Source organism: Flavobacterium sp., assembly GCF_017985075.1.
In the GTDB taxonomy this organism is placed as follows: domain Bacteria; phylum Bacteroidota; class Bacteroidia; order Flavobacteriales; family Flavobacteriaceae; genus Flavobacterium.
On sequence record NZ_JAGNYF010000015.1, the window covers coordinates 1 to 44,350 of the forward strand.

Genomic DNA, 44,350 nt, shown 5'->3' on the forward strand with positions numbered 1-44,350 from the left:
TAAAAAAAGAAATTCTTGAAATTTTTACTTTTTGTAATAAAAGAATAAAGTTTCATTAAAAATAAATTAACCATTAGGTTATTCCTTCTTAGCTCAGTTGGTTAGAGCATCTGACTGTTAATCAGAGTCCCGATAGCTATCGGGATTGGTTCGAGAAAAAGAAGTAAGTTCATAAAAAAAGAAATTCTTGAAATTTTTACTTTTTGTAATAAAAGAATAAAGTTTCATTAAAAATAAATTAACCATTAGGTTATTCCTTCTTAGCTCAGTTGGTTAGAGCATCTGACTGTTAATCAGAGGGTCCTTGGTTCGAGCCCAAGAGAGGGAGCAAAAAATAAAAAGCCTTTACAACAATGTAAAGGCTTTTTTATTTTGTAATTAACACTTATCGTTTAACACATCTTTCTTGAATGCTTCTATTTGACTTTTCATTTCCTTAATTTCCTTCATCTTCTGTTCAAGAGAATGTAATTTTTCATTGAGAATACTTAATTTTTCTTCTTTGCTAAATCTATTTTTGTACCAAGCATCTATGAGTTGCCCAATTTCTCTTATTGTGAAACCAATTGACTTAGCATCGCTAATGAACTCCAATTTTTCAATTGTTTCTTCATCGTAGTGAAAATAATTGTTTGTTTTGATAGACTCATCGCGCTTTCCTTCAATCAATCCTGACTTCTCATAGAAGCGAATCGTGTGGGCAGAAATCCCTGTTTTCTTAGCTATTTCATTTATTAACATAATGCAAATATAAAAAATATTAAAAAAATAACAACTATAGACTATACTCTAATGTTGTAGGTTTGATTTTATACTACTAAGTTTGCACTAAATTAAAACATAATCATATGAAAAAGACAATATTAATTACAGGATCTTCAAGTGGAATTGGGAAATCAACCGTTATTGAATTTGCAAAAAATGGATGGAATGTAATTGCTACGCAAAGAAATCCTGAAAAGGAATCTGACTTTAAGACTTTTAATAATGTCAAACTTTATCCTTTAGATGTTACGAACCTTGATAGTATCAGTAAAGTATTTCAAAATGTTAAAGCAGAATTTGGAACTATTGATGTTGTTGTAAACAATGCAGGGTATGGAGTGGATGGCGCTTTTGAAGCAATGTCTGATGAAGTAATTGAAGACCAATTTAACACCAATGTATTTGGATTAATGCGTGTGACAAGAGAGGCGATAAAAGCGATGCGTCCTTCCGGTGGCGGAACAATTATTCAAATTTCAAGTATGGGTGGTAAAATAACGTTTCCATTATATAGCATTTATCATGCAACAAAATTTGCTGTTGAGGGTTTTACAGAGTCATTACATTATGAATTAGCACAATTTAACATTAAATTAAAGCTTATTGAACCTGGTCCAATAGCAACTGATTTTTATGGAAGAAGTAGAAAATTCATTAAGCCTGATTATACAAGTGATTATGATGTATTTATTTCAAAATTTAATGCAGCAGCGTCAAAAGTTATAAATGATGCAGAAGGACCAGAGGTTGTTGCTAAAACAATTTTTATAGCCGCAACAGACAATAGTAATAAAATGCGATATGCTATTGGGAAGCCCGGTCCAATGCTATTAAAGCTTAGAAAAATACTTTCCGATAAATTCTATTTCTTACTTGTTAGAAAAAGCTACAATATTTAACTATTTGTTTTTCTTGTAGTTAAGTAAATTATCATCGCATTAAAATTGTAACTTTCTCCAATAGGGGGAGCAAAAAAAGAAGCCTAACATTTCTATTAGGCTTTTTTATTTATATTATTTTTTTGGAATGTCCTGAGAATACTGATTTATATTACTGACTTTTAAATCCAAATCAAATGCAAATAATTCAATTAATTCTTTTTTCCATACGCTACCATCTTTTCCTACTCTTGTCTCAATTGAGTTTATTAATACTCCAGAAGTTGGGTCTGTGTCTTTAATTCGTAAGGGTACAATTGAAAGTATTTCCCAATTTATAGAGGTATAATTAGCAAAATAGTTTTTCCAATCCTCTTTTGTTAATGTGGTTTTTACACCATCAAATCCAATCACCACACATTTATCTGCAATAAAAGTTGCGCATTTATTTGCATCCATAGCGTTGTAAGCTTTTACAAATTCAATTATTTTTTCCGTTTCTCCACGATTTGAAAAAACAAATGGTTTGTTGTAAAATTCAGATTCTTTTACTAAAAATTTACCGCCAAAGTCTTGTGCTTGAGCAGTTCCTATTGAAAATAGGATACTAATAATCAATACTACTTTTTTCATTTCTTTCTTTTTTTAAGATTAATTGAAACAAAAATAAATAATTAGTTGTAAAAAACAAGTAATTATTTTAAATTTGTTTAATAATGAAACAACTTAATATAAACTTAAAACGTAATTTTATGAAAAAACAACTTGTTGTACTTGTATTGTCGAGTGCATTGTTCATGGCTTGTAAACCAAACAATGAAAAAGAAAACACAGAAAAAAATCCACATCAAATCGCAATTGGAGTGGATAGTTCTGCCAACATTAATTTAGCTAAAAAAGCAAATGAATTGGCAATGAAATTTGATTATGAAGGTTTAAAGTCAAATTTTATCCCTAATGCTAAATTGCATGACAATTCAAAAGAAATTACTATTGAAGACAATATCGCAACTTTAAAAATGGCACAAAAAGAAGGTATTGCTATAAGCGTAAATGGTGAACCTATTTTTCATGAGGTTATTAATGATAAACCTAACCCAAAAACAGGTATTTCAAATTATGTAATTTGTTATTATGATGTAACCTTTGCAAAAGGAGCAAAAAAAGTGAATATTAAAAATTATCACATGCTATTTGCGATTAAAGATGGAAAAATTCATGAAGTTTGGGATGTGTACGATGCATCGGAACTAACTACTTTATTTCAATAAAAAAACAAAAGCCTTTTTAATTAAAGGCTTTTTTGTTGTTCTATTTTTGCATTTTGCAGTGTTTCAAGAAACGTAATATATCGTTCTCTTCTTGTATTTTCAAAAAGTAGTCGGTCTGATTTTATTTCTGCTTTAATAGCAATTTGCATCGGATTAAATACAGATTCATCTATACTATCAATGGATAAAAGATATAATTCAATAATTAAAGGTAAGACGCATATTCCTTTTCTTGTTGCAATATATCGGGTGCTTTTTTTTGTTCCAGCTGGATTCAATTTTTCAATAAACCCCGTTTTCATCAAAAACTGAAGTTTATTTGTTAAAATATTCGTAGCTATTTTTTCTTTAGACTCTAAAAATTCTTTAAATGTAGATTTTCGATGCAAAAGCATATCTCTTAAAATTAAGAGTGACCATTTATCGCCGAGTAAATCAACAGAGACTGCAATAGCACATGTAGATCTGAATTCTTTTTTTTTCATTTTGGGGAGGGCAAAATTTATTATACAAAATTACAATTTTTTAAAAAAAGATAAAAGAATATTAACATTTAATAAGTTGCTTTTTACAAGTAATATTTGTAGGTTTGAAAAATATATTAATTTAATATTTAAAAAAATGAAAAAAATAGTATTGTTAGTTCTGGTAACTATTTCATTGTCATCTTGTATGTCAAACGCCGATAAAACGGCATCTGTATCCAAAAAAAATGTAGATTTTTATACTAAAGTATGGGATCAAGTTATTAATGAAGGAAAAGTTAATGTACTTGATACGGCTTATGCTGAGTCAATTGTACTGCATACGATTCCTGAAATTAAAGGTATTAAAAATGCTAAAGCCTATTATTCTGGTTTTGTTACAGGTTTTTCAGACAGAACATTTACAGTAAAAAGCATGTTTGCCGATGGCGAAAAATTAGTAAAACATTGGCAATTTAAAGGTACACATACAGGAGATTTTGCAGGGATTAAACCAACTGGAAAAACAGTTGACATTGAAGGTTGTACTATTGCAAAAATTGTAGACGGAAAAATTGTTGAAGAACAAGATTTTATGGATAATATGAGTTTCTTAACACAATTAGGTGTAATTAAGTAAAAACAAACTCAAAAAAAATCCCGACAATTTCGGGATTTTTTTATTTTATAAACTTGACTTAAATTGTTCTAAGAAACGAACATCGTTTTCATAAAACATTCTAATATCGCCAATTTGGTATAATAGCATTGCAATTCTTTCAATTCCCATTCCAAAGGCGTAACCGGTATATTCATTTGGGTCAATGCCACAGTTTTTCAACACATTCGGATCTACCATTCCGCATCCCATAATTTCTAACCAACCTGTTCCTTTTGTAATTCGGTAATCGGTTTCTGTTTTCAATCCCCAATAAATATCTACTTCAGCGCTTGGTTCTGTAAATGGAAAGTAAGACGGGCGCAATCTTATTTTAGATTTTCCGAACATTTCTTTCGTAAAATATAATAGCGTTTGTTTTAAATCGGCAAACGACACATTTTTATCAATATATAAACCTTCTACTTGATGAAAAATACAATGCGAACGAGACGAAATGGCTTCGTTACGAAAAACCCTTCCTGGAGAAATGGTTCTAATAGGCGGTTTGTTGTTTTCCATATAACGAACCTGTACAGATGAGGTATGCGTACGTAACAAAACATCTGGATTGGTTTGTATAAAAAACGTATCCTGCATATCGCGTGCCGGATGATATTCTGGTAAATTTAATGCTGTAAAGTTGTGCCAATCGTCTTCAATTTCTGGTCCTTCAGACACATTGAAACCAATGGTTGAAAAAACATCTAAAATTTGATTTTTTACTAATGAAATCGGATGACGCGAACCAATATTTATTGGATTTCCCGGACGAGATAAATCACCAAATACATTAATAGATTCCGTTTTAGTTTCAAGAAGTTCTTGGATGGCTTTTACTTTTTCTTCTGCCGTGTTTTTCAACTCGTTTATTACCTGTCCAAATTCTTTCTTTTGTTCGTTTGGTACGTTTTTAAATTCGGCAAAGAAATCTTTAAGCAAACCTTTACTTCCTAAGTACTTAATACGAAATTCTTCTAAAGTACTTTTGTCTTCAGTTTGAAACGCTTTGGCTTCTTCAATATGTTGTTTTATCTTGTTTATCATCGTAAAAGGGTAATAAGCTACAAATTTATGTATTTTTTAGCGATTAGTGAAAAGTGATTTGCATTTAGTTTCAACTCAGCACTAATTAATTATCTCTTTTTCTAAAAAATAATTTACAATGGCTTCTTTCATTAAAACCGATTGTTCTCCTGCTTTTAGTGCTGGCAATTCTTTTATTACTTTATAATGAGGCCAGCCATCTTTATCGAAAAATTCAAATTCGTAATATCCGTAGGGTTCTAATAGTTTACAAATAGCAATGTGCATTAGGTTTACTTTTTCGTCCTTTTTAAATTCGCTATTTATTTTGCCTAATTCTTGCACGCCAATTAAATAAATAATCGCATCTAAATCTAATACATCACCATCGGCAAATTTATCAGATAAAAAAGTTACTACTTTTTCCCAGCGTTCTTTTAATTGTATATCTCTCGACATTTGTATTTAGTTTTTTACAAAGATAGTATTTGAGGTTTGCATTTTGTAGTTTTGTTTTTATAAAATATATATAATTTATGGAATTTATTGATATTGTTTTTGCCGTCTTATTAGGGTACAGTATATATAATGGGTTGAAAAATGGTCTTTTTGTAGAAATAGCTTCTTTCAGTTCTTTAATTGTGGGCATTTTTGTAGCGATAAAATTTTCACATATTGTCCGATTGGCTTTAGAAGAAAAAATAAAAACCAATCCAAAATATATTGAAATTATTGCTTTTGCTATAACTTTTATTTTAGTACTTATTGCCATTCATTTATTGGCTAAATTTTTTACAAGTATCGCAAGTTTTTCTTATTTAGGCTGGTTAAATAAATTGGGAGGCGCTGTTTTTAGTATGTTAAAAACTATTTTAATGTTAGGTGTTTTATTGAATTTACTTCAAAGAATAAATAGTAATAGTGTGTTGGTAAAAGAAGAAACCTTAAATAAATCCCTATTTTATAAGCCCGTACAAGAAGTGTCTAAATTTATGTCGCCAAATCTTGAAAAATGGTACGAAGAAGTAAAAGAAAGAACAAAAGAAACACCCGAAAACGAAAAAGCTTCTGATTCGTTGCGTGTAGACAAAAATGAATAATTCTCCACAAATTTTACTATTCACTAACCCATTTAAATCCAACTCTCGGAATATTTTCAATAGCTAAATTCGGTGTTTCTTTTATTATTTTTCGTAAACGAGAAATAAAAACATCCAAACTTCTGCCTAAAAAATAATCGTCAGATCCCCAAAGTTCCATCAGAATTTTTTCGCGTTTTAAAACCGTATTTGGGTTGTCTAAAAACAGTTTTAGTAATTGCGCTTCGCGTTCTGTAAGCGTTATTTTTGTAGTTTCGTTTTTTATTAAATAATTTTCGGGTTCAAAAACAAAACCTGAAAACTCATATTTTTTTATGATTTTTTCGGTGTTTTTTTGACTTCGGTGTAAAAAGACTTCAATTTTTAAGATTAGTTCTTCAATCGAATATGGTTTCACTAAATAATCATCCGCGCCAAGTTTTAAACCTTTAATACGATCTTCTTTCATCGTTTTTGCCGACAAAAAAATAATTGGAATTTCTTGATTTCTTTTTCTTATTTCGGTAGCCAATTCAAATCCATCCATTTCTGGCATCATAATATCAGTAACTACAATGTCAAATTGGTTTTTGCAAAACATATCTAAACCTATTTTTCCGTTGGCACAATGTACCACATCAAAATATTGTTCTAAATTATCAACAGTTAAAAACGCCAGCGTTTCCTCGTCTTCAATATATAAAACTTTCTTTTTACTCATAATCTTTTTGATTAATTATAATCGTAACAACAATTCCTTTTTCAGTATTATTAGCGATGGTTATTTTCCAACGATGTAAATCGCAAATCTTTTTCACATACGATAAACCAATACCAAAACCTTCAATATTTTTGATGTCTTGACGAGTTACTCTATAAAATTTATCGAAAACAAAAGGTAAATCTTTAGTTGGAATTCCGCAACCGTTATCTTTAATCTGTATAGAAAGTTGTTGGTTGATTTCAGTAACGACAATTTTAATTTTAGGCGATAATCCTGAATATTTTACCGCATTATCTACTAAATTAAATAAAATATTGTAGATATGAAATTCATCTGCTTTTAAAACATGTTTTTTTGTGGTAATTATATTAATATCTATTTCTTTATCATATTTTAATAGAATATTGTCTTTTACTAAGTCTAAAACGGGCTTCAACTCAAACTTGGATTTATCAATAAGCATTTGTTTGCTTTCGGTTTTGGCAACATATAAAATCTTTTCAATATGTTCATTTAACCTTTTTGTTTGATTGACAACAATTTGATTGTATTTTTTAAGTTTCGGATTATCTTTTATTTCGTTTTGTTCTTTAACATAATTTGATGCGATTAGTATAGAAGCCAACGGCGTTTTAAATTCGTGCGACATATTATTGATAAAATCTTTTTGTAATTCGGTATATTTTTTCTGCTTTAACATTAGTACAACCGAATACACATAAATAATTAATACTAGAAACAAAACAGTAGTAAAAATCCAATATTGATTTAAATTTTTAAAATAATTTTGTTCAATATCCGGAAATCTAATGGCAAAATAATATGTGTATTTAGGATTTTTTGTAAAACAACTCGGACATTTAATAGGTTCTTTTTTTCCATTGCTATTGATGTGATTACTAAATGCCATTTTATCCGAAGAGCAATTATAAACAGCATATTCAAAATCTACATCTAAATTATTTTTTTCAAATTCTGAAATTAAATAATGTTCTAAAATGGTATTTTCAAATTCATAATTTACATTAACCGTAAAATAATTTCCGGATACTTTTTCTACCTGATTGGAAACTAATAAACCTGTTAAATTATCTTTATATAGTTTTTCTAATACGTCTTGTAATGCAAAGAATATTTTGTCTTCAGTATCTTTTTTTGCTAATTTATGGGCGTTATTTATTAAAAACAATTGCATAATAATCACTCCTATAATAGCAAGAAATCCAATTATTATGACAATATTAAATCGTGATAGTTTCATTTATGTTCTAAATTTTTAACGATATTAAGATAAATTATCAAGCGAAATTAATCATTAACAACTCATTAACACAATAAATACTGTCGATTAACAACATTATTTAAAAAAATAAATACATTTGTGATGTTAATAAACAACTAATTTAAATATAATAATTATGAAAACAGTAAAATTACTTGCAATTGCATTATTTATGGGCTCACTTTCATTTGCTCAAACTGCTGCTCCAGCTCCTGTAGCTGTTCCAGCTGCACCACAAACACCCTCTCAAATGAAATGGGAAAAAGAAACACACGAATTTGGAACTATTGAACAAGGAAAACCAGTTTCTTACGAGTTTACATTTACAAACACTACAAACAAAGATGTTACTTTAAAAGATGTAAAAGCATCTTGTGGATGTACAGCAACTAATTACACAAAAACAGCTATCAAACCAGGAGAAAAAGGAACAGTAACAGCTACTTATAACGCAGCTGCAGGTGGTGCTTTTCATAAAACCGTTACAGTAACAACAAGTGAAGAAAATGCTATGCCAAAAACAATTACAATAAAAGGTACAGTTAAAGTTAATGAAGCGCCTGCAGTTGCTGCGCCAGCTTCAAAATAATAAAAATATTATTTATATATTTAATCCCGATAAGATTTTACTTATCGGGATTTTTTTATGGAAAAAACAGTAATAAATAGTCCGTTAGGATTTGTGTGTATTGAAGGAGATAGTAGTGGGATTTCTAAAATTTCTGTTACTTCTGAAGAAAAAGAGTTATCTGAAACTATTCCTGAATTATTTTCAGAAGTGGTAACTCAACTAAAAGAATATTTTGAAGGAAATCGAACTGAATTTCATTTTGAAATGAATCCAAAAGGGACCGATTTTCAAAAAAAAGTGTGGCAGGAGCTATTGAAAATACCTTATGGGAAAACAGAATCGTATCAAAAAATAACTAATAAACTTGGAGATCCAAAAGCTATTAGAGCGGTAGCAAATGCAAATGGGAAAAATCCACTTTGGATTGTGATTCCTTGTCATAGAGTTATTGGATCTGATGGTTCTTTAACAGGTTATGCTGGAGGATTATGGAGAAAGAAATGGTTGTTAGATCATGAGAATCCAATCAAACAAGAAACCTTATTTTAAAAAATCCCAATAAGAAATTTTAGTCTTATTGGGATTTTGGTATTTACAAATTTGAAAAGAAATCATTTCCTTTATCATCGGTAATAATAAAAGCTGGGAAATCTTTCACTGTTATTTTACGAACGGCTTCCATGCCTAATTCTTCAAAATCAACTACTTCTACTGATAAGATGTTTTCTTTTGCTAAAATTGCCGCAGGACCGCCAATAGAACCCAAGTAAAACCCACCATATTTGTGGCACGCATTCATTACATCCTTGCTTCGGTTTCCTTTTGCTAACATAATCATACTTCCGCCAGCGGCTTGGAATTCGTCTACATATACGTCCATTCTTCCTGCGGTTGTAGGACCAAAACTTCCTGATGGCATGCCGTCTGGAGTTTTTGCAGGTCCGGCATAATATACAGGATGGTTTTTGAAATAGTCTGGCATAGGTTTTCCAGCGTCTAATAATTCTTTGATTTTTGCATGAGCGATATCACGAGCTACAATCAACGTTCCGTTTAATTTCAAGCGCGTTTTGATGGGATATTTTGATAATTCGGCCAAAATTTTCGACATCGGTTTGTTCAAATCAATTTCTACGGCTGGCTCTAAATGTGGAGCTGTTGCAGGTAAAAACTGACCTGGATTGGTTTCTAATTGTTCTAAGAAAATTCCGTCTTTCGTAATTTTCCCTTTGATATTTCTATCTGCAGAACACGAAACACCCATTCCCACCGGACAAGACGCCGCATGGCGAGGTAAACGAATGACACGAACATCATGTGTTAAATATTTTCCACCAAATTGTGCGCCAATTTGACTTTCTTGACAAATAATTTGTACTCTTTTTTCCCACTCTAAATCACGAAACGCTTGACCCGACATATTTCCTGATGTTGGTAAATTGTCATAATATCCTGCTGATGCTTTTTTCACGGCTGCTAAATTCGCTTCCGCAGAAGTGCCGCCAATTACTAAAGCTAAGTGATACGGAGGACAAGCTGCTGTTCCTAAATCCATAATGCGCTCACGAACAAATTCGTCTAACGATTTTTCATTTAATAACGATTTTGTTTTTTGATACAAGAACGTTTTGTTGGCCGAACCCCCACCTTTTGTTAAAAATAAAAACTCATATGAATTTCCTTTTTTCGCATAAATATCAATTTGAGCGGGTAAGTTTGAACCCGAATTTTTCTCTTCAAACATCGAAATCGGAACAATTTGCGAGTAACGAAGATTTTTATTTTGGTACGTATTGTAAATTCCTTTAGATAACCATTCGCCATCTTCAACACCAGTGTACACGTTTTCACCTTTTTTAGCAACCACAATCGCAGTTCCTGTATCTTGGCAAGAAGGCAATTGACCTTCAACAGCGACAGCTGCATTTTGTAATAAATTATAGGCTACAAATCGGTCGTTGTCTGTTGCTTCTGGATCTTCGATAATGTTTCTTAATTTTTGTAAATGTGCCGAACGCAACATAAACGAAACGTCGTCCATGGCTTCTTGTGCTAATAATTCTAATCCTTTTGGGTCTACCACTAAGATTTCTCTATCGCCAAGTTGTTCTAATTTTACAAAATCTGAAGTTAATTTTTTGTAGGTTGTATCATCTTTTAAAATAGGATACGGGTCTTGATATAAAAAGTCCATTTGTTTGAATTTTGAAGCGTAAAGTTATGAAATATATTTAAAAATCTCCAAGATTTTCAAACTCTTAGAGCGTTAATTATCTTCTAAAAAAACCAACTTGCCACTGCAATCGCAGCAATTACACAAATTAAATCTACTAATAACATAATTCCTAAAGTATATCGTGTGTTTTTTACGTTAATACTTCCAAAATAAACGGCAATTACATAAAAAGTAGTTTCTGCACTGCATTGAAAAATAGCGCTCAATCTTCCGGTTAAAGAATCAACTCCAAAGGTATTCATAGCATCAATCATAAATCCTCTCGAGCCACTTGAACTGAAAGGGCGTAACATTGCAACAGGTAGAGAATCGGTAATTTGTTTGCTTACGCCAATATTTGAAAACACAAAAGAAATTCCGTTGCTCATAATTTCAAACAAGCCACTGTTTCTAAAAAATGAAATGGCCACTAACATTCCCATTACATAAGGAAAAATAGTTACACCAGTAGTTAAACCATTTTTGGCACCGGAAACAAAAGCGTCAAAAATTGTGGTTTTTTGCTCTATGAATTTACTTTCTTTGGTGAAGGCATAAATCAATGTAATTCCAATGATAGCAATTAACATTAAACCTGACAAATTAGAAGTAAAGAAGTTTTTTTCTACTAAATTTAATCCGTTTACGTAAAACAATAATCCAGTAATTGCAGCAATTATAGTCATTAATCCAACGATTAAAGTAGCGCTTTTAAAGTTTATTTTCTGTTTAATTCCTACAATCAAAAGCGCAGCAATGGTACCTATAAATGAGGTGATGATACAAGGCAACATAACATCTGCTGGATTTTCCGCATTTGCTGCTGCACGATAACCAATAATAGATGTTGGAATCAAAGTTAACCCTGCGGCATGTAAACACATAAACATAATTTGCGCATCACTGGCTTTGTCTTTGTCTGGATTAAGCGTTTGTAGACTTTCCATTGCTTTTAATCCGAAAGGTGTTGCAGCAGAGTCTAATCCTAAGAAATTTGCCGCAAAGTTTAACGTCATATAAGAAACCGATTCGTGATTTTTAGGTACAGAAGGAAATATTTGTGCAAAAAATGGACTTAATTTTTTGGCTAATTTTTCGGAAGCTCCAGAAATTATTAGCAACTCCATTAATCCGCAAAAGAAAGCCAAATAGGCCATAAGTGGCAGAATAATATCGAACAAACTGTTTTTACAAGTGGGTAGTAAACCATCTGATTTTTGTGTGCCGCTGTAAATTTTTACTGTTTGATTTTTATAAACGTAAGTAGTATCTGGATTTAATGTATCTCTATTAATGGTAAACGTTTTTTCTTCGGATTTTTGAATACTATCTTTAATAAAAGCAGGGATTTCTTTTAAAAACTTTTCCGAAATTAAAATAGGATCATCTTTTTTTCCATTTAATACATAATCTACAGAATACGTGTTTTCTGCAAATAAACTTACTATAATAAACACTATAGAAGAAATAAAAATAGTCAACCAAAATCTACTTAATACCATTTTGTATTTTTTTTGTAAATGTATGATTTTATAAGATAAAAAAAAACCGTTCCAAAATGAATTGGAACGGTTTAGAATTATATATTTCTAAAGAATTAGAATTTGTATGTAATTGTAAAGTTTGATGTTCTACCAAAACCAAAGAATACTTGGTTTCTTGTATCTACACCTTCATAAGTACCTTTGTTTAAGTAATCTTGGTAGTTTACGTATGGTTTAACTCCAGTAGCTGGGTTTAAACCAGCACCATTTCCAGTATTTGCATTAAATTCTGCTTGTGTAGCGACAAACTGATTTGTTCTAGATTCAGCAATGTAAACAGTGTTTAAAACATTATTCATATTAAATCTGAAGTTTAAAGAATTTTGTTTGTCTTTACCAACTAACATTTTGTAAGAGAATCCTAAATCCATTAATCCATAAGAAGGTAACTCTAAAGAACCTAAATCGTTAGCAGCTTGTGTTTTAAAGTTTACAGGGTCAATTGCAGCATATAATCTGTCAATGTATCTGTAATTAGCATCTAATCTTACTCTTGTTAAAACTTCGTAAGAAATCCCTAATGCTGCAGTTGTTTGTGCTGCATCACCCACTTTTAACCCATCAGTATATAATGTTTCTTTAAAAGCTTCGTTAGTGGTTGGGTTTGTAATAACTACATTATTGTCATCTTGATAACTTGCTGTTACATTACTTCCATATCTCCAGTCTCCGTATGAGAACATACCGTTAACATCTAATTTTTTGAAAGGTTTGAATACGAAATCTAATTCAGCACCCATGTGAATTTGCTCTACACCTTCTAAGAAAGCTGAACCAGGAATTGTTGGAGTTGTAGAAATTCCATCATGATTAATATTAGTTGTTAATCTGATAAATCTGTCTTTCCAAGAAGTTCTGTATACATTTATGTTAGCAGAAAACATTTTAGATTTGAAACCGTAACCAGCTTCTAATCCCATAATTTTTTCATTAGTTAAGTTTTCATTTATAATTGAAGCATTGTTAATGAAAACCGCATTAAAGAAAGGTTGTTTTGAATAGTATCCTGCATTTACATATACATTGTTTTTTTCATCAATGTTGTAGTTTGCACCCCCTTTTACATTTCCACCTAAAATATTTTTATAGTCAGTTGATGATAATGGATTAGATGATAAATATTTATAATAATCTACTCTTTTGAAACCTTGTTGAGAAACCGCAGCTTGTAAAAACACAGTTAATTTTTCTGTAGAATATTCTAATTGTGTAAAGGCTCCAAACCAATTAACCAAACCGTCATTATTATAGTTGATTGCTTTTTGGTAATCTGTATTCCATAAAGGATTTAAGTTTGGTTCTGTAGCATATTGAAAATTTGAAACTGCACCAGGATTGTTTACATCTCCAGTTCCGTTATTAAAATTAGTAGCTCCTAATAAATCGTTTACTACTTGATAGTGAATCCCTCTATAAGTTCTTGCGTCAACACCAAAATCTAACGTTAATTTGTCTGTTAGTTTTGTATTTAAATTTACGATACCACCATACCAGTTATGCGAGTTGATAGATGAAATTTTAGAAATACCAGAAAAATTATTATATACATATGGAGAGGCAGTTGTTCCTAATCCAGTTCTTCCAGTATTTGTGCTATTTTGATAGAATCCAGAAGCGTTTTGAGCTCTAAAATAAGGAACGCCTGCCATAGTAAATGATTGTTGACCTGTGTTCCATCCTTGTATTAAATCTACATTAACAGTACCATCAGCTTTTCTTAAAGAATTAGAAAGATAAGATTCTCCTCTAATTCCACCAGCTCCGTTAGAACCTCCACCACGCCCCCAAGAACCGTAAACAACTGTAGATAATTTCATTTTATCAGAAATTTTATAATCCCAGTTTAATGACATTACAGGTTTGTGATAAAAATTAGTTCTAAAACTATATTCTTCTCCCTTTAACATACCCCAATCAGAGTTGTATCTAATATTTGGATCCATCTCTGCAGGATTACCATATTTTATGTATTGCGCAATTGTTGGAGCTGCACTACGTTGGTTGTGCCATTGTGGCGCACCAGTAAATACAAATTGAAAATCATGTTTATCGTTTAACTCATAACCTAAGCCAATAAAATAATTTCCACCTTCAAATTTTGTTCCATCAACATAACCGTCTCCAGTAGTTCTTGACATTAAAAATGAAGCAGATAAACCATTTTTCATTTTACCTGTATTGTAAGATAATTGATTTTTAAAATAATCATCATTACCAATAGAAGAAGAATATACCCCACCTTCTTTTTGGTTTGCAGATTTTGTAACTACGTTAATCGTTCCTCCTACAGAAGAAATAGCTAATTTAGAAGAACCTAAACCTCTTTGTACTTGCATCGCGCTTGTTACATCAGAAAGTCCAGCCCAGTTACTCCAGTATACCGCACTGTTTTCCATATCATTAACAGGAACCCCGTTAATTAATACCGCAATGTTGTTTTGGTTGAATCCACGAATGTTTACTCTTGAATCTCCAAATCCACCACCAGATTTAGTAGCATACACAGAAGGTGTGTTGTTTAACATTTCAGGAAACTCTTGATTTCCTAATTTTTCTTGAATTTCAGCAGCTTTAATTGTAGAAACCGCTACAGGTGTTTTTCTGCTTTTCGCAATGTCAACTGTTGTAGATTTTACTACTACTTCTTCAATTTCTGAAGTACTTAATACTAAAGAAATTGTTCCTAAATCTTGATTTCCAGCAAATGATACTGATGAAACTTCAAATCCAAGAAAAGAAACAACAACTGTTCCTGCGTTTTCTTTAGTAACAATTTTAAAACTTCCATCGTCTGAAGTTTTTACTGTTGTTGCATTTCCTTTAACACTCACAATAGCATTTGCTAAAGGATTGTTAGCGTTGTCAGTTACTTTACCAGTTACGGTAGACTGAGCAAAAACCATTGATGAAGACATCAATAATAAGGTTAAAAACCAATAAATGTGCTTTTTCATGTTTTGTTAGTTATTTATTTTTGACAAAATTATAAAAAAAATAACAAATAGCATTAAGAAAACATTAACATTTTTTTATTTTAAATACTTAGCTAATAATGATTTAGTGGAACTATCATGATTTGTAATGCTTCCGCTTTCTATTTCACTTAAAATTGAGTTGGCTAATTGTTTGCCTAATTCAACACCCCATTGGTCATAACTATAGATATTCCAAATAATACCTTGTACAAAAATTTTATGTTCATACATGGCTACTAACGCACCTAAACTTTCTGGAGTTAGTTTGTTAATTAAAATAGTATTGGTTGGTTTGTTTCCTTCAAAAACTTTAAAAGGTATTAAATCTGCTACTTCAGCTTCTGTTTTACCTTGTGCTAAAAATTCTGAAAGTACTTGTTCACGAGATTTTCCTTTTAATAAGGCTTCTGTTTGTGCAAAAAAGTTAGACATTAATTTGTTATGATGGTCTTTTTCACCGTAAAGTGGTTCAATAAAACCAATAAAATCTGTTGGAATTAGTTTTGTTCCTTGATGAATTAATTGAAAAAACGCATGTTGCGAATTAGTTCCTGGCTCGCCCCAAACAATTGTTCCTGTTTGATAATTTACGGGTTTTCCATTTCTAGCAATAGATTTACCGTTGCTTTCCATAATACCTTGTTGTAAATAAGGCGCCAGTTTTTGTAAATATTGCGTATAAGGAATTAGTGCTTCTGTTTCGGCACCAAAGAAATTATTATGCCAAATACTTAATAGTGCTAAAACCACAGGAATGTTATTTTCAAATGGCGTGTTTGCAAAATGCACATCCATTTTATTCGCACCTTTCAATAATTGATTAAAATTATCGTATCCAACAGCTAAACTTATAGTTAAACCAACGGCACTCCATAATGAAAATCTTCCGCCAACCCAATCCCACATTGGAAAAATATTTTCGGGTGCGATACCAAAGTTGGTTACGTTTTGCAAATTAGTAGAAACAGCCACAAAATGTTTAGCAATATCTTTTTCTGTAGCGTATTTCAAAAACCATTTTTTTACAGTTTCAGAGTTGGTTAAGGTTTCTTGTGTGGTAAATGTTTTAGAAACGATAACGAATAAAGTAGTTTCTGGATTTAATTTTTTTAGTATTTCTTGTACATGGTCGCCATCTACATTAGAAATAAAGTGCGTATTTAAATTGTTTTTATAAAACTGTAAGGCTTCTACAATCATAGCCGGACCTAAATCCGAACCACCAATTCCAATATTCACTACATCGGTAAATGGTTTTCCAGAATATCCTTTCGCATCACCTGAAACAATATAATTTGTAAAATCTTTTATTTTGTTTTTTGTTGAAAAAATTTCAGGCATTACATTTTCGCCTTCAAAAGTAACCATATCGCTTTCATTAGCACGTAATGCGGTATGAAGCACAGCTCTGTCTTCGGTTTCGTTTATTTTTTCTCCCGAAAAATACTTTGAAATCGCATCCGGCAACCCTACTTCATTTGCTAATTCTATAAGTAATTGTATGGTTTCTTCAGACCAATTATTTTTTGAAAAATCTACATAAAATTCATCCCATTCAATATTGAATTTTTCGGCTCTTTTGGCATCTTTTTGAAACAAATCTTGAATAGATTGTTGTTCAATTTCTGAAAAATGAGATTTTAATTTTTGCCAAGCATTTGTTTCAGTTGGATTGATATGTTGTAATTTCATGATAAAATTGTTTATTCTTTAAATGTTTTGGATGTTGTGTCGTCTAATTCTTTTTTTAGCGGTGCAATGGCTGCTAAATATTTAGTTTTTTGATTTTTTGTCATCGGTTCCGAAGTAGGTAATTTTAAACGTAAAGGATCTACTTGTACCCCGTTTTTCCAAAATCGATAACAAACATGCGGACCAGTAGCTAAACCGGTACTACCCACTTTTCCAATAATTTGCCCTTGCGTTACCGATTGTCCTCTACGAACTAAAATTTTCGACATGTGTAGGTATTGTGTCGCGTATTTTCCGTTGTGTTTTACTTTTACAAAATTTCCGTTACCAGAAGTATATCCGGTGGCTTCTACAACTCCTGAAGCCGTTGTTTTTATTGGTGTTCCATGTGGTGCAGCATAATCTGTACCATTATGTGCTTTCCATGTAAATTGTACTGGATGAAATCGTCGAGCTGTAAATTTTGAGGTTAATTTGAAAAAGGATAAAGGCGCTTTTAAAAACATACTTTTAGCTCCCGAAGCTTTTTCGTCATAATATTCTACTTTTTTTTGGTTCTCATTTAATTTATAAGGGAATGCGTATATTTTTTTCCCTTTATATTCAAAATAAGACGCTTCTACTTCGTCTACTCCTAAATATTCCCCGTTTTCAAAATATTTTTCTTTGATGGTTACGGCAAATTTATCTCCTTTTTTTAGCTTGAAAAAGTCGATAGAGTATTTATAAATCTGCGCCAATTCGTTTGCTAAATCTGCGCTAACGCCTTTTTTAGATAAGGTTTCTGATAAAGATCCGTCCAACTCTGCCGCAATAGTTCTTCTTTTAATTACGGTAGGACGTTTTTTTATTTCAACACGAATAGAATCTCTTAAGTCGACTACTAAAAAGCTGGTTTTGTCTTGCACATAAACTAGGGCTTTTAAATTTTTCTTGTTTTTTTTATCGGAAAAAGTTAAAAAAGCTTTACCTGCTCGAATGTTTTTTATATCGAAAGAGTCTTTAATTTTTTCAGTAACATCAAATGTTTTTAAACTATCGGGTAGTGTATACGCTTCTAAAATGGTGCTAAATGTGTCACCAGATTGCAGGGTGTCTTCTACCACCGAAAAATCATTAAAAGTAAATCCGTATTTTTTAATTATAGGTACTTTTTTTGCGATTTTTGCTGAAGATTTACTGTCTTTTTCTATGTTTTGACAGGAAAACGTAAGTAATAGTAAAGCGTATAATATGTATTTCAAATCTAGTTTTTTAATTATTCTCCCCAGTTTTTTAATTCTTCTTCACTCCAAAGTTCTGGAAAGAAAATACGTTTTTGGTATTTTGGCAGCATGTATTTTTTCCAATCACTTCCGCCGGTAGCTTCATGATTTCCGGGAACGCTTTCGATATATTTTTTTGCGGCATTAAAATGTCCCATCACCCAGGTAATGTTTACAGTTTTGTCATAATGACGCATAGCTGCTACTAATTCTGGATTTTTTTGATCGTTTTCTGGTAATTGTTTGAATTTTTGCCAAAGATTTATGGTGTTATATTCTTCCATAAAAGACAAAAATTCTTTTTTATATTTTCGTTCAAATTCGCTTAACAAATAAGATTTTTCTCCTGTTTGATGATCTTTTCCTGCAGCTTGCCAATATAAATGTTCTAACGCGTATGTGTATGACGTGTTTCTGTCAATCGTTGCTCTAAAACGGAAATCGATTAAATTAATCAAATCGGTTGATGCAAATTCGATCATTCTGTATTGCGCACTTTGAAAACCACTTGCTGGTGTTAATGTATTTCTGAATTTTAAATATTGTTCAGGTTCCATTCCTTCTTTCATAATATCAAAAGAAGTGGTTAACATATCAAAATAGCGGCTAATTCTGTTTAATCTTTCTGTAAAAAATGCGGTACTTGGTTTTTCATTATGACACACTTGTTCCATTTCCCAAAGTATCATTTTAAATAACAATTCATTTACCTGATGATACATAATAAACACCATTTCATCTGGTAGGGTAGAACGTTGAATTTGTAAATTTAAAAGCGCATCGGTTTGTATATAATCCCAATACGTAATTGGTTTTGCCCAAAGTAATCCTTCTAAATGGGTTTCAGTTTTTTGATTTATTTTTCCGAACTTTTCATCTAATTGTTCGATTTTTTTTGAAATAGTATCTTGCAAAATAAGTATTATTTAAAATTTATAGGATGTTTTAATCCTTTGTACTGATCAATATCTGCTTTTATAGAACCAACTGCTAAACTGGCTTTTACTCGGATTGGAATTTTATTCTCGTCGTCTGATATCCAAACGGTTAAGCTTTCTTCTTCTTTAAAAACACGTCCTGCTTGTACTAAAGGTTTAAATACCATACAGTTTATTTCTCCAAATTTAGAATTTATATTTTCTCTACCAACAAATTTTAGTTTAAATTTAGTAGTTTCTTCATCAAAAAACATATCTATTGTTATGGATTCGCCAACGACTAATTTGTCAATTTTTGGATGGTTTCTTAGATAATAAAATGAAGAAACAATATCTTGAACGTTTTCAGGGACATTAAATGTTTTTTCGGTTTTGTTTTTATAATCTTTTACTAAAACGGTATTGTTGTTTTGGTTGAAATAGCCTTGTTGATTTTTAGTATAGCCACCTTCGTTTATATTTCTAATAAACACATAAGGTTTGTTAGTTTCTTTATTAAAGTAACTTTCATAATTGTCTACTACTTTAAACATCATCTTGGTCATGCCTGTGGTATAGCCTTTCCCAATGACATGGTGCATTTTTTTACCGTTAAGTTCCGCGTCTTTTACTTCTAAAGTGGCGTAACCAGCATTTATAAGTCCGTAATGTATTCTTAACTTAAAAAATTCTCCAATAGTATAAGAATCTTTTTCCTCTGTATTAAAAGAGTTTGAGAGTACAAACACAGTAAAAAGTAAAATTATTCTTTTCATTTTATAAGGTTTTCTTTGAAGAATGCAATTATTGTTCCAAAGTTACAAAAAACAAAAAACCCAGTCAAATGAATTAACTGAGTTTTTATGTTTTAACCAACCAAAAAACTATAAATTATGAAAACTTATACGCAATATGAGTCTACTACCTCTCAATTGCTCTGCAAAGATATGTTAAGAATTTAAATTTTATTTAATAAAAAGTCAACTTTAACACTTTTAACAGAAAAAAACGCAAGAAAAGTGGTTAAAATTTAACAAAACAAAAAAATAACCTACTTTTTTTATGTATTTGACAATTTTATTTTTAACTAATTGGTTTTTAGTGATTTAAATTTGGAATGTTTTAATGAAAAAAGCAGCTGTTTATAGCTGCCTTTTATTTTTATAATGTTCCTCTTAAAGCTTGTTCTCTTTCAATAGACTCAAAAAGGGCTTTAAAATTTCCTGCTCCAAAACCTTTTGCGCCCATTCTTTGAATAACTTCAAAGAAAAGTGTTGGTCGGTCTTCAATTGGTTTGGTGAAAATTTGTAATAAATATCCTTCTTCATCGGCATCAATCATAATACCTAATTTTTGAAGTTCGTTGATGTCTTCTTTAAATTTAGACATGTGATCTTTCAATCTTTCTGGAATGGCATCATAATACGCTTGTGGTGGCGTACTTAAAAATTCAATTCCACGAGAACGCATATCGGCAACGGTAGTAATGATGTCATCTGTTGCAACTGCTATATGTTGCACGCCTTCGCCTTCATAAAAATCTAAATATTCTTCAATTTGAGAACGTTTTTTTCCATTAGCTGGTTCGTTAATTGGAAATTTAATTCTTCCATTTCCGTTACTCATTACTTTCGACATCAATGCCGAATATTCCGTAGTAATTTGTTTGTCATCAAAAGAAAGGAAATTAACAAATCCCATTACATCTTCAAACCATTTTACGGCTTCATCCATTCTGTTCCAACCCGTATTTCCAACCATATGGTCAATAAATTTTAATCCAACAGGTGTTGGATTATAATCCGATTTCCATTCTTGATAACCAGGCATGAAAATTCCGTTGTAATTTTTACGTTCTACAAAAACAAATACGGTTTCTCCGTATGCGCCATAAATACCAGCACGAACTACTTCGCCATCTTCGTCTTTTTCAACAATGGGTTCAAAATAAGGTTTTGCACCTCGTTTTGTAGTTTCTTCAAACGATTTTCTGGCATCTTCTACCCAAAGTGCAATTACTTTAACACCATCTCCATGTTTTTTAACATGTTCTCCAATAGGTGAATTACTGTTTAAAGCAGTTGTTAATACCAAACGTATTTTGTCTTGTTTTAAAACATAAGAAGCTCTGTCTTTTACACCAGTTTCTAATCCTGCATACGCTAATGATTGAAAACCGAAAGCCGTTTTGTAAAAATGAGCCGCTTGTTTAGCATTACCCACATATAATTCTACGTAATCTGTCCCTAATAAAGGCAAGAAATCTTGTGCTCCTTCAAATATTTTTTCTAAGCCGTATTCGACTGATTTTAATTGATCTGACATAATAAGCCCCCTAACCCCCGAAGGGGGAATTCCTATTAGGGGTGAATAGGATTTTTAGTATTAATTATTTTATTTTCGTTTTTCAAAAGTCCTTCCTTTGGAGGGGTTGGGGAGGCTACTCCACCCAAGACTTGTAGTATTGACCATCATCTAATCCCATTGCAGCTTCCGTAACCATTAATGGACGAAACGTATCTACCATTACTGCTAATTCTTTTGTATCGGTATGACCGATACTTCTTTCCATAGCACCTGGTGCAGGTCCGTGAGGAATCCCTTTTGGATGTAACGTAATGTGACCTTGTTCGATGTTGTTTCTACTCATAAAATCGCCATCAACATAATACAATACTTCATCTGAATCAATATTACTATGATTATAAGGTGCAGGAATTGATTTTGGATGATAATCGTACAATCTTGGCACGAAAGAGCACACTACAAAAGTCGCCGTTTCAAATGTTTGATGAATTGGCGGTGGTAAATGCACTCGACCTGTAATAGGTTCAAAATTATGAATTGAAAATCCGTAAGGAAAATTATATCCGTCCCAACCAATAACATCAAAAGGATGTGTCGCATAAACTACTTCGTGCATCATTCCTTCTTTTTTGATTTTGATTAAGAAATCACCTTTTTCGTCATAGGTTTCTATTTCAGAAGGTAATTTAAAATCTCTTTCGCAAAATGGCGAATGTTCTAAATGTTGACCCGATTCGTTTTTATATCTTTTTGGAGTATAAAATGGCGCATAAGATTCTACATAAAACAAGCGATTATCTTCTGAATTGAAATCAATTTGATAAATCATTCCGCGAGGAATAATTAAGTAATCGCCATATTCAAAATCTATATTTCCCATCATGGTTCTTAGTTTTCCAGAACCTTTATGGATAAATATCATTTCGTCTGCATCGGCATTTTTATAAAAATAATTTCGTAATGATTTTTTTGGTGCGGCTAATCCGATAATACAATCTTTATTAACAAGCATGTCTTTTCTGCTTTCTAAAAAATCGTCGGCAGGTTGTAGTTCAAAACCTTTTAATAACAGCGATTTTATATTCTTACCAATAGCGATTTTTGGTTCAACCGAATACGATTTAGTAATTTCTTTTACTTGTGTTGGTCTGTGCACATGGTATAATAATGAAGAATGTCCATTAAATCCTTCGGTACCAAAAAGTTGTTCATAGTACAATCCGCCGTTTGGGTTTTCAAACTGAATGTGTCGTTTGTGAGGTATTTCTCCTAATTTATGATATATTGGCATTTCTTTAAGTTTAAAAGTTATAGGTTTGAAAGTATTTTACGATACTTTTTTTATTAAAACAAAAAGAAGTATGCTCACTCAGGATTTCTCTTGATGAGGAATTTCAAATGGGCTAATAATCCGTTCCAATTTTTCATAACACAAATATCGTAAAAATATATTATAAAAAAAAACGACTTCAATTTGAAGTCGTTTTTAATTGAATTTTATTTATTTAGTTTTGAATTTCGTTTACCGTATATAAAGTAGACTAAAACACCTATAGCTAACCATCCTAATGATAGCAATTGTGCATCGTGACTTAAGTTAATCATTAAGTATGTATTGATTAAAATACCACAAATTGCAATTAATGGTAAAGCCGGAACTTTAAAAGTACGTTCTAAACCAGGTTGTTTTACTCTTAAAATCCAAACCGCAATACAAACCATAGTAAATGCAAATAAAGTACCAAAACTGGTCATATCTGCTAATTTGTTGATAGGAGTGAAGGCTGCAACAACAGCTATAAATCCTCCTAAAATCATTAAATTAGTTTTTGGTGTTCCAGATAATGGATTAATTTTTGAAAAAACAGAAGGAATTAATCCATCTTTAGACATTCCTAAAAAAATTCTAGATTGTCCCATAATCATTACCATTAATACGGAAATTAATCCAATAGTTGCCGCAATAGTAATAATGTAACCTGCCCAAGCTTGTCCAGCAATATCAAATGCATATGCTACAGGAGCTTTAATAGCTTCAGGATATTTTCCTAGTGGATTAAAATCTTGGTAACTCATCATACCAGTTAATACTAATGACACTAATATATAAAGTACTGTACAAACCAATAAGGATACGATAATAGCAAATGGCACATCTTTTTTAGGGTTAATAGCTTCTCCTGCTTGTGTTGAAACCGCATCAAAACCTACATAAGCAAAGAAAATTGCAGCAGCTCCAGAAACAATTCCTCCTACACCATAGGCTTGGTGTGTCCCAGCTTTGTCAACAATTTGTGTAACTTCAGGAATAAAAGGAACCCAATTATCTGTATTTATGAAAAAAGCACCTGCAATAATCACAAAAATTACAGCTGAAACTTTTAAAATTACAATGAAGTTATTCGCATTTGCAGCACTTTTGGTTCCTTTAATCAAAATAGAAATTACGAAAAGAACAATTAAAAACGCAGGTAAATTCATTGAAAATCCTTCACCAGTATAACTTGCAGGATCAGTAGTTAGCCAGTCAGGTAATTTTATTCCAAACATTTTGAGAAGTTTATTAAAATATCCAGACCAAGAAACTGCTACTGTCATTGAACCCATAGCGTATTCTAATATTAATCCCCAACCAATAATCCAAGCAAAAATTTCTCCAATAGTTCCATACGCATATGCATACGCAGAACCTTCAACGGGTAAAATGGAAGCGAATTCAGAATAACATAGTGCCGCAAATACACAAGCAATACCTGCAATTATAAATGAAATCGCTAAAGCAGGTCCAGCATGGTAATAGGCACCAGTTCCTGTTAAGACGAATATACCTCCTCCAATAATGGCTCCAATACCAATTGCGGTTAAGCTCCATTTACCTAGAACTCGTTTTAATTCACTTTTTTTCATATCAGCTTCAAAGGCTGATACTGGTTTAACTCTCCAAATAGACATAAAGTAATAATTTTTAGTTGCTTCAAATATAGGATTTTTTCAATTAAATATCCAAATCAAAAAAAATATTTAAAAAACGAAGCCCAAATTCACCCAAAAAGCAGAGAAATTCGTTTCAGGAGACCAAGTGTATTTTATTTCAATAGGGCCTATTAAAGTTTCTAATCCATAGCCCAAACCAAATCCAGTATATGTAGGTTTGTTAAACCAGGTTTTTGTGGCATTAAAAATAAAATCGCCAACAATTGAAGCATTATATGTTAGGTTAATGTGGTTTTTTTTGTAAAATTCGTAATCAAAAGTCCCACTACTTTTTATATATGAATTTCCGCTTATGCTTAAAAAATCGTATCCATAAAAAGAGCTTATATTATTAGTTTCTTTAAAACCTGTTCCTCCCAAAGCAAAATCAAAATAAGGTAAAGTTGAATGTCCTATTTTAAATCCAATTTCGTTCTTTAAGACAAAAGAGAAGTTTTTTATTGGAGCAATGGCAATTCCTAAATCTGTTTTAGAGATAGAAAATTTCGAAAATTGATTGGTATAATCCGATGAACTAAAATAGTAATTAAAATTACTCTTTAAATACCATCCTTTTTTTGGAAAATATTTATCATCAAAAGTATCATGGTTAAGATATCCATTTAAAGACAAATAATTACTGTTTTCAATTGTTTTATTGGCTTTTGTTAAATTATCAGATTTTAATACTAAGTTTTGAAACTCAAACCCTCCGCCAATATTAAATTTTCTAAAAAAAACAGTTTGTAGAAACACTTTAGTATTGATACTTGAATAATCTAAATTTATTTTTTCAAATGTATTATTTAAATAACTTTGAATTCCAAATGCTGAATTAACATTCTTATTAAATCTATTTAAACTGGAGTTAATTCCAAAGCTAAAATAATAGCCATTGTCAATTAAGTAATTAAAATCGTACCTAAAATTATCACCAAAAATTAAATCTAGAGAAACCATATCGTTTTTGGAGATAATTTTTTTCTGGGTGATATTTATTAAAGCCCCACTTTTATACAATTCATCATAATGAAGTGCGAATTTCAAAAAAGTATTTATTTTATTTTCTCGTAAACTAATAAAAATGTCTTTTTCGTTAAATTGATATTTTACTGCACTAAAGTTTTGAGTATTGCTTAGATTTTGAATTCCATTTTGAAAATCTTCAAAGCTTACTTTAGTGTTGGGTTTAAATCGTAATTTCCCTAAAACATAAGCTCGTGTATAATTTTTTAGTTCTGTAAAAGCAATGTTTCCAATAAAAATTGAATCTTTAATAAGTTTTAATTTAGGTTTTTGATACGCTTTATTTTCAAATTTCATCAGTTCTGATAAAAAATTTCTCGTTGCGTATTCACCATTTTCAATAATTTTCTTTCCATTTTCGAATGATAAAACCGTATATCCTTTTATTTCAGGTTTTATGTAAATATTTGTAAGTTGGCGCTTACTTTTCATTTGAGATTGCGTATTGAAATTTGAAATTTGTCCAAAAATAGTCGTGATGCCTTGTAACTCTTTTCGGTCTTTTAACGCCTCTTGTACATCTACACCTATAATATAATCTACACCTAATTCTTTAAGTTTTTCAACAGGATAATTATTTGTAACGCCACCATCAACTAGTAGTCTTTCTTCAATTTCAATTGGATAGAAAATACTTGGAACAGAACTGCTAGCTATTAATGCTTGCGGAAAAATCCCTTTATTTAATACAATTTCTTCTCCAGTTTCAATGTCTGTTGCCATACAGAAAAATGGAATAGGTAATTTTTTGAAATCTCTCGTATTTCTTACGTGATACGTTAATTTGGATAAAAAATGATAATTATAAAAACCTTTTGAAAGTGCATTTGGGGTTTCTAATTTTAATTTTTTAAAGGGCAATGATAAGGCATAGATATCATCGCTTCTTTTATTAAAAAGTAATTTAGATTTTCTTGGAATATTGTCTTGAACCAAATCGTCTATATTTAATGTGCTAAAAATAGAATCTAATTGTTTTCCCGTATATCCAGAAGCGTAAAGTCCGCCAACTATCGCACCCATACTGGTACCGCCAATGTAGTCAATCTTTATCCCTAAAGAATCAATTACTTTTAGTACACCAATATGCGCCAATCCTTTTGCGCCGCCGCCAGAAAGGACCAAACCAATTTTAGGTTTTTTAATGCTGTCTTGTGCAATTGAGTTAAAAGGCAAAAGTAAAAAGACAAAAGCAAAAAGTATAAAACAAGAAAATGTACCACGAATGCGATATTCTATTTTCTTTATTCTATTCTCTTTTTTCTTAAACATACGTTATTCTTTTTTGTAAAAGTCGGAAATTTTTTTTGCTTTTGAAAGTCCAATTACTGAAGAAATTTCAGATTCTGTTGCCTCTTTTAGTCTTTTTACGCTTTTAAAGTGCGAAATTAAGGTAATCATTGTTTTTTCGCCAATACCAGGAATACTTTCAACGGAAGAATTTAATGCCGATTTACTTCTTTTATCGCGATGATGCGTAATTCCAAATCGATGCGCTTCGTTTCGTAATTGTTGAATTATTTTAAGCGTTTCCGATTTTTTATCCAAATATAAAGGTATTGGATCGTCTGGATAAAACAATTCTTCTAATCGTTTCGCAATACCAATAATGGCAATTTTACCACGCAAACCTAAATCTTCTAAACTTTTTAATGCTGAAGATAATTGTCCTTTTCCGCCATCTATGATAATAAGTTGAGGTAAAGATTCTTTTTCGTCCAATAACCTTTTGTATCTTCTATACACCACTTCTTCCATCGAAGCGAAATCATTTGGTCCTTCAACGGTTTTTATGTTGAAATGTCTGTAGTCTTTTTTGCTGGCTTTTCCATCTTTAAAAACCACACAGGCTGATACAGGATTTGTTCCTTGAATATTAGAATTATCAAAACATTCAATATGTCGAGGTGCTACAGAAAGGCGTAAATCTTTTTGCATTTGTGCCATAATTCGGTTTGTATGTCGGTCTGGATCTACAATTTTAATTTGTTTTAATTGATCTAATCGGTAATATTTTGCATTACGTTCAGATAAGTTTAAAATCTCTTTTTTATCTCCTAATTTAGGAACAGTTACTCTAATTTTATCGCCTAAATCTATTTCAAAAGGCACTACTATTTCTGTTGAAGTTAAAAAGAAACGCGCTCTTATTTCTACAATTGCTAATTCTAATAATTCTTGATTGGTTTCGTCTAATTTTTTCTTTAGTTCTAATGTGTGCGATCGAATAATAGCCCCGTGTGAAATCTGTAAAAAATTAACATACGCCATTGTTTCATCTGAAATAATGGAAAACACATCAATATTGGTAATCTTAGGATTTATTATCGTTGATTTTGCTTGATAGTTTTCTAATACTTCAATTTTATCTTTAATTTTTTGTGCTTCTTCAAACTTCATTTCTGAGGCTAAAATCTGCATATGGTTTTTAAAATCTTTTAGACTTTCTTTAAAATTTCCTTTTAAAATTTCTCGAATAGCTGTAATTTGTTTTTGATAATTCTCCTGCGTTTCGTATCCTTCACAACCGCCTTTACAGTTTCCAATATGGTATTCTAAGCATACTTTATATTTCTCAGCTCTAATGTTTGTTAGTGATAAATCAAAATTACAAGTTCGTAAAGGATATAATTCTCTAATTAATTCTAATAACGTATTTACGGTTTTAAAACTGGTGTAGGGACCAAAATATTCCGAGCCATCCTTTATCATTTTTCGAGTAGAAAATACTCTTGGAAACGCTTCTTTTTTGATGCAAATCCAAGGATATGTTTTATCATCACGAAGCAGCACATTATATCTTGGCTGTAGTGTTTTAATAAGATTGTTTTCTAACAATAACGCATCGGTTTCCGTAGGAACAACAATATGTTTGATAGTAACAATTTTTTTTACAAGTACTGAAGTTTTATAATTATCGTGGTTTTTGGTAAAATACGATTGTACGCGTTTTTTTAAATTTTTTGCTTTCCCAACGTACAAAATCTTATTTTCTTTGTCATAATACTGATACACACCAGGATTATCAGGTAAGGTTTGAATTTGTAGTTCGAGTGGTGTCATTTGCAGTATACAGTGTTCGGTTTTTAGTATTCAGTAATTTGACTTGAGAAAGTCTTACAAAAATAACAAAAAACAATTGATTTAGCATAAAGTAAATTTTTATTACTTTAGCAAAAAGTAAAACACGTGATGCACAAGGAAATTACTATTTTTAACGAAACGATATTACCTGGAAAGAGTAAAACCATCAATATGCAAATTGGAAAATTGCATACGATGACCGATTTACACATTCCAATAATTGTGGAAAGAAGTAAAAAAGAAGGTCCGGTAGTGCTGTTAACTGCTGGTTTACACGGTGATGAGATTAACGGCACTGAAATAGTTAGAGAATTAATTGTAAAAAAAATTAATAAACCAAAACGAGGTACTATTATTTGTATTCCTGTAATTAATATTTTTGGATTTGTTAATCAAACCAGAGAATTTCCGGATGGTAGAGATTTAAATCGAATTTTTCCTGGAAGCAAAACAGGTTCTTTAGCAAGCCAATTCGCGTATTATATTTTAAAAGAAATTATACCTCATATAGATTATGCAATAGATTTTCATGCGGGTGGTGCCCAAAGATTTAATGCACCACAAATACGAATTGTTCCTAATAACTCAGAATTAAAAACGCTTTCAGATGTGTTTGGCGCTCCGTTTACCTTATATTCTAATAATATTTCTGGTTCGTTTAGAAGCTCATGTGATAAAATGAATGTAAAAATGTTGTTGTTTGAAGGAGGAAAGTCAGTAGACATTAATAATGCGGTAACTAAAGAAGCTGTAGAAGGCACTAAACGATTTTTACTGCACTTTGGAATGTTAAAAAACAAACACGAAATTTCAAAACCACACCAAACTATATATATTGAAAAGTCGGATTGGATTCGAGCTAATTTTTCTGGAATGTTTCACGGCTTAAAACAAATTGGAAGTTTTGTAACAAAAGGCGAATTATTGGCCACAATTTCAGATCCTTTTGGAAAGGTGAGTCATAAATTAAAAGCACCACACGCTGGCTATTTAATAAATGTAAATGATGCCCCAATTGTATATCAAGGTGATGCCGTTTTTCATATTTCAACAAAATTAGAAAATGATGAAGAATGAGTTAAGAATAAAATATACTAAATTAAGGCAAAATTTGTCTGAAGCTACGATTGAAGATTTATCCTTAAAAATTGCCAATCAAATTATTCAGTTAGATATTTGGCAACACAGTTTTTATCATCTTTTTTTACCAATTGAAACCAAAAATGAGGTAAATACAGAATATATTTTGCAAGTTTTGGCAGGAAAAGATAAAAACATTGTCCTTTCCGTAAGTGATTTTTCAACTCGCGAAATGACTCATTTTCTTTTAACTGATGCAACCAAAATAAAGAAAAACAAGTACAATATTCCTGAGCCAGTTGACGGTTTAGAAGTTCCTGTTTCTAAAATTAATGTGGTTTTTGTTCCTCTATTAGCTTTTGATGAAAAAGGCAATAGAGTAGGTTATGGTAAAGGATTTTATGATCAGTTTTTGTCAAAATGCCAACCAGAAACTATAAAAATTGGCGTATCTTTTTTTGAAGCAGAAACATTAATTTTAGACACCTTATTTACTGATATTCAGTTAGATTATTGTGTAACACCAACTAAAGTTTACAATTTTTAATAAAAATTTAAATCGGAATTCCATATATTTTATTATATTTGAAATTATTACAAAAAAACAAACTATGTTACAATCTATTCATTCTACGTTAGCTTATGGTGTTTTAGCCGTATTAGTTTTAGCTATTATTAATGCTTTTTTAGGGCTTTCAGCTAAAAGAAATTTTACTCCAAAAGACAGAAGCATTTCTTTAATTGCGTTAATTTTTAGTCATATTCAGTTGTTGGTTGGCTTATTTATGTGGGCATCCACTTTTGATTTCGATTTTAAAGCTTTAGGTTTAGTAAAAATAGATCATCCGATAACGAATATTTTAGCAATTGCTTTAATTACAATTGGTTGGAGCAAACATAAAAAAGAAGAAAGCAGTAACGGAAAGTTTAAAAAAATTGGTATTTTTTATGCTTTAGGATTAATTTTCTTACTATCAAGAATACCTTTTAAACATTGGTTAGGACTATAACTTTTTATGGCATAATTAGTACCAAATCAATAAAAATATAAAGAGAAGTAAGTGAAAATTTACTTCTTTTTTAATCTTATATTATATGAAGATGAAAAAATTTATATACATATTGCCGCTTTTAGTAGTGCTTTTTTTTCAGAAAGAAAACATAAAATCAAATCTTTCTCAAGAAAAACCTAAACTAAAAGTTACAGATACAATAAAGAAAAAAGACAGTATAACCAAACCTGTTGAAAAACTTGAAATGTATCACGAATCAGCACACGCTTCTTATTATGCTAATAAATTTAATGGCAGAAGAACCGCAAGCGGTACAAGATTTAACAACAATGATATGACTTGCGCACACCGAAAACTTCCATTTGGGACAAAATTAAAAGTTACAGGTCTAAAAACTAAAAAAGTAGTGTATGTTACCGTTACAGATAGAGGACCATTTCATAAAAACAGACATATTGATTTATCAAGAGCCGCATTTTGGAAAATTAGACCATCAAATTATGGCGGACATATTGATGTAAATATTGAAATTGTGAAGAAATAAAAAAAAGCCTTTTACCAAGTAGTAAAAGGCTTTTTGCTTAAATAAGCATTATAATATTTTTCATCGCCAGTAACTTCTTTCGCCAGCCAATTTGGTTTTTCAAAGGTTTCATTGGCGTCGGAAAGTTCAATTTCAGCCACAATCAAACCTTTATTTTCGCCTTCAAAAATATCTACTTCAAATGTATGATTTCCTTTTTTGATTAAATATCGGTTTTTATCAATTACGCCTGTTTCGCATAATTTTAATAAAGCTTCTGCTTCGTATAACTCAATTTCTTTTTCCCATTCAAAACGTGTAGTTCCTGATTCGTCGCCTTTGCCTTTTATAGTAATAAACCCTTTATCGTCTTTAATTCTGATTCGGACTGTTCGTTCGGGCGTAGAATTTAAATACCCTTGAGCAATTTTCTGCGAATGTGAAGCCTCAGCAATAAAACCTGAGGAATGGACTAAAAATTTACGTTCTATTTCTTGCATAATTCTTAAAATATAAAGAATCAAAATTACAATATTTAAACATATAAGTCACATAAGTTTTATCGTTCTTTTTATTTCAAGTTTCAAGTTTCAGGTTGGCTTAGGTTCTCGAAGCCAATGGTATTGAAATTTCTGAAAATCTGAAAAATTTCAGTTTAAAGAATTATTTTTTTTCAGTACTTTGTAAATCTTATGGAAATCATACAACGAAAAATAATTCACATTGATATGGATGCCTTTTATGCCTCTGTAGAGCAATTGGACAATCCTGATTTGAAAGGAAAGCCAATTGCTGTAGGCGGAAATGAAATTCGTGGTGTGGTCAGTGCTGCCAGTTATGAAGCGAGAAAATTTGGGGTAAGAAGCGCGATGAGTGGTGCACAAGCTGCTCGTTTATGTGAAAATTTAATTTTTGTAAAACCAAATTTTGAACGATATAAAGAAGTTTCTAAACAAATTAGAAAAATATTTTATGAATACACCGATTTGGTAGAACCGCTTTCCTTAGATGAAGCCTATTTAGATGTTACAGAAAATAAAAAAGGAAATCCGAGCGCCACATTAATCGCCAAAGAAATCCGACAAAAAATATTTGAAGTCACTGGTTTGACAGCTTCTGCAGGAATTTCTGTAAATAAATTTGTTGCTAAAATTGCGAGTGATTTTAATAAACCTAACGGTCAAAAAACAGTAAATCCGGATGAGGTGGAAGTGTTTATTGAAGTATTAGATGTAAAAAAATTTTACGGAATTGGAAAAGTCACTGCTGAAAAAATGTATCAATTAGGCATTTATTCTGGAACGGATTTAAAGTCAAAATCGTTAGACTATCTTGAAAAACATTTTGGGAATAGTGGTAATTCGTACTATAATTTATCTCGAGGGATAAGTTTTAGTCAGGTTAAACCGAATAGAGAAATGAAATCTGTTGGCGCCGAACGCACGTTTAATAAAAATTTATCTTCTGAAATTTATATGGAAGAACGTTTAAAAAATATAGCTGAAGAAATTGAACGCCGTATTAAAAAATATAAAATAGCAGGAAAAACCATTACTTTAAAAATAAAATATTCCGATTTTTCACAACAAACAAGAAGTAAAACGGTGCAGTATTTTATTTCCGATAAAAATCTAATTTTTGAAACTGCTAAAGAATTATTGTATCAAGAAAAATTGAAAAATTCGGTCCGATTATTAGGCATTTCTTTAAACAATTTAAACACGCATCAGAAAAAATTTGTGGTGTATCAATTGAAGTTTGAGTTTTAGATTATTGATAAATTTCGGTTTGCATCGAAACTCGAACCATATATTCAATTAATTGTCCACTAGAAGAAACTCCTCTTCCGCCCATAGCTTTTCCATACGTTTCAAATTCATTTCTTTCGGTTGAATAGCGATCTTCATTAGCACTAGTGCTTGTTGACATATTTACTATTGAACCAGTTTTTATATTGGCGCTTTTTGCTAATCTTTGCGTTATTTCTACGGCATCTTTTACCGCTAAATCTTGTGCTTGTTTCATTAATTCCTCAGTATTTGTATTGAAATATGAAATAGTTTGAATTTTATTAAATTTTGTTTTCAATAATTCTTCAGTAAAATTTTGCATTTGATTTAAATCTAATAACGTAAAAATTATTTTTTGAGAGGATTCAAAACCAATAAATACTTCTTTATTTAATTTATTATCCCATTTTGTAGCTTTATTTGTAGCAATCAAACTCGTTTTAATTAGCGTAGTATCTTTAACATAATTTTTAATAATATTTTTTACTAAGAGAAGTGTTTTCTGGTTTTCTGTAACGGCTTCCCTCAAAGTTGGTTTAATGTGATCTAAATCTAGTGTAAGTATTGCTGCATTGGGAAAAGCAGAAACCTTACCTAAACCATTTACGTTTATAGTGTTTTTTTGCTGAGAAAAAGAAAAATTTAAAACTAAGCAAGTTATTATTGTGATGTAAAATTTTGATTTTTTCATATTTATACCGGTTTATAATTAGTAATAGTAACGTGAAATTTTTAAATATAGTATATCAAATAAATAATTTCTTTTAAAGCTATAAATCGTATATCTTTGTAGATTATAAACGAAGTAACACAATTTTAGTTTCAATTTTTTATTGATTTTTGAAATTGTTATTGATTTTTGAAATTGAATATGAAACACATTAGAAATTTTTGCATAATTGCACATATTGACCACGGGAAAAGTACGTTAGCCGACCGCCTTTTAGGTGCGACACAAACCGTTACTGCAAGAGAAGAAAAAGCGCAATTATTAGATAATATGGATTTGGAGCGCGAGCGTGGTATTACCATAAAAAGTCACGCGATTCAAATGGAATATACGTATCAAGGGCAAGAATATATTTTAAATTTAATTGACACCCCTGGTCACGTAGATTTTTCTTATGAAGTGTCTCGAAGTATTGCTGCTTGTGAAGGTGCATTGTTAATTGTTGATGCCGCGCAAAGTATTCAAGCACAAACCATTTCAAATTTATATTTAGCTTTAGATAATGATTTGGAAATTATTCCTGTTTTAAATAAAGTAGATTTACCTTCTGCCAATCCGGAAGAAGTTTCAGATGACATTATCGATTTATTAGGTTGCAAATTAGAAGATATTATTCACGCTTCTGGTAAAACAGGTTTCGGTGTAGAAAATATTTTAGCTGCTATTATAGAAAAAATTCCAGCACCAAAAGGGATAAAAGATGAGCCTTTACAAGCTTTAATATTTGACTCTCACTATAATCCTTTTAGAGGAATTGAAGTAATTTTTCGTGTCGTAAATGGTGAAATTAAAAAAGGTCAGAAAATTAAATTTATGGCAACCGGTAAAGAATATTTTGCCGATGAGGTGGGGACTTTAAAATTAAATCAGGTTCCAAAAAATGTTATTTCAACTGGAGATGTTGGTTATTTAATTTCTGGAATAAAAGAAGCAAAAGAAGTAAAAGTTGGAGATACCGTTACAGACGCTAAAGAACCAACAACAAATATGATTACAGGTTTTGAAGACGTAAAACCAATGGTATTTGCAGGGATTTATCCTGTAGATACGGAAGATTATGAAGATTTACGATCTTCAATGGAAAAACTACAGTTAAACGATGCGTCGTTGGTGTTTTTACCAGAAAGTTCAGCAGCATTAGGGTTTGGTTTCCGATGTGGATTCTTAGGAATGTTGCATATGGAAATTATTCAAGAGCGTTTAGAACGTGAGTTTGATATGACCGTTATTACAACTGTTCCTAACGTTTCGTATTTAGCTTATACAAAGAAAGAACCAGAAGTTGGTTTCATAATAAACAATCCATCAGATTTGCCGGAACCAAGCAAATTAGATAGAGTTGAAGAACCTTACATTAAAGCAACTATTATTACAAAAGCCGATTATGTTGGAAATGTAATGAGTTTATGTATTGAAAAGCGAGGTTTAATAACAAATCAAACTTACCTAACTACTGAACGAGTAGAGCTAAATTTTGATATGCCTTTGGCGGAAATTGTATTTGATTTTTACGACCGATTAAAAACAGTTTCTAAAGGATATGCTTCTTTTGATTATCATCCGATAGGAATGAGAACTTCAAAATTAGTAAGATTAGATGTTTTATTAAATGCCACTTCTGTAGATGCACTATCTGCTCTTATTCACGAAGATAATGCATATAATATTGGTAAAAAAATGTGTGAAAAATTACGCGAATTAATTCCACGTCAGCAATTTGACATTCCAATTCAAGCCGCTATTGGAGCAAAAATCATAGCACGTGAAACTATAAAAGCACTTCGTAAAGATGTTACTGCAAAATGTTATGGAGGTGATATTTCTCGTAAACGTAAATTATTAGAGAAACAGAAAAAAGGTAAAAAACGAATGCGTCAAGTAGGAAATGTTGAAATTCCGCAGGAAGCATTTATGGCCGTTTTAAAACTAAACGATTAAATATAAAAACAAACAAAAAGCATATTAATTTTTAATATGCTTTTTTCTTTTTAAAATATTTCATAAATTTATTGCTAATTCTAAAATGACTCTAGTAATATGAACATGAAAAATATTTATTTTTTATTATTAGCATTAAGTTCAAGTGTGTTTTCACAAACAATAACTATTGACAATACTACTAATACTCCTGCACAACTTGTAGATTTGTTATTGGTAAATTCTTGTGTCACAGTTTCAAATATTGCTATTTCATCCAACCAATCTGTTGCTTATTTTAATAAAAACGGATCTACTTTTCCTATTAATGAAGGAATAATTATTAGAAATGGTTTAGTGTTAAACACGCAAGGAAATTATAGTAATAATGCTAGTTTAAGTTCTCAAATTAATACAAATACAGATACATATTTACAAACATTAAGTACTAATAGCGGACAATCTTCAGCAATTACAGATGTAGCTTTTTTAGAATTTGATTTTATACCCGTTTCAAATAGTTTTAGTTTTGATTTTTTATTTGCATCTAATGAATATGGCGAATACCAATGCGGATTTAGTGATGTTTTTGCTTTTGTATTAACCAATTTAAATACAAATGTTTCTACCAATTTAGCTGTTATTCCAGGAACGAGTTTGCCGGTTACAGTTAAAGATATTAGAAATAATTTATATAATCCCAATTGCGTATCGGCCAATCCAAATTTTTTCAGTACATATAATCCATTAAACATTCCGGCTTCTACTTTAAATATGAGAGGGCATACTGTTGTTATGAATGCGGCTTCTACAGTAATTCCTAATGTTCCTTATAAAATAAGATTGGTAATTGGAGATTATAATGATTCAGGTTATGATTCAGCTGTATTTATATCTGGAGGAAGTTTTACAACGTCATTAGATTTAGGCCCTGATCAAACAATTTGTTCAGGGAATCCTATTCAATTAAATACTCAGTTAGATAATACATATACGTATCAGTGGTTTCAAAACGGAAATCCAGTTGGAGGAAATACCCCATCTTATACTGTAAACATTCCAGGAACTTATTCTGTTGAGGTTACTAAAGGATCCTGTTTCCTAACCGATACGGTTGTAATTAATGATTTAACAGTTACTAATCCATCTAATTTACAAACGTGTAACACAGGTGCAGCAAGTTATTCTTTTGATTTAACAGCTAATAACGAAACCCAATTAGGTATAAATACTACAACATTTGACTTATTTTATTATGCCTCAATGGCTGATATAACTGCAAATAATCCAATTGTAGGAACAACTAATTTTTCTACTACATCAGGTCAAACTATTTATGTTAAAATTTTTAATACGATATCCAACCTGTTTTGTGATGCCGTTTATCAATTTGATTTAGTAATAAATCCAGTGGTTAATGCTACGCAACCCGTTGATGTACAATTGTGTGAAGCACCTACTGCAACAACGTATTTTTTAGCTAATTTAGATCTTCAAGTTTTAAACGGATTAACCGGTTATAGTGTTTTATATTTTTCTAATCAAGCAGATGCTATAGCAGGAAATACCGGTGCGATTACTTCAGTTGCAATACCTAATGGAACTACAACAGTAACCGTTTGGATCAGAATGCAAAACGCTTCTAATTCACTGTGTTTTGATGTCACAAGTGTTGATATTAATGTAAATCCATTGCCTCCGGTAGACGATTTAGCCGATGTGGTAGAATGTAGTAGCTATGTATTGCCAGTTTTAACAAATGGAAATTATTTTACAGGTCCAGGAGGAGCTGGTACAGCTCTATTTGCAGGTAATATAATTAATGAAAGTGCTATGTATTATATATATTATGGACCTGATGTGAATGGCTGTTTTAACGAATCTTCCTTTTTAGCTTATTTTGTAGATGAATATAAGCCAATTTTAGATAATTGCGGATCTTTTACGATACCATCAACACCATATAATATTGGTGCTTTTTACACTGCGCCTGGTGGACCAACTGGAACAGGTACTTTAATTCCTATAGGCACCGTTTTTCCTAATAACACACAATTAAATATTGTTCAGCCAGTTTATTATTATGCTGAGGTAAATGGCGTTTTTTGTAGAGATGAATTATTTAATATTAATATTCATCCACTTCCTTTAATTGATACCTTGCCTGATGTAACTTATTGTAATTCGTATACATTACCAGCTTTAACAAATGGGAATTATTTTTCTGAACCAGGAGGGATAGGAACACCCTATTTTGCAGGAGATGCTATAACTGCTACTCAAATAATGTACATATATAATAGTACGTCTTATATTGACGTAAATGGAAACCCAGGAGTTTGTGCTTTAGAAACCGATTTTCAGATAAATATAATTAATACAAACTTATTTACTACTTTAAATGCTTGTTCTAGTTATACTTTGCCAGCTATTACTTTTGGAGGATATTACACAGCTCCATTAGGAGGGGGTTTATTGATTGACCCTAATGTTCCAATAACAACTTCTCAAGTAATATATTATTATGCCAATACCACATTATTGCCAAACTGTTCAGATAATTTAAATTATAATATTATTATTAATCCTCTGCCTTTGGTAGATGTAATTCCTAGTGGTGTGTATTGTGGTGAATTTGTTTTGCCTGTTTTAACAAATGGATCATATTATACATTGCCAGGAGGACCTACTACTTTAGGTCAAATTCCACTTTTTGCTGGAAATATTATAGATTTATCCGGAGTTAGATTAAATCCTGGAACGTATTATGTGTTTAATGGACCCGATGCGAATGGTTGTACAAATGAACAATCGTTTACTATAACTTTAAACCCATTTCCTCCAGCAGATGGTGTTTTAGATAGATTTGAATGCACACCATATTCTATTCCTCAACCAGTAAACGGCACCATATATACCGCACCTGGAGGTCCAAGTGGAGGAGGAACTGTCGTGTTACCAACAACTGTTTTTTCTGCTACGCAAACCTTTTATATGTATAATATTGACACAGTAACTAACTGTACAATTAATAGGCCTTTTACGGTAACGTATAGTGGAATTAATTTACCAAATTATACGAATGTTTCTGTGTGCGAAACTCAAAATTATACATTACCTGCTTTAACGCATGTGCCGCCTACTCCAGAAAACTACTCTATTGGTTACTTTTATGATCAAGCCGGTACATTGCCCGTTGCAAATGGATTAGTATTTAATGTTCCGAATACCACCACAACAATCTGGGTAGTAGCAACAAATGGTGATAGAACAATTTGTAATGCTCAAGATAGTTTTGATATTATTGTATCTCAAACTCCAAATTTAGCTGCGTTAGCTTTAGTATTTGATGCCGAAGAATGTGGAACATATGTATTACCTACTTTACCTTCCGTTGGTTTCAATATCAATTATTATTCGCAACCAGGAGGAAATACAGCTAATTTAATCAGTAATTTAAATATTACTACACCAGGTACTTATACGTATTATGTTCACGCTACCTCCATAAACAATCCAAATTGTAGCGCAGAACAACCGTTTACTTTTACAGTTCATCCTTTAATAAATATTACTTTACCTCAAGGGGTTATTTGTGTAGACCCGATTACAAATGTTCTAATTCGTCCTTATACAATTCAAACTGGCTTAAATCCTGCCGTGTATACCGTAAGTTGGTTTTTAAATGGAACTTTATTAGGAACGGGACCTAATTTTACAGCAACGCAAGCTGGCGTTTATAATGTTACATTTGTTAAACTCACTCCTGATGTGGGTTCAGCATGTAATTATAATAACACAACGGTTACCATTATCCAATCAAGTCCGGCTAAAGCCAATTTTACGGTGAGTCCAGAATTTAACACGGATGGAACTTTTATTACAGTTAATATAACTGAAGGGTATGGAAATTATACCTATCAGTTAGAATATCCAAACGGAAATTTAAGTCCAATTCAAACAAGTAATACCTTTACAAACTTAGTTACAGGCGATTATTTTGTAATTATTTATGATACTTTAGGAAATTGTACACCTACAAGAATTGGACCTATTTATATTATTAATTATCCAAATTATTTTACACCAAATGGAGATGGGTTTCACGACACTTGGAATATTTTTGATTTGGCACAACAGCCTAAAAGTTTAATTTCTATTTTTGATAGATATGGAAAACTTATAAAACAAATTTCTCCAGCTGGTTCTGGGTGGGATGGTAAATATGATGGAAAAGACTTGCCTTCAACAGATTATTGGTTCTCGGTAGAATTTATGACACAAAGTAAGCAAAAAGGTGTTTTTAAATCTCATTTTAGTTTAAAACGATAATAAAAAGACATAAAAAATCCCAAATTCAACTAAGAACTTGGGATTTTATATTTTAATTTGAATTTTTATTCAATTTCAGAAATTCTTAAGGTGTTCACCATTCCTTTATTGGCAATCGGCATAGATGCTAAATTAATTACCATATCACCTTTTTTAACGTATTTCTTTTCTTTACAAATTTTATTGATGTCGTCAATAGTATCATCTGTACTTGTAAATTTATCGTAAAAGAATGCTCTTACGCCCCAAAGTAAATTTAATTGAGTTAAAATTCGTTCGTTTGAAGTAAAAACTAAAATATGAGCGTGTGGTCGCCAAGCCGAAATTTGAAACGCGGTATAGCCACTATTTGTTAACGTAGTAACCGCTTTTGCATTAATAGTATCTGCCATAGCTGCTGCATTAAAACAAATAGATTTAGTAATATATCTATCGTTTCTTTTTGTTGGTGCAATATGAGGAACATTAATAAGTGGAGAATCTTCTACGCTTTCAATAATACTTGTCATGGTTTCAATAACTTGTACTGGATAATTTCCAACAGAAGTTTCACCTGATAGCATTACGGCATCCGCACCATCCATAACCGAGTTGGCTACATCATTTACCTCTGCTCTTGTAGGCGTTAAACTGGTAATCATGGTTTCCATCATCTGAGTGGCAACAATTACCGGAATTCGTGCTAATTTTGCTTTTAAAATTAGTTTTTTCTGAATTAAAGGCACTTCTTGCGCAGGTACTTCAACACCTAAATCACCACGAGCTACCATTAAACCATCACAGGCAACAACAATCTCGTCAATATTTTCAACGGCTTCTGGTTTTTCAATTTTGGCAACAATCGGAATTTTATGTTCAGAATGTTCAGCAATTAAATCTTGTAAATCTTTAATATCTTCTTTTGTTCTAACAAACGAAAGTGCCATCCAATCTACTTTGTTTTCACAAGCAAAAATCGCATCTTTAATATCTTTCACTGTCAATGCAGGTAGCGATACTTTTGTGTTAGGTAAATTTACTCCTTTTTTAGATTTTAATGGTCCGCCCTGAATTACTTTACAAACTACTTCATCAACTCTATTGGTTTCAATAGCTTCAAACATAAGTTTTCCATCATCTAAAAGAATTCTTTCTCCAGGATTTACATCTTTTGGAAATTCTTTATAGTTCATGTATACTCTATTTGCAGTTCCAGGAACATCTTCTGAAGTTTGGAAAGTAATAATATCACCTGGATTCACAACAACATCTTCTTTCATTACACCAACGCGTAATTTTGGACCTTGTAAATCGGCTAAAATAGAAGTGGTATAGCCAAATTCTGTATTTAATTCGCGGATAATATCTATTCTTTCTTTTACATCTGTATAATCAGCATGTGAAAAGTTAATTCTAAAAACATTAACTCCCGCGTCAATCATTTTTTTAATTACTTCTTTGCTACTACAAGCGGGACCTAATGTGGCAACAATTTTTGTTTTTTTTGTTGTATGCATCTTTAAAAAATTAAATTGTTTATCGATTTTAAATTAGTTGTATCTACTTTATAAATAGTAGAAACATTTTGTATGGTACTTATTTTTTTAATGACTTCTTCGCTTTTAAAGCTTGAATCTATATTGTCTATTTTTAATAAATAATCGGCTATTTTTAATTCTGGAATCAAATTCATTGTAATATTATTTTCAGAAAAGAAACCCGTATTATTTTGATTCGAATTAAAATTGGTTTGATTTTTAATGAGTTCCCAAGTAATATCTTGGTTAAAATCGTCATAACTAAATCTTGAAAATTTTCCGGTTCCGTTAGAAGATTTTATAGAAATTTCGTTATCATTTTTTGCCATTAAAACATTCAATTTTAAGTTTATTAAAAAGGTTAATTTAAAATCTTTTAAATTAGAATGAATCGCAAGTAACTCAAAATCATTTGATTCAAAATCGTCGAATGTAAGTTTAAGATTTGCCATTTATTTTTTTAATAATCGTAAAGATAGGAGTAAAAATTATTAAATTGTAGTAAAAAAGGTTTCTAAACTATTAAATTTTTAATTCAAACGTTGTAGTTGATAAAAAAATTTAGGATTTGTTTTCAATTTTATCTTGTAACGCAAAAAAAGCTCTTTTTGCAGCTGTTTCTTCTGCTTTTTTCTTAGAAGTAGCTCTGGCTTTGCTAATTACCTGATTGTCCATAAGTAATTTCACACCAAAATACTTTACGCCTTCTTTGCCATCATCTTCAAAAATATCAAATTTAAAAGTAATTTTTTCTTTCTGACACCATTCGATAATTAGACTTTTATAGCTAATTACTTTTCCTTCTAAACGTTCAATATCCACATATTGTTTGATGATTTTCTCTTGTATAAATTTCTCACAATACGGATAACCTTTATCTAAATAAATGGCACCAATGAAAGCTTCGCATAAATTGCCATGAATATTATCCCCAAAATGAGTTGGACTTACTTTACTTTCAATAAACTGTACTAAGTTAAAATCTTTTCCCAATTCGTTTAAATGCTCTCTACTTACAATTTTAGATCGCATTTTTGTTAAGTAACCCTCATCGCCAGTTGGTACTTTTTTATACAAATGTGCAGCAATAACACTACCTAACATGGCATCACCTAAAAATTCTAATCGTTCGTAACTTATTGGAAATCCTTTTTCATCAGTTTGATTTGCAGAACGGTGCGTAAAAGCGTGTTTATAATAAATTTCTGTATTGGGCTTGAATCCCAAAATTTTGGTAATTTTTTCAAAAAAAACCCCGTCTTGATTAGAAGAAGGGGATTTTTTCAATATTTTATTTAAAATGCGACGCATGAAGTTATTCTTCTAATTTTTTGAAAAGCACACAAGCATTATGTCCACCAAATCCAAAAGTATTACTCATTGCCACTTTAATTTCTCTTTTTTGAGGCGTGTTTAAAGTCAAGTTTAATGATGGATCAATATTTTCATCTACTGTTGTGTGGTTTATTGTTGGAGGAACAAGACTGTGTTTCATTGCTAAAATAGAAGCAATTGCTTCAATTGCACCAGCTGCTCCTAACAAATGCCCTGTCATTGATTTTGTAGAATTGATATTTATATTTTTAGCGTGTGCTCCAAAAACATGACTAATTGCTTTTAATTCTGCAACATCTCCTAAAGGTGTTGAGGTTCCGTGAGTATTGATGTGATCTACTTCTTCTGGTTTCATACCTGCATCACGTAATGTATTTTCCATTACGGCAATAACTCCAATTCCTTCTGGATGTGGAGCAGTTAAGTGATACGCATCAGATGACATTCCGCCACCACCAACTTCACAATATATTTTAGCACCACGTGCTTTCGCGTGTTCGTATTCTTCAAAAACTAAAGCACCTGCGCCTTCGCCTAAAACAAAACCATCTCTGTTGGCATCAAACGGTCTTGAAGCCGTTTCTGGCGAATCATTTCTTGTAGATAATGCTTGCATAGAGTTAAATCCACCCATTCCTGCAATAGTTACGGCTGCTTCAGAACCTCCAGACACAATTACGTCACACATTCCTAAACGTATGTAGTTAAAAGCGTCTATCATAGCATTTGCTGAAGAAGCACAAGCAGAAACTGTTGTGTAGTTTGGACCCATAAAGCCATTTCTCATAGAAATATGAGCAGGAGCAATATCGGCAATCATTTTTGGAATAAAGAACGGATTAAAACGAGGTGTTCCATCTCCTTTAGCATAACTTAGTACTTCTTCTTGGAAGGTTTCTAAACCACCAATTCCAGCACCCCAAATTACACCTACTCTTTGTTTATTTACGTTAGATTCTAAAATCCCGGCATCTGCAATTGCTTGTTCACCTGCAACAATGGCATATTGTGCAAATTTATCCATACGTCTTGCTTCTTTTCTATCGATAAAATCTTCGATATTGAAGTTTTTTACTTCGCAAGCAAATTTTGTTTTATGTTTTTCGGTATCATAATACGTAATTGGAGCTGCTCCGCTTTTACCGCTAATTAAGGCATTCCAATATTCTTGAATATTATTTCCAATTGGAGTAAGTGCTCCAAGTCCTGTTACCACTACGCGTTTTAATTGCATAAATTATTTTTTAGTTATATAGAAAAACCCAATGCTTCATAATTAAATATCAACATTGGGTATTACATAAATGTCTTATGTGAATGATTGTAATACAATCAATGTTTTTACAAATCTAAACAAAGATTTTTAAAAACAGAAACAAAAAATAACAACATCCGTA

The 44,350-nt window shown here is 31.2% G+C and carries 38 protein-coding genes and 1 tRNA gene; 14 read left to right on the top strand and 25 right to left on the bottom strand.

What is annotated here, in order from left to right:
• Positions 1-254 precede the first annotated feature (254 nt).
• A tRNA-Asn gene (locus KA468_RS04760) sits at positions 255-328 on the top strand.
• A gap of 50 nt (positions 329-378) precedes the next feature.
• Here KA468_RS04760 and KA468_RS04765 read toward each other — a convergent pair.
• Positions 379-741 (bottom strand): MerR family transcriptional regulator, encoded by a 363-nt coding sequence (locus KA468_RS04765; protein WP_291241791.1) that lies wholly within the window; start codon positions 739-741, stop codon positions 379-381.
• 107 nt (positions 742-848) lie between these two features.
• Between KA468_RS04765 and KA468_RS04770 the strand changes: the two genes are divergently transcribed.
• Complete coding sequence (locus KA468_RS04770) at positions 849-1,664, top strand: SDR family oxidoreductase (RefSeq protein ID WP_291241792.1); 816 nt, start codon at positions 849-851, stop codon at positions 1,662-1,664.
• 114 nt (positions 1,665-1,778) lie between these two features.
• Here KA468_RS04770 and KA468_RS04775 read toward each other — a convergent pair whose 3' ends face one another.
• The gene (locus KA468_RS04775) at positions 1,779-2,276 is read right to left on the bottom strand and encodes a hypothetical protein (RefSeq protein ID WP_291241793.1); all 498 of its coding nucleotides are present in this window, start codon (positions 2,274-2,276) and stop codon (positions 1,779-1,781) included.
• A gap of 119 nt (positions 2,277-2,395) precedes the next feature.
• Between KA468_RS04775 and KA468_RS04780 the strand changes: the two genes are divergently transcribed.
• Positions 2,396-2,914, top strand: a complete 519-nt coding sequence (locus tag KA468_RS04780) for a hypothetical protein (RefSeq protein ID WP_291241794.1) — start codon at positions 2,396-2,398, stop codon at positions 2,912-2,914.
• 20 nt (positions 2,915-2,934) lie between these two features.
• Here the strand turns inward: KA468_RS04780 and KA468_RS04785 are convergent, their stop codons facing one another.
• Complete coding sequence (locus KA468_RS04785) at positions 2,935-3,399, bottom strand: winged helix-turn-helix transcriptional regulator (protein WP_291241795.1); 465 nt, start codon at positions 3,397-3,399, stop codon at positions 2,935-2,937.
• 136 nt (positions 3,400-3,535) lie between these two features.
• Between KA468_RS04785 and KA468_RS04790 the strand changes: the two genes are divergently transcribed.
• Positions 3,536-4,018, top strand: a complete 483-nt coding sequence (locus tag KA468_RS04790) for an ester cyclase (RefSeq protein ID WP_291241796.1) — start codon at positions 3,536-3,538, stop codon at positions 4,016-4,018.
• Positions 4,019-4,063: 45 nt separating this feature from the next.
• Here the strand turns inward: KA468_RS04790 and pheS are convergent, their stop codons facing one another.
• Positions 4,064-5,083, bottom strand: coding sequence for a phenylalanine--tRNA ligase subunit alpha (gene pheS, locus KA468_RS04795; RefSeq protein ID WP_291241797.1), 1,020 nt, complete (start codon positions 5,081-5,083; stop codon positions 4,064-4,066).
• 81 nt (positions 5,084-5,164) lie between these two features.
• Positions 5,165-5,521, bottom strand: a complete 357-nt coding sequence (locus KA468_RS04800; RefSeq protein WP_291241798.1) for a hypothetical protein — start codon at positions 5,519-5,521, stop codon at positions 5,165-5,167.
• Between the two features lie 77 nt (positions 5,522-5,598).
• Between KA468_RS04800 and KA468_RS04805 the strand changes: the two genes are divergently transcribed.
• Complete coding sequence (locus KA468_RS04805) at positions 5,599-6,162, top strand: CvpA family protein (protein WP_291241799.1); 564 nt, start codon at positions 5,599-5,601, stop codon at positions 6,160-6,162.
• Positions 6,163-6,178: 16 nt separating this feature from the next.
• On the opposite strand, the gene KA468_RS04810 is transcribed toward KA468_RS04805, so the two are convergent.
• Both KA468_RS04810 and KA468_RS04815 read right to left on the bottom strand, forming a co-directional pair.
• Positions 6,179-6,862, bottom strand: coding sequence for a response regulator transcription factor (locus tag KA468_RS04810; protein ID WP_291241800.1), 684 nt, complete (start codon positions 6,860-6,862; stop codon positions 6,179-6,181).
• Positions 6,855-8,126, bottom strand: a complete 1,272-nt coding sequence (locus tag KA468_RS04815; protein ID WP_291241801.1) for a HAMP domain-containing sensor histidine kinase — start codon at positions 8,124-8,126, stop codon at positions 6,855-6,857. The genes KA468_RS04810 and KA468_RS04815 overlap by 8 nt, the downstream gene beginning before the upstream one ends.
• 157 nt (positions 8,127-8,283) lie before the next feature.
• Here KA468_RS04815 and KA468_RS04820 point away from each other — a divergent pair, with 157 nt between their 5' ends.
• Both KA468_RS04820 and KA468_RS04825 read left to right on the top strand, forming a co-directional pair.
• Positions 8,284-8,736: a DUF1573 domain-containing protein gene (locus tag KA468_RS04820; protein WP_291241802.1), complete on the top strand. Its 453-nt coding sequence runs from the start codon at positions 8,284-8,286 to the stop codon at positions 8,734-8,736.
• 57 nt (positions 8,737-8,793) lie between these two features.
• Positions 8,794-9,267, top strand: a complete 474-nt coding sequence (locus tag KA468_RS04825) for a methylated-DNA--[protein]-cysteine S-methyltransferase (protein WP_291241803.1) — start codon at positions 8,794-8,796, stop codon at positions 9,265-9,267.
• Positions 9,268-9,310: 43 nt separating this feature from the next.
• Here KA468_RS04825 and KA468_RS04830 read toward each other — a convergent pair whose 3' ends face one another.
• The 12 genes from KA468_RS04830 to uvrC all read right to left on the bottom strand — a co-directional run bounded on the left by KA468_RS04830 (position 9,311) and on the right by uvrC (position 28,695).
• Positions 9,311-10,912: a fumarate hydratase gene (locus KA468_RS04830; RefSeq protein WP_291241804.1), complete on the bottom strand. Its 1,602-nt coding sequence runs from the start codon at positions 10,910-10,912 to the stop codon at positions 9,311-9,313.
• Between the two features lie 83 nt (positions 10,913-10,995).
• Complete coding sequence (locus tag KA468_RS04835; RefSeq protein ID WP_291241805.1) at positions 10,996-12,435, bottom strand: nucleoside recognition domain-containing protein; 1,440 nt, start codon at positions 12,433-12,435, stop codon at positions 10,996-10,998.
• Between the two features lie 95 nt (positions 12,436-12,530).
• Positions 12,531-15,431, bottom strand: coding sequence for a TonB-dependent receptor (locus tag KA468_RS04840; RefSeq protein WP_291241806.1), 2,901 nt, complete (start codon positions 15,429-15,431; stop codon positions 12,531-12,533).
• Between the two features lie 75 nt (positions 15,432-15,506).
• A complete protein-coding gene (gene pgi / locus KA468_RS04845; protein ID WP_291241807.1) occupies positions 15,507-17,144 on the bottom strand; it encodes a glucose-6-phosphate isomerase in 1,638 nt (545 codons plus the stop codon).
• 11 nt (positions 17,145-17,155) lie between these two features.
• Positions 17,156-18,388 carry a peptidoglycan DD-metalloendopeptidase family protein gene (locus KA468_RS04850; RefSeq protein WP_291241808.1) on the bottom strand — a complete coding sequence of 411 codons (1,233 nt, stop codon included), beginning with the start codon at positions 18,386-18,388 and terminating at the stop codon, positions 17,156-17,158.
• A gap of 14 nt (positions 18,389-18,402) precedes the next feature.
• Positions 18,403-19,323 carry a tryptophan 2,3-dioxygenase family protein gene (locus tag KA468_RS04855; RefSeq protein ID WP_291241809.1) on the bottom strand — a complete coding sequence of 307 codons (921 nt, stop codon included), beginning with the start codon at positions 19,321-19,323 and terminating at the stop codon, positions 18,403-18,405.
• Between the two features lie 8 nt (positions 19,324-19,331).
• Complete coding sequence (locus KA468_RS04860) at positions 19,332-20,102, bottom strand: DUF3108 domain-containing protein (RefSeq protein ID WP_291241810.1); 771 nt, start codon at positions 20,100-20,102, stop codon at positions 19,332-19,334.
• A gap of 385 nt (positions 20,103-20,487) precedes the next feature.
• Positions 20,488-21,651 (bottom strand): 4-hydroxyphenylpyruvate dioxygenase, encoded by a 1,164-nt coding sequence (hppD, locus tag KA468_RS04865; protein WP_291241811.1) that lies wholly within the window; start codon positions 21,649-21,651, stop codon positions 20,488-20,490.
• 115 nt (positions 21,652-21,766) lie between these two features.
• A complete protein-coding gene (locus KA468_RS04870) occupies positions 21,767-22,924 on the bottom strand; it encodes a homogentisate 1,2-dioxygenase (RefSeq protein WP_291241812.1) in 1,158 nt (385 codons plus the stop codon).
• A gap of 206 nt (positions 22,925-23,130) precedes the next feature.
• Positions 23,131-24,585, bottom strand: a complete 1,455-nt coding sequence (locus KA468_RS04875) for an amino acid permease (protein WP_291241813.1) — start codon at positions 24,583-24,585, stop codon at positions 23,131-23,133.
• Between the two features lie 69 nt (positions 24,586-24,654).
• Positions 24,655-26,904 (bottom strand): patatin-like phospholipase family protein, encoded by a 2,250-nt coding sequence (locus tag KA468_RS04880; protein ID WP_291241814.1) that lies wholly within the window; start codon positions 26,902-26,904, stop codon positions 24,655-24,657.
• Between the two features lie 3 nt (positions 26,905-26,907).
• Positions 26,908-28,695, bottom strand: coding sequence for an excinuclease ABC subunit UvrC (gene uvrC, locus KA468_RS04885; protein WP_291241815.1), 1,788 nt, complete (start codon positions 28,693-28,695; stop codon positions 26,908-26,910).
• Positions 28,696-28,824: 129 nt separating this feature from the next.
• Here uvrC and KA468_RS04890 point away from each other — a divergent pair, with 129 nt between their 5' ends.
• The 4 genes from KA468_RS04890 to KA468_RS04905 all read left to right on the top strand — a co-directional run bounded on the left by KA468_RS04890 (position 28,825) and on the right by KA468_RS04905 (position 31,353).
• Complete coding sequence (locus KA468_RS04890; RefSeq protein WP_291241816.1) at positions 28,825-29,793, top strand: succinylglutamate desuccinylase/aspartoacylase family protein; 969 nt, start codon at positions 28,825-28,827, stop codon at positions 29,791-29,793.
• Entirely contained in the window at positions 29,780-30,343 is a 564-nt protein-coding gene (locus KA468_RS04895) for a 5-formyltetrahydrofolate cyclo-ligase (RefSeq protein WP_291241817.1), read from the top strand. The genes KA468_RS04890 and KA468_RS04895 overlap by 14 nt, the downstream gene beginning before the upstream one ends.
• Positions 30,344-30,407: 64 nt before the next feature.
• The gene (locus KA468_RS04900; protein WP_291241818.1) at positions 30,408-30,806 is read left to right on the top strand and encodes a hypothetical protein; all 399 of its coding nucleotides are present in this window, start codon (positions 30,408-30,410) and stop codon (positions 30,804-30,806) included.
• Positions 30,807-30,897: 91 nt separating this feature from the next.
• Positions 30,898-31,353: a septal ring lytic transglycosylase RlpA family protein gene (locus KA468_RS04905; RefSeq protein WP_291241819.1), complete on the top strand. Its 456-nt coding sequence runs from the start codon at positions 30,898-30,900 to the stop codon at positions 31,351-31,353.
• Between the two features lie 11 nt (positions 31,354-31,364).
• Here KA468_RS04905 and KA468_RS04910 read toward each other — a convergent pair whose 3' ends face one another.
• Positions 31,365-31,832, bottom strand: a complete 468-nt coding sequence (locus KA468_RS04910; protein WP_291241820.1) for a CYTH domain-containing protein — start codon at positions 31,830-31,832, stop codon at positions 31,365-31,367.
• Between the two features lie 192 nt (positions 31,833-32,024).
• On the opposite strand from KA468_RS04910, the gene dinB reads away from it, so the two are divergent.
• Positions 32,025-33,101, top strand: coding sequence for a DNA polymerase IV (gene dinB / locus KA468_RS04915; protein WP_291241821.1), 1,077 nt, complete (start codon positions 32,025-32,027; stop codon positions 33,099-33,101).
• A gap of 1 nt (position 33,102) precedes the next feature.
• On the opposite strand, the gene KA468_RS04920 is transcribed toward dinB, so the two are convergent.
• Positions 33,103-33,813, bottom strand: a complete 711-nt coding sequence (locus tag KA468_RS04920) for an SIMPL domain-containing protein (protein ID WP_291241822.1) — start codon at positions 33,811-33,813, stop codon at positions 33,103-33,105.
• A gap of 180 nt (positions 33,814-33,993) precedes the next feature.
• Between KA468_RS04920 and lepA the strand changes: the two genes are divergently transcribed.
• Both lepA and KA468_RS04930 read left to right on the top strand, forming a co-directional pair.
• Positions 33,994-35,790: a translation elongation factor 4 gene (gene lepA, locus KA468_RS04925; protein WP_291241823.1), complete on the top strand. Its 1,797-nt coding sequence runs from the start codon at positions 33,994-33,996 to the stop codon at positions 35,788-35,790.
• Between the two features lie 105 nt (positions 35,791-35,895).
• The gene (locus tag KA468_RS04930) at positions 35,896-40,101 is read left to right on the top strand and encodes a choice-of-anchor L domain-containing protein (protein ID WP_291241824.1); all 4,206 of its coding nucleotides are present in this window, start codon (positions 35,896-35,898) and stop codon (positions 40,099-40,101) included.
• A gap of 65 nt (positions 40,102-40,166) precedes the next feature.
• On the opposite strand, the gene pyk is transcribed toward KA468_RS04930, so the two are convergent.
• From pyk to fabF, 4 genes are all read right to left on the bottom strand, one after another.
• Entirely contained in the window at positions 40,167-41,597 is a 1,431-nt protein-coding gene (gene pyk / locus KA468_RS04935) for a pyruvate kinase (protein ID WP_291241825.1), read from the bottom strand.
• A 2-nt stretch (positions 41,598-41,599) separates the two neighbouring features.
• Complete coding sequence (locus tag KA468_RS04940) at positions 41,600-42,070, bottom strand: IPExxxVDY family protein (RefSeq protein WP_291241826.1); 471 nt, start codon at positions 42,068-42,070, stop codon at positions 41,600-41,602.
• Between the two features lie 109 nt (positions 42,071-42,179).
• Complete coding sequence (gene rnc / locus KA468_RS04945; RefSeq protein ID WP_291241827.1) at positions 42,180-42,929, bottom strand: ribonuclease III; 750 nt, start codon at positions 42,927-42,929, stop codon at positions 42,180-42,182.
• A 4-nt stretch (positions 42,930-42,933) separates the two neighbouring features.
• Positions 42,934-44,187 (bottom strand): beta-ketoacyl-ACP synthase II, encoded by a 1,254-nt coding sequence (fabF, locus tag KA468_RS04950; RefSeq protein ID WP_291241828.1) that lies wholly within the window; start codon positions 44,185-44,187, stop codon positions 42,934-42,936.
• Positions 44,188-44,350 lie beyond the last annotated feature (163 nt).

Excerpts from the sequence above, each read along its gene's own strand:
- KA468_RS04765 (WP_291241791.1), bottom strand. The coding sequence starts at position 741 with ATGTTAATAAATGAAATAGCTAAGAAAACAGGGATTTCTGCCCACACG.
- KA468_RS04770 (WP_291241792.1), top strand. The coding sequence starts at position 849 with ATGAAAAAGACAATATTAATTACAGGATCTTCAAGTGGAATTGGGAAA.
- KA468_RS04775 (WP_291241793.1), bottom strand. The coding sequence starts at position 2,276 with ATGAAAAAAGTAGTATTGATTATTAGTATCCTATTTTCAATAGGAACT.
- KA468_RS04780 (WP_291241794.1), top strand. The coding sequence starts at position 2,396 with ATGAAAAAACAACTTGTTGTACTTGTATTGTCGAGTGCATTGTTCATG.
- KA468_RS04785 (WP_291241795.1), bottom strand. The coding sequence starts at position 3,399 with ATGAAAAAAAAAGAATTCAGATCTACATGTGCTATTGCAGTCTCTGTT.
- KA468_RS04790 (WP_291241796.1), top strand. The coding sequence starts at position 3,536 with ATGAAAAAAATAGTATTGTTAGTTCTGGTAACTATTTCATTGTCATCT.
- pheS (WP_291241797.1), bottom strand. The coding sequence starts at position 5,083 with ATGATAAACAAGATAAAACAACATATTGAAGAAGCCAAAGCGTTTCAA.
- KA468_RS04800 (WP_291241798.1), bottom strand. The coding sequence starts at position 5,521 with ATGTCGAGAGATATACAATTAAAAGAACGCTGGGAAAAAGTAGTAACT.
- KA468_RS04805 (WP_291241799.1), top strand. The coding sequence starts at position 5,599 with ATGGAATTTATTGATATTGTTTTTGCCGTCTTATTAGGGTACAGTATA.
- KA468_RS04810 (WP_291241800.1), bottom strand. The coding sequence starts at position 6,862 with ATGAGTAAAAAGAAAGTTTTATATATTGAAGACGAGGAAACGCTGGCG.
- KA468_RS04815 (WP_291241801.1), bottom strand. The coding sequence starts at position 8,126 with ATGAAACTATCACGATTTAATATTGTCATAATAATTGGATTTCTTGCT.
- KA468_RS04820 (WP_291241802.1), top strand. The coding sequence starts at position 8,284 with ATGAAAACAGTAAAATTACTTGCAATTGCATTATTTATGGGCTCACTT.
- KA468_RS04825 (WP_291241803.1), top strand. The coding sequence starts at position 8,794 with ATGGAAAAAACAGTAATAAATAGTCCGTTAGGATTTGTGTGTATTGAA.
- KA468_RS04830 (WP_291241804.1), bottom strand. The coding sequence starts at position 10,912 with ATGGACTTTTTATATCAAGACCCGTATCCTATTTTAAAAGATGATACA.
- KA468_RS04835 (WP_291241805.1), bottom strand. The coding sequence starts at position 12,435 with ATGGTATTAAGTAGATTTTGGTTGACTATTTTTATTTCTTCTATAGTG.
- KA468_RS04840 (WP_291241806.1), bottom strand. The coding sequence starts at position 15,431 with ATGAAAAAGCACATTTATTGGTTTTTAACCTTATTATTGATGTCTTCA.
- pgi (WP_291241807.1), bottom strand. The coding sequence starts at position 17,144 with ATGAAATTACAACATATCAATCCAACTGAAACAAATGCTTGGCAAAAA.
- KA468_RS04860 (WP_291241810.1), bottom strand. The coding sequence starts at position 20,102 with ATGAAAAGAATAATTTTACTTTTTACTGTGTTTGTACTCTCAAACTCT.
- hppD (WP_291241811.1), bottom strand. The coding sequence starts at position 21,651 with ATGTCAGATCAATTAAAATCAGTCGAATACGGCTTAGAAAAAATATTT.
- KA468_RS04870 (WP_291241812.1), bottom strand. The coding sequence starts at position 22,924 with ATGCCAATATATCATAAATTAGGAGAAATACCTCACAAACGACACATT.
- KA468_RS04875 (WP_291241813.1), bottom strand. The coding sequence starts at position 24,585 with ATGTCTATTTGGAGAGTTAAACCAGTATCAGCCTTTGAAGCTGATATG.
- KA468_RS04880 (WP_291241814.1), bottom strand. The coding sequence starts at position 26,904 with ATGTTTAAGAAAAAAGAGAATAGAATAAAGAAAATAGAATATCGCATT.
- uvrC (WP_291241815.1), bottom strand. The coding sequence starts at position 28,695 with ATGACACCACTCGAACTACAAATTCAAACCTTACCTGATAATCCTGGT.
- KA468_RS04890 (WP_291241816.1), top strand. The coding sequence starts at position 28,825 with ATGCACAAGGAAATTACTATTTTTAACGAAACGATATTACCTGGAAAG.
- KA468_RS04895 (WP_291241817.1), top strand. The coding sequence starts at position 29,780 with ATGATGAAGAATGAGTTAAGAATAAAATATACTAAATTAAGGCAAAAT.
- KA468_RS04900 (WP_291241818.1), top strand. The coding sequence starts at position 30,408 with ATGTTACAATCTATTCATTCTACGTTAGCTTATGGTGTTTTAGCCGTA.
- KA468_RS04905 (WP_291241819.1), top strand. The coding sequence starts at position 30,898 with ATGAAAAAATTTATATACATATTGCCGCTTTTAGTAGTGCTTTTTTTT.
- KA468_RS04910 (WP_291241820.1), bottom strand. The coding sequence starts at position 31,832 with ATGCAAGAAATAGAACGTAAATTTTTAGTCCATTCCTCAGGTTTTATT.
- dinB (WP_291241821.1), top strand. The coding sequence starts at position 32,025 with ATGGAAATCATACAACGAAAAATAATTCACATTGATATGGATGCCTTT.
- KA468_RS04920 (WP_291241822.1), bottom strand. The coding sequence starts at position 33,813 with ATGAAAAAATCAAAATTTTACATCACAATAATAACTTGCTTAGTTTTA.
- lepA (WP_291241823.1), top strand. The coding sequence starts at position 33,994 with ATGAAACACATTAGAAATTTTTGCATAATTGCACATATTGACCACGGG.
- KA468_RS04930 (WP_291241824.1), top strand. The coding sequence starts at position 35,896 with ATGAAAAATATTTATTTTTTATTATTAGCATTAAGTTCAAGTGTGTTT.
- pyk (WP_291241825.1), bottom strand. The coding sequence starts at position 41,597 with ATGCATACAACAAAAAAAACAAAAATTGTTGCCACATTAGGTCCCGCT.
- KA468_RS04940 (WP_291241826.1), bottom strand. The coding sequence starts at position 42,070 with ATGGCAAATCTTAAACTTACATTCGACGATTTTGAATCAAATGATTTT.
- rnc (WP_291241827.1), bottom strand. The coding sequence starts at position 42,929 with ATGCGTCGCATTTTAAATAAAATATTGAAAAAATCCCCTTCTTCTAAT.
- fabF (WP_291241828.1), bottom strand. The coding sequence starts at position 44,187 with ATGCAATTAAAACGCGTAGTGGTAACAGGACTTGGAGCACTTACTCCA.